Source organism: Mycobacterium sp. UM_CSW, from assembly GCF_000455205.1.
Taxonomy (GTDB): Bacteria; Actinomycetota; Actinomycetes; order Mycobacteriales; family Mycobacteriaceae; genus Mycobacterium.
In genome coordinates this window covers 1-57,263 of sequence record NZ_AUWQ01000035.1, presented here as the reverse complement: position 1 = coordinate 57,263, position 57,263 = coordinate 1, and the positions used below count along the sequence as shown (strand labels likewise).

The 57,263-nt window shown below is 68.0% G+C and carries 58 protein-coding genes and 1 tRNA gene (1 of these 59 running past the window's edge); 30 read left to right on the top strand and 29 right to left on the bottom strand.

Translation table 11 applies throughout. The annotated features are described in order from the left end of the window. From N415_RS14225 to N415_RS14215, 3 genes are all read right to left on the bottom strand, one after another. Positions 1–237, bottom strand: partial view of an ester cyclase gene (locus tag N415_RS14225; RefSeq protein ID WP_068182643.1) — the 5' end (the start) only. It extends 303 nt beyond the left edge of the window; 237 of the gene's 540 nt are visible here — the first part of the coding sequence; it begins with the start codon at positions 235–237; the stop codon falls past the left edge of the window. Between the two features lie 97 nt (positions 238–334). Further along, a complete protein-coding gene (locus tag N415_RS14220) occupies positions 335–1,630 on the bottom strand; it encodes a cytochrome P450 (RefSeq protein ID WP_068182641.1) in 1,296 nt (431 codons plus the stop codon). Between the two features lie 13 nt (positions 1,631–1,643). After that, positions 1,644–1,991, bottom strand: a complete 348-nt coding sequence (locus tag N415_RS14215; RefSeq protein WP_068182639.1) for an MmpS family transport accessory protein — start codon at positions 1,989–1,991, stop codon at positions 1,644–1,646. Between the two features lie 95 nt (positions 1,992–2,086). On the opposite strand from N415_RS14215, the gene N415_RS14210 reads away from it, so the two are divergent. Both N415_RS14210 and N415_RS14205 read left to right on the top strand, forming a co-directional pair. After that, entirely contained in the window at positions 2,087–3,172 is a 1,086-nt protein-coding gene (locus N415_RS14210; protein ID WP_068110844.1) for a dihydrodipicolinate reductase, read from the top strand. A 92-nt stretch (positions 3,173–3,264) separates the two neighbouring features. Further along, complete coding sequence (locus tag N415_RS14205; RefSeq protein ID WP_068182637.1) at positions 3,265–4,965, top strand: Hsp70 family protein; 1,701 nt, start codon at positions 3,265–3,267, stop codon at positions 4,963–4,965. Position 4,966: 1 nt separating this feature from the next. Here N415_RS14205 and N415_RS14200 read toward each other — a convergent pair whose 3' ends face one another. From N415_RS14200 to N415_RS14190, 3 genes are all read right to left on the bottom strand, one after another. Beyond that, complete coding sequence (locus tag N415_RS14200; RefSeq protein WP_068182631.1) at positions 4,967–5,386, bottom strand: hypothetical protein; 420 nt, start codon at positions 5,384–5,386, stop codon at positions 4,967–4,969. A gap of 72 nt (positions 5,387–5,458) precedes the next feature. Continuing rightward, positions 5,459–6,565 (bottom strand): SAM-dependent methyltransferase, encoded by a 1,107-nt coding sequence (locus N415_RS14195; protein ID WP_068182627.1) that lies wholly within the window; start codon positions 6,563–6,565, stop codon positions 5,459–5,461. 13 nt (positions 6,566–6,578) lie between these two features. Further along, positions 6,579–7,535, bottom strand: a complete 957-nt coding sequence (locus N415_RS14190; RefSeq protein ID WP_068182623.1) for an SDR family oxidoreductase — start codon at positions 7,533–7,535, stop codon at positions 6,579–6,581. Between the two features lie 86 nt (positions 7,536–7,621). On the opposite strand from N415_RS14190, the gene lnt reads away from it, so the two are divergent. The 3 genes from lnt (at position 7,622) to N415_RS33225 (ending at position 11,028) form a co-directional block, all read left to right on the top strand. Next, on the top strand, positions 7,622–9,070 hold the full coding sequence (gene lnt / locus N415_RS14185; RefSeq protein WP_068182770.1) for an apolipoprotein N-acyltransferase: 1,449 nt from the start codon (positions 7,622–7,624) through the stop codon (positions 9,068–9,070). Next, positions 9,067–9,792, top strand: coding sequence for an SHOCT domain-containing protein (locus N415_RS14180; protein WP_068182619.1), 726 nt, complete (start codon positions 9,067–9,069; stop codon positions 9,790–9,792). Before lnt ends, N415_RS14180 begins: the two co-directional genes overlap by 4 nt. An 81-nt stretch (positions 9,793–9,873) precedes the next feature. Next, a complete protein-coding gene (locus N415_RS33225) occupies positions 9,874–11,028 on the top strand; it encodes a PE family protein (RefSeq protein ID WP_275450758.1) in 1,155 nt (384 codons plus the stop codon). An 82-nt stretch (positions 11,029–11,110) separates the two neighbouring features. Here N415_RS33225 and N415_RS14170 read toward each other — a convergent pair whose 3' ends face one another. The 8 genes from N415_RS14170 to N415_RS14135 all read right to left on the bottom strand — a co-directional run bounded on the left by N415_RS14170 (position 11,111) and on the right by N415_RS14135 (position 16,843). Further along, positions 11,111–11,386 (bottom strand): hypothetical protein, encoded by a 276-nt coding sequence (locus N415_RS14170; RefSeq protein ID WP_068182616.1) that lies wholly within the window; start codon positions 11,384–11,386, stop codon positions 11,111–11,113. Between the two features lie 50 nt (positions 11,387–11,436). Then, the gene (locus N415_RS14165; RefSeq protein ID WP_068182613.1) at positions 11,437–12,978 is read right to left on the bottom strand and encodes a multicopper oxidase family protein; all 1,542 of its coding nucleotides are present in this window, start codon (positions 12,976–12,978) and stop codon (positions 11,437–11,439) included. After that, positions 12,975–13,382 carry a hypothetical protein gene (locus N415_RS14160; RefSeq protein WP_193376451.1) on the bottom strand — a complete coding sequence of 136 codons (408 nt, stop codon included), beginning with the start codon at positions 13,380–13,382 and terminating at the stop codon, positions 12,975–12,977. The genes N415_RS14165 and N415_RS14160 overlap by 4 nt, the downstream gene beginning before the upstream one ends. Positions 13,383–13,384: 2 nt before the next feature. Next, positions 13,385–13,753, bottom strand: coding sequence for a DoxX family protein (locus tag N415_RS14155; protein ID WP_068182610.1), 369 nt, complete (start codon positions 13,751–13,753; stop codon positions 13,385–13,387). A gap of 128 nt (positions 13,754–13,881) precedes the next feature. After that, on the bottom strand, positions 13,882–14,358 hold the full coding sequence (locus tag N415_RS14150) for a MarR family transcriptional regulator (protein WP_068182604.1): 477 nt from the start codon (positions 14,356–14,358) through the stop codon (positions 13,882–13,884). A 44-nt stretch (positions 14,359–14,402) separates the two neighbouring features. Continuing rightward, positions 14,403–15,041, bottom strand: coding sequence for an SDR family oxidoreductase (locus tag N415_RS14145; RefSeq protein WP_068182602.1), 639 nt, complete (start codon positions 15,039–15,041; stop codon positions 14,403–14,405). Positions 15,042–15,134: 93 nt separating this feature from the next. Continuing rightward, positions 15,135–15,758 (bottom strand): MBL fold metallo-hydrolase, encoded by a 624-nt coding sequence (locus tag N415_RS14140; RefSeq protein WP_068182600.1) that lies wholly within the window; start codon positions 15,756–15,758, stop codon positions 15,135–15,137. Further along, on the bottom strand, positions 15,758–16,843 hold the full coding sequence (locus N415_RS14135) for an S-(hydroxymethyl)mycothiol dehydrogenase (protein ID WP_068182598.1): 1,086 nt from the start codon (positions 16,841–16,843) through the stop codon (positions 15,758–15,760). Before N415_RS14135 ends, N415_RS14140 begins: the two co-directional genes overlap by 1 nt. Before the next feature lie 180 nt (positions 16,844–17,023). Here N415_RS14135 and N415_RS14130 point away from each other — a divergent pair, with 180 nt between their 5' ends. The 3 genes from N415_RS14130 to N415_RS14120 all read left to right on the top strand — a co-directional run bounded on the left by N415_RS14130 (position 17,024) and on the right by N415_RS14120 (position 19,500). Continuing rightward, the gene (locus tag N415_RS14130) at positions 17,024–18,043 is read left to right on the top strand and encodes a class I SAM-dependent methyltransferase (RefSeq protein ID WP_068182596.1); all 1,020 of its coding nucleotides are present in this window, start codon (positions 17,024–17,026) and stop codon (positions 18,041–18,043) included. Next, positions 18,040–18,864: a serine hydrolase domain-containing protein gene (locus tag N415_RS14125; RefSeq protein WP_068182593.1), complete on the top strand. Its 825-nt coding sequence runs from the start codon at positions 18,040–18,042 to the stop codon at positions 18,862–18,864. The genes N415_RS14130 and N415_RS14125 overlap by 4 nt, the downstream gene beginning before the upstream one ends. A gap of 123 nt (positions 18,865–18,987) precedes the next feature. After that, positions 18,988–19,500: a DUF3145 domain-containing protein gene (locus tag N415_RS14120; protein WP_067160110.1), complete on the top strand. Its 513-nt coding sequence runs from the start codon at positions 18,988–18,990 to the stop codon at positions 19,498–19,500. Positions 19,501–19,509: 9 nt separating this feature from the next. Here N415_RS14120 and N415_RS14115 read toward each other — a convergent pair whose 3' ends face one another. Then, the gene (locus tag N415_RS14115) at positions 19,510–20,367 is read right to left on the bottom strand and encodes an LLM class flavin-dependent oxidoreductase (RefSeq protein WP_068182764.1); all 858 of its coding nucleotides are present in this window, start codon (positions 20,365–20,367) and stop codon (positions 19,510–19,512) included. A 93-nt stretch (positions 20,368–20,460) separates the two neighbouring features. Between N415_RS14115 and N415_RS14110 the strand changes: the two genes are divergently transcribed. Further along, positions 20,461–21,501, top strand: a complete 1,041-nt coding sequence (locus N415_RS14110) for an Lrp/AsnC family transcriptional regulator (RefSeq protein ID WP_068182761.1) — start codon at positions 20,461–20,463, stop codon at positions 21,499–21,501. On the opposite strand, the gene N415_RS14105 is transcribed toward N415_RS14110, so the two are convergent. Both N415_RS14105 and N415_RS14100 read right to left on the bottom strand, forming a co-directional pair. Continuing rightward, entirely contained in the window at positions 21,502–22,416 is a 915-nt protein-coding gene (locus N415_RS14105) for a diacylglycerol kinase (RefSeq protein WP_068182589.1), read from the bottom strand. Further along, complete coding sequence (locus N415_RS14100) at positions 22,413–23,993, bottom strand: FAD-binding oxidoreductase (RefSeq protein WP_068182759.1); 1,581 nt, start codon at positions 23,991–23,993, stop codon at positions 22,413–22,415. Before N415_RS14100 ends, N415_RS14105 begins: the two co-directional genes overlap by 4 nt. 47 nt (positions 23,994–24,040) lie before the next feature. Between N415_RS14100 and N415_RS14095 the strand changes: the two genes are divergently transcribed. The 5 genes from N415_RS14095 (at position 24,041) to N415_RS14075 (ending at position 29,236) form a co-directional block, all read left to right on the top strand. After that, complete coding sequence (locus tag N415_RS14095; protein ID WP_068182586.1) at positions 24,041–24,610, top strand: TetR/AcrR family transcriptional regulator; 570 nt, start codon at positions 24,041–24,043, stop codon at positions 24,608–24,610. Then, the gene (locus tag N415_RS14090; RefSeq protein ID WP_068182583.1) at positions 24,598–26,136 is read left to right on the top strand and encodes a glycerol-3-phosphate dehydrogenase/oxidase; all 1,539 of its coding nucleotides are present in this window, start codon (positions 24,598–24,600) and stop codon (positions 26,134–26,136) included. The genes N415_RS14095 and N415_RS14090 overlap by 13 nt, the downstream gene beginning before the upstream one ends. Positions 26,137–26,177: 41 nt before the next feature. Continuing rightward, positions 26,178–26,807: a TetR/AcrR family transcriptional regulator gene (locus tag N415_RS14085; protein WP_068182575.1), complete on the top strand. Its 630-nt coding sequence runs from the start codon at positions 26,178–26,180 to the stop codon at positions 26,805–26,807. 78 nt (positions 26,808–26,885) lie between these two features. Beyond that, on the top strand, positions 26,886–28,496 hold the full coding sequence (locus N415_RS14080; protein WP_068182572.1) for an FAD-dependent monooxygenase: 1,611 nt from the start codon (positions 26,886–26,888) through the stop codon (positions 28,494–28,496). Then, positions 28,493–29,236 (top strand): GDSL-type esterase/lipase family protein, encoded by a 744-nt coding sequence (locus N415_RS14075; protein ID WP_068182569.1) that lies wholly within the window; start codon positions 28,493–28,495, stop codon positions 29,234–29,236. The genes N415_RS14080 and N415_RS14075 overlap by 4 nt, the downstream gene beginning before the upstream one ends. Before the next feature lie 75 nt (positions 29,237–29,311). Here the strand turns inward: N415_RS14075 and N415_RS30700 are convergent, their stop codons facing one another. The 8 genes from N415_RS30700 to aceE form a co-directional block, all read right to left on the bottom strand. After that, the gene (locus N415_RS30700; RefSeq protein WP_081665245.1) at positions 29,312–30,199 is read right to left on the bottom strand and encodes a hypothetical protein; all 888 of its coding nucleotides are present in this window, start codon (positions 30,197–30,199) and stop codon (positions 29,312–29,314) included. Positions 30,200–30,330: 131 nt separating this feature from the next. Beyond that, on the bottom strand, positions 30,331–31,752 hold the full coding sequence (locus tag N415_RS14070) for an acyl-CoA carboxylase subunit beta (RefSeq protein ID WP_068182567.1): 1,422 nt from the start codon (positions 31,750–31,752) through the stop codon (positions 30,331–30,333). 44 nt (positions 31,753–31,796) lie between these two features. Then, on the bottom strand, positions 31,797–33,050 hold the full coding sequence (kasB, locus tag N415_RS14065; RefSeq protein ID WP_068182565.1) for a 3-oxoacyl-ACP synthase KasB: 1,254 nt from the start codon (positions 33,048–33,050) through the stop codon (positions 31,797–31,799). Positions 33,051–33,131: 81 nt separating this feature from the next. Beyond that, positions 33,132–34,382, bottom strand: coding sequence for a 3-oxoacyl-ACP synthase KasA (kasA, locus tag N415_RS14060; RefSeq protein ID WP_068108935.1), 1,251 nt, complete (start codon positions 34,380–34,382; stop codon positions 33,132–33,134). After that, positions 34,379–34,726 (bottom strand): meromycolate extension acyl carrier protein AcpM, encoded by a 348-nt coding sequence (acpM, locus tag N415_RS14055; RefSeq protein WP_068108932.1) that lies wholly within the window; start codon positions 34,724–34,726, stop codon positions 34,379–34,381. Before acpM ends, kasA begins: the two co-directional genes overlap by 4 nt. A gap of 80 nt (positions 34,727–34,806) precedes the next feature. Then, positions 34,807–35,715, bottom strand: a complete 909-nt coding sequence (locus N415_RS14050; RefSeq protein WP_068182563.1) for an ACP S-malonyltransferase — start codon at positions 35,713–35,715, stop codon at positions 34,807–34,809. Positions 35,716–35,855: 140 nt separating this feature from the next. Beyond that, positions 35,856–37,181 carry a PucR family transcriptional regulator gene (locus N415_RS14045; RefSeq protein ID WP_068182562.1) on the bottom strand — a complete coding sequence of 442 codons (1,326 nt, stop codon included), beginning with the start codon at positions 37,179–37,181 and terminating at the stop codon, positions 35,856–35,858. Between the two features lie 199 nt (positions 37,182–37,380). Then, a complete protein-coding gene (aceE, locus tag N415_RS14040; RefSeq protein ID WP_068182559.1) occupies positions 37,381–40,170 on the bottom strand; it encodes a pyruvate dehydrogenase (acetyl-transferring), homodimeric type in 2,790 nt (929 codons plus the stop codon). A gap of 116 nt (positions 40,171–40,286) precedes the next feature. On the opposite strand from aceE, the gene N415_RS14035 reads away from it, so the two are divergent. From N415_RS14035 to N415_RS13970, 14 genes are all read left to right on the top strand, one after another. Beyond that, positions 40,287–40,877 carry a hypothetical protein gene (locus N415_RS14035; protein WP_068108919.1) on the top strand — a complete coding sequence of 197 codons (591 nt, stop codon included), beginning with the start codon at positions 40,287–40,289 and terminating at the stop codon, positions 40,875–40,877. Between the two features lie 93 nt (positions 40,878–40,970). Next, a complete protein-coding gene (locus tag N415_RS14030; RefSeq protein WP_068108916.1) occupies positions 40,971–41,393 on the top strand; it encodes a DUF3052 domain-containing protein in 423 nt (140 codons plus the stop codon). Continuing rightward, positions 41,393–41,854: a peroxiredoxin gene (locus N415_RS14025; RefSeq protein WP_068182556.1), complete on the top strand. Its 462-nt coding sequence runs from the start codon at positions 41,393–41,395 to the stop codon at positions 41,852–41,854. Before N415_RS14030 ends, N415_RS14025 begins: the two co-directional genes overlap by 1 nt. A 65-nt stretch (positions 41,855–41,919) precedes the next feature. Next, positions 41,920–41,991, top strand: a tRNA-Val gene (locus N415_RS14020). 275 nt (positions 41,992–42,266) lie between these two features. Then, positions 42,267–42,935 (top strand): TetR family transcriptional regulator, encoded by a 669-nt coding sequence (locus N415_RS14015; protein WP_068182553.1) that lies wholly within the window; start codon positions 42,267–42,269, stop codon positions 42,933–42,935. Positions 42,936–42,937: 2 nt separating this feature from the next. After that, a complete protein-coding gene (locus N415_RS14010) occupies positions 42,938–43,549 on the top strand; it encodes an MmpS family transport accessory protein (protein ID WP_239645546.1) in 612 nt (203 codons plus the stop codon). Next, positions 43,546–46,476 carry an MMPL family transporter gene (locus N415_RS14005; protein WP_068182549.1) on the top strand — a complete coding sequence of 977 codons (2,931 nt, stop codon included), beginning with the start codon at positions 43,546–43,548 and terminating at the stop codon, positions 46,474–46,476. Before N415_RS14010 ends, N415_RS14005 begins: the two co-directional genes overlap by 4 nt. 267 nt (positions 46,477–46,743) lie before the next feature. After that, positions 46,744–47,073, top strand: a complete 330-nt coding sequence (locus N415_RS14000) for a hypothetical protein (protein ID WP_081665244.1) — start codon at positions 46,744–46,746, stop codon at positions 47,071–47,073. Between the two features lie 161 nt (positions 47,074–47,234). Then, complete coding sequence (locus N415_RS31915; RefSeq protein WP_068182546.1) at positions 47,235–48,137, top strand: hypothetical protein; 903 nt, start codon at positions 47,235–47,237, stop codon at positions 48,135–48,137. A gap of 58 nt (positions 48,138–48,195) precedes the next feature. After that, a complete protein-coding gene (locus tag N415_RS13990; protein ID WP_152531382.1) occupies positions 48,196–48,759 on the top strand; it encodes a hypothetical protein in 564 nt (187 codons plus the stop codon). Between the two features lie 141 nt (positions 48,760–48,900). Further along, positions 48,901–50,445, top strand: coding sequence for an arylsulfatase (locus N415_RS13985; RefSeq protein ID WP_068182752.1), 1,545 nt, complete (start codon positions 48,901–48,903; stop codon positions 50,443–50,445). Further along, on the top strand, positions 50,442–51,371 hold the full coding sequence (locus N415_RS13980) for an HAD family hydrolase (RefSeq protein ID WP_068182541.1): 930 nt from the start codon (positions 50,442–50,444) through the stop codon (positions 51,369–51,371). Before N415_RS13985 ends, N415_RS13980 begins: the two co-directional genes overlap by 4 nt. Further along, positions 51,364–52,257, top strand: coding sequence for a formylglycine-generating enzyme family protein (locus N415_RS13975; protein WP_068182537.1), 894 nt, complete (start codon positions 51,364–51,366; stop codon positions 52,255–52,257). The genes N415_RS13980 and N415_RS13975 overlap by 8 nt, the downstream gene beginning before the upstream one ends. Positions 52,258–52,297: 40 nt before the next feature. After that, positions 52,298–53,416 carry an epoxide hydrolase family protein gene (locus tag N415_RS13970; RefSeq protein ID WP_068182750.1) on the top strand — a complete coding sequence of 373 codons (1,119 nt, stop codon included), beginning with the start codon at positions 52,298–52,300 and terminating at the stop codon, positions 53,414–53,416. Positions 53,417–53,499: 83 nt separating this feature from the next. Here the strand turns inward: N415_RS13970 and N415_RS13965 are convergent, their stop codons facing one another. Further along, on the bottom strand, positions 53,500–54,315 hold the full coding sequence (locus N415_RS13965) for an oxygenase MpaB family protein (RefSeq protein ID WP_068182533.1): 816 nt from the start codon (positions 54,313–54,315) through the stop codon (positions 53,500–53,502). A 76-nt stretch (positions 54,316–54,391) separates the two neighbouring features. Between N415_RS13965 and N415_RS31910 the strand changes: the two genes are divergently transcribed. Beyond that, entirely contained in the window at positions 54,392–54,532 is a 141-nt protein-coding gene (locus N415_RS31910; protein ID WP_156766715.1) for a hypothetical protein, read from the top strand. 40 nt (positions 54,533–54,572) lie between these two features. Beyond that, complete coding sequence (locus N415_RS13960) at positions 54,573–55,505, top strand: cobalamin biosynthesis protein (protein WP_068182522.1); 933 nt, start codon at positions 54,573–54,575, stop codon at positions 55,503–55,505. An 80-nt stretch (positions 55,506–55,585) separates the two neighbouring features. Here the strand turns inward: N415_RS13960 and N415_RS13955 are convergent, their stop codons facing one another. From N415_RS13955 to N415_RS13945, 3 genes are all read right to left on the bottom strand, one after another. Continuing rightward, entirely contained in the window at positions 55,586–56,398 is an 813-nt protein-coding gene (locus N415_RS13955) for an SURF1 family protein (RefSeq protein WP_068182519.1), read from the bottom strand. Continuing rightward, positions 56,395–56,898, bottom strand: coding sequence for a low molecular weight protein-tyrosine-phosphatase (locus tag N415_RS13950; protein ID WP_068182516.1), 504 nt, complete (start codon positions 56,896–56,898; stop codon positions 56,395–56,397). Before N415_RS13950 ends, N415_RS13955 begins: the two co-directional genes overlap by 4 nt. Then, on the bottom strand, positions 56,891–57,263 hold a 373-nt coding region (locus N415_RS13945), incomplete at its 5' end, for an HAD-IA family hydrolase (RefSeq protein WP_152531381.1). The genes N415_RS13950 and N415_RS13945, both read right to left, overlap by 8 nt.

Here is a 57,263-nt window from a genome sequence, read left to right as displayed (position 1 = left end):
CAGCGCGATGATCTCGTGGTCCTGGTCGGGGAACGCGGTTCTCGTATAGACGTAGTAGCCGCGCACCGCCTCGTCGCCGTCGTGGACGATCATCTGCGGGATCAGCTCGTAGCGCGGGTGTGGGAAGGTCGCCAGCACGTCGTCCCAGGCCTGGCGGACCTCGTCGTGAAAGTGGTCGAGCACCAGCTTCTCGCGGGCGGCCAGCACGTCGGGGGAGGGAAACGCGGGAATGGTCACGCGGTTCACGATAAACCCGCGAGCAGACGCGGAATCGCACTCCGCGACGCGAAATTGTGCGATTCTGTGTCTGCTCGCGAGGAAAAGGAGAGGGACGTCAGCGTGGTGGGGTCCAGGCGACCGGCAACCTCTTGATGCCATGGATGAATTGCGAGAGCAGCCTGGCGGGTTCGTAGACCGCGACCATGTCGGGGATCTCGCGGCGCAATTCGTCGAAGACGACCCTGATCTCGCGGCGGGCGAGGTTGGCGCCCAAGCAGAAATGGGCGCCGCCGCCGCCGAAGCCGAGATGCGGGTTGGGATCGCGGGCCACGTCGAACATCCACGGGTTGGCGAACTTTGACTCGTCGCGGTTGGCCGAGTTGTACCACAGCGCGGCCTTGTCGCCGGCCGCCAACTTGACGCCGCTCAGCTCGGTGTCGCGGGTTACGGTGCGCCGCATGTAGACCACCGGGGACGCCCACCGCACGATCTCCTCGACGGCGGTGGGGGCCAGGCCTTCGTAGTTGGCCCACCACTTCTCGCGCTCGTCGGGGTAGCGCGACAGCGCCAACACCCCGTGGCTGATCGCGTTGCGCGTCGTCTCGTTGCCCGCGACGACCAGCAGGATGAAGAACGACGCGATCTCCTGCGACGTCAGCCGCTCGCCGTCGACCTCGGCCTCCACCAGGCTCGTCGTCAGGTCGTCGTGGTGGTTGACGCGGCGATCCTCGGCCAGCGCGGCGGCATAGGCGCCGATGTCCATCGAAACCTGCGTGAACTCCCCGAAATCGGTCGACAGGTCGGGATCGCCGAACCCGAGAATGACGTTGGTCCAATGGAATACGCGCTGATGGTCCTCCTCGGGGATGCCCATCATGTCGCAGATGATCTGCAGCGGCAGCGGCCCGGCGAGCTCGCTGACCAGATCGGCCTCGCCGTCGGGATGATTGGCGATCAGCGACGACACCAGCCGGTGCGCCCGCTCGCGCACCGAGGCCTCGATGCGGGCCACCACCTTCGGGGTGAACGCGCGGCTGACGATCGAGCGCAGCCGCTGATGTCGGGGATCGTCCGTCACGATCATCGAGCCGAAATACTCGGCCAACTCCGGCATCTGGTCGCCGATCGTGATGCCGCCGGCGGAGCTGAAGATGTCCGGATGGCGGCTGGCGTAGTGCACGTCCTCGTGCTTGGTCAGCGCCCAATACCCGTTTCCGGCCTCGAACCCCTCATACTCGACCGCCGGCCAGAACGAGAGCGGCGCCTCGCGGCGCAGCGTGGCGAAGGCGCCGTCGCGGTAGTCGTCGTCGTACCCCCAGAACTCGAACGACTCGAGATGAATGTCGGCCAGCGGGATCTCGGGCGGCGGCGCGCCGTTCGCGCGAGTCGCGATGCCTGTCTTGAGTGACACGGTTGGGCCGCTATCAGTGCGTACACACGGTTCTGGCCGGCGTCCCCGTCGTAGCCGTCGCGTCGCTGACGACATTGCCGTCGAGCTTGATCTTGCACGAGATGGGACCCGGCCCCTGGGCGCTGATCACGAACACCTCGCCGCCGTAACCGGTGAATTGCGTCGACCAGGGCAGCTTGGCGTTCACGGCGTGCAGCTGACCGTTGTCGGTTTGATACGAGATGTATTCGGCGACGGCCGGGCCGCTCACCTCGTAGGTGACCCTGGGGTTTTCGGGCCCGGCGTTCGCAACGCCGCACCCGGATGCGAGCCCGACGCCGATCGCGAACAGGATCGACGGCCCGCGCAGATGACTGGTCATGGTTTCACATCGTGTACCACAAACATCGCCTGGTCTAGATGCCGATCGCGCCCATGCTTAGGGTGAACCGGGGGCTGATGGTCAGGAAGGTGTGTATGTCGGGACACGACCCAAAGCGCGTGGTGGTCTGGGGCACCGGATTCGTCGGCAGCATGGTGATCGCCGAGATCGTCAAGCATCCACTGTTCGAGTTGGTGGGTGTCGGCGTCAGCAACCCCAACAAGATCGGCCGCGACGTCGGCGACATCTGCGGGCTGCCGGAACCGATCGGCATCGTCGCGACCGACGACGTCGACGCGCTGATCGCGCTGCGCCCCGACGCGCTGGTGCACTACGGCCCGACGGCCATGCACGCCGACGCCAACATCGCGCTGATCACGCGGTTCCTGCGGGCCGGGATCGACGTCTGCTCGACCGCGATGACGCCGTGGGTCTGGCCGACCATGCACCTCAACCCGCCCAACTGGATCGAGCCCATCACCGAGGCCTGTGAGCTGGGCGGATCGTCGTGCTTCACCACCGGCATCGACCCGGGGTTCGCCAATGACCTGTTTCCGATGACCCTGATGGGCGTCTGCTCGGAGGTGCGCCGCGTGCGCGCCTCCGAGCTGCTGGACTACACGAACTACGAGGGCGACTACGAGGTCGAGATGGGCATCGGCCGCGAGCCCGAATTCAGCCCGATGCTGGAAAACCCCAGCGTGCTGATCTTCGCGTGGGGCGCCACCGTGCCGATGATCGCGCACGCGGCGGGCATCATGCTCGACGAGATCACCACCACCTGGGACAAGTGGGTGACGCCCACCGAGCGCACGACGGCCAAGGGCGTCATCAAGCCCGGGCACGTCGCCGCCGTCCGGTTCACCATCAACGGCATCTACAAGGGCGAGACGCGCATCCAGCTCGAACACGTCAACCGGATCGGGAACGACGCCGCCCCCGACTGGCCGTCGGGCCACGACAACGACGTCTACCGGGTGGACATCGAGGGCACCCCGAGCATCTTCCAGGAGACCGCGTTCCGGTTCACCGACGGCTCGGGCCGGGACCCGGCCACGGCCGGCTGCCTGGCCACCGGGATGCGGGCGCTCAACGCCGTGCCGGCCGTCAACGACCTGCGGCCGGGCTGGGTCACCCCGCTCGACCTTCCGCTGATCGCCGGGGCGGGCTCCATTCGCTGACGCGCTTATACAGCTGACGCATAGCAGGCGCAGAGACTGGCTATAGGTTCCCCCGGCACGATTAGCCGTGCTGCTGAAGTGGGGATTGATACATGGTCGATAGAGTGAGGCCCGCGCTGGGCCTGTCAATTGGTTCCACCAACCTCGCGGCCGCGACCGCCAATCTCGTAATCACGCGCAAGCCGGTCCTCACGCTCTATCGCGAACGCCCGCCCGAGGTGGGCGTCCCCTCGGAAAACCCTCGACTCGACGAGCCGGGCGTGGTCATCACCGGTTTCGTCAACCGGGTCGCGGATCCGGATGGAATCCGGGCCGCCGACGGCTCGGTGCACCGCGGCGGCGCGTTGATCGCCGACGCGATGCGCGCGCTGGCGTACGCGGTGACCGGCGGGCGCCCACTGCCCGAAAACATCGCGGTGACCTATCCCGCCCATTGGTCCGACAACTCCGTGCACGCCCTGGGCGCCGCACTGGGCGGCGTCTCCGAATGGAAGGATCCCGCGCGGCCGCTGGTGCTGATCCCCGATGCCGCCGCGACCTTGTTCGCGGTGCGGGCCAACCCGGGCATCCCCGCGCGCGGCACCGTGGCCGTGTGCGATTTCGGCGGCAGCGGCACCAGCATCACGTTGATGGACGCCGCCGGCAACTACCAGGCCCTCGCCCCGACCGTGCGCTATCCCGACTTTTCGGGCGACATGATCGACCAGGCGCTGCTCACCGCCGTCATGGCCGACGCGCCGGGCATCGGCTCGCTGAGCCCGCTGCGCAGCGGATGCCGCGGCGCCAAGGAGCAGCTCTCGTCGATCACGCTGACTTCCCTGGCCGTCAGCGACATCCGGCTCACCAGAAACGAACTCGAGGACGCCATCCGCCAGCCGCTGACCAACTTCGTGGCAGTGCTGGACGAGGCATTGCGGCGCAACGGGATTCGCGATCTGGCCGCGGTGGTTTCGGTGGGCGGCGGGGCGAACATCCCGGCCGTCACCACGACCCTGTCGGGACATTTCCGGGTGCCGGTCATCACGACGCCGCAGCCCCAGCTGACCGCGGCAATCGGGGCCGCGCTGCGGGTCGCGCCGGGGCCGGTGGATGACGCCGCGACCGCGCTGATTCCGGCCGCGCCGGCAACGGCACCGGCTTCTGTGATGGCGAAGGCGACGGCGACGGCGCGAGCCTGGCCGGGTCGCCGTGGCGCTGGGACCGCGACGGCCGAAGCACTCTCACCCGGGACGGCGCCCGCGATGGCCTGGTCGGAGGCCACCGGCGCCGGCCCCACGTCCGCGAGCCCGGCACCGAAGTTGCAGGAATCCGCGGTCGCGCCCGAGGAATTCAAGAAGTCCGTCTGGCGGCGGTTGGCCCCGTTGATGGTGATCGGCGCCCTGCTGGCGCTCCTGCTGGTGGGCGCCGCGCTGGCGATCGGCCTGGGGTCCAGCAACAAGCCCGCGCCGGCACCGGCCGGCAACACCACCCCGGCATCCCCGGCGCCCTCGTCGGCGCCGCCCGCCCCGGTGACACAGCCGCCGCCCCCGCCGCCGAGCGCCGAGCCGAGCCCGCCGCCCCCGAGCGATGCGCCGAGCCCCGAGCCGCCGCCGGCGGCCCAAGAGCCCGTCGCACCGGCCGAGCCGCCCGCGCCACCGCCGGCACTCGCCGAGCCGGCGCTCCCGCCGCTCCCACGGATCCCGCGAATCCCCGCGATCCCGGCCCTGCCGCCAATCCCGGGGATCAACGAACCGATCCCGGGCTTCCCGGAAATCCCGACCCTACTGAGCCAGCTCGCTCCGCGCGCCCGCTGAATCAGCTTCCGCTGGGGCGCTTTTCGCCCTTGTTCTCCTCGGCCGAGGCCTTCTTCAGCTCTTCGTTCAGGGCCTTATCCTTCTCGATTTGCTCTTTGTAGGCTTCGGGGTCCCTGCCTTCGTCGTCCTGCTGGTCCGAGCCGGCGTTCGAGTCGGCACCCTCGGGCGTCTCGCATTTCGGGTTGCCCTCGTCGTCCAGCCAATCGTTGACCGCCGTGCCCGACACCATCGCACCGGAACCCGGCAGCACCAGAGTGGGGCGCTCTTCGTAGGCCGTCATCATCTCGGCGGCCTTTTCCTTGTGCTCCTCGTTCGGCTCCGGCTTTTCGGTTTGCTGCCGATCGTCTTGTTCGCCCGACTCCTGGTCGGTTGCCCGCTGGTCCTCTTCCTGGCCAGCCACTTTGTCGTCCTGCACGCTCATGACGTACCCCCTTTGGAGTCGCGGCGACTATCTGCGGGGGTTACCCGCTGTGGTGGCGCGCCGAAACTCTCGTCACTGCGATCGGCCGCGCTTGACCAGAACCACCGTGGCGATCGGAATCCGCATGGGCTCGGGCGCGGTTGCCAGGCGTCCAGCAACGGCGGTCTCCAGGTGGTCGACGAACGCGGTCGCTCGCGGGTCACCGGCGCCGCCATTCAGCCCGCCCACCAGGGCCGGAAAGAGCGCGGCCCGCGCGAACGCCGCCCATTGCGCCCCGAAAGCATTTGCGTCATCGTCAATTTGGAGCCGGGCCCAGAATCGGTCCTCGGCGTTGAACGTCTCGAGATGCTCGATCCTCAGGCCCTCGAACCGCCCGCTCGGCGCGAATGGCGCGTGAAAGTCCTTCTCGCTGCGGGCGAATGTGGGGATGGCCATGCGGCGCAGCTCGTCCTCGCCGAGCCGGCCGTCCCGTGCCTGATCGGCCAGCGCCGCGACGATCGCGTCGAGCAGCGGCCGGAAGCCCGACGTGCCGTCCTCGTCGACCGCCGATGTCATCACCACCAGCCGACCGTCGGGAGCCAACTCGCGGCCGCGGAACGCCACGAAGTCGTTCCAGTCCACGGCGGCCTGGTGCGCGTAGGCCGCGCGGGCCGCGTCGTTGCTGCTGTAGCCGACGTGCACGTGATCTTCTAGCTCGCAGGGGATCCGGCTCACCCACTGCGTCGCCCACGACGTCCAGCCGAGGTTGACCGTGTTCGACGGCAGGATCTGGCCGTAAAACGACCGCCCGATTGCCGAGGCGAAACTCGCTGTGTCCGTATGCAAGTAGCTGTCGGGGTCGTCGGACAGGGTGCGAAACAGCGTGGTGAAGTCGTTGTCCGGGACATCGGTGTGCGCAACCAGGATCGCGTGGTCGTGGCGGGTGCGGCGGCGCAGCACCGCGATGCCGGCCGACATCGGCTTCAGCGAGTTGTGCCCGTTGGCGGCGCCGTAGTCGGCGATGACGATCGGCTGCGGAGCCGCGGGGATCGGCACCTGTTCGGCGGCGCGCTCGAACAAGGCGATGCCCTGGGCCAGGCCGGCGGCCTGCAGCCGGGACGACGGGGTGTAGGTCGCGCTGTGTGTCGGCTCTGGCCGGACCACGATGCTCGACTCGGGCAGTCGACGTTCCGGCCGCATGCACCAACGATAGTCAGTTCGGCCCCGGATAGCTGACTCCGGTGAGCTGCTCGGAAAGCTCCCAGAGGCGCCGGCAGTCGTCCTCGTTCTGGGCGAGCTTGGGCACCCGGGCGAGGGCGACGCCGCCGCCGGCCAGCTCCTGGAACCCGCTTGGCCCGTAGAAGGCGCCGCCCTCGGCGTGCGGCGCGGCAGCCGCGTACAGCGCCGGCAGGATCCCCTCGTCGATCTCCTGCCACAAGAACGGCGTGAACCGCCAGGACGCCTTGTACAGCCGCTCCATCAGGGCGGGTCGTTCGCGGCCGTGCGAGGGCCCGGCGATCTGCAGGTTGGTCTTGGTCAGGCCGGGGTGCGCGGCGTTGGACACGATGCCCCACCCGCCCGCGCGGCTGCGCCGGTCGAGCTCGAGGGCGAACATCAACACCGCCAGCTTGGACTGGCCGTAGGCCGACATGGCGGCGTAGGACTTCTCGAACTGCGGGTCGTCGAAGTGGATCTTGCCGCTCTGCCGGGCCGCGAGGCTGCTCAGCGAGACGACGCGGGCGCCCTTGGCGGCGCGCAGCAGCGGCAGCACGTGTCCGGTCAGCGCGAAATGCCCGAGATGGTTACTGCCGAACTGCAATTCGAAGCCGTCGGCGGTGGTGTCGCGTTCCGGTGGCGTCATGACGCCGGCGTTGTTGATCAGGATGTCGATCGGGCGGCCCTCGGCGTTGAGCTGTTCGCCCAGCGCGGCGACCGAGGTCAGCGACGAAAGGTCGAGGGCCTTGATGGTCAGCTTGGCATCGGGAACCGTGGCGCGGATTTCCTCGATCGCCTTTTCCCCCTTGGCGCGGTTGCGGATCGCCATCACGACGTCGGCGCCGGCCGCCGACAGGCGCCGGGCCAGCCCGAACCCCAGACCGCTGTTGGCCCCGGTGACGATTGCCAGCTTGCCCGACAGGTCGGGAACCGTGGCGACGAGATCGTTGGCCATGCGTTTCACTCCTCTCGTATGAGCCCGGTCCTAGTCTGCTCTTTGTGTCGCGGTCAGCGAACCCCTGCGGAAATCTGATCGCCGCGTTGGTGCTCGGTGCGCTGCCCGCGCTCGCCTTCCCCGCGCTCGCGTGGTGGTGGCTGGCCTGGGTCGGCCTGGTTCCGCTGCTGTTGCTGGTGCGGGCGGCGCCGTCCGCCTGGGCGGGGGCAGCGCGAGCCTGGTGCGGTGTGGCCGGGTTTGTCCTGGTCACCCAGTACTGGCTGGTGACCAGCGCCGGCCCGCTGCTGCTGTTGTTGGCCGTCGGGCTGGGTGCGCTGTGGCTGCCGTGGGGCTGGCTGGCGCATCGGTTGTTGTCGGCGCCCGTCGGCTTTCGGCGCACCGTCGCGGCCGTGGTGGTGCTGCCCAGCGCGTGGGTGCTGGCCGAGGTGGTGCGGTCCTGGCCGCCGCTGGGTGGTTCGTGGGCGCCGCTCGGCGCGTCCCAGGCCGCCCAGCCGGTGACGCTGGCGTCGGCGTCGCTGGGCGGGGTGTGGCTGACGAGTTTCCTTGTGGCCGCGTGCAATACGGCCCTGGTGGGCGTGCTGCTGCACCGCGACGCTCTGGGCCGTGCGGTAGCGCTGGGGTGCGCGGTGGTGTGCGTCGGCGTGGGCCCGTTGTGGTACGGGCTGGGCCCGTCGCCGTCCGGCGGCGCGACGGTGCGCGTGGCGCTGGGGCAGCCCGGGGAGATCGCCGACGCCGGTCAGCGTTTGGCGGCCGGCGAGGCGTTGACCGCGGGGCTCGCCGGCCAGCGGCTCGACCTGGTCGTCTGGGGTGAAAGCAGCGTGGGCTCGGACCTCGCGGGCCACCCGGAGGTGTTGGCCCGGCTCGCCGACCTGTCCCGGCGGGTGGGCGCGGAGCTGCTGGTCAACGTCGACGCGCCCGCGCCGGGCGGTGGCATCTACAAGTCGGCCGTGCTCGTCGGGGAGACCGGGGTGTTGGGCAGTTACCGCAAGACCCGGCTGGTGCCGTTCGGCGAATACGTCCCGCTGCGAACGCTTTTCGGCTGGATCACCCGGCACAGCCGGGCCGCCGCGCAGGACCGGCAGCGCGGGACAGGCCCGGTGCTGCTGCACGCCGGCGACCTGCCCATCGGGCCGCTCGTCAGCTACGAGACCCTGTTCTCCGACCTGGCCCGCCGGGAGGCGCGGCTCGGCGCCGGGTTGCTGGTGTACCAGAGCTCCACGTCGTCGTTCCAGGGCAGTTGGGCGCAGCCGCAGCTGGCCGCCCAGCCCGCGGTCCGCGCCGTCGAGACGGGCCGCCCGGCGGTACACGTCGGGCTGTCCGGCAACAGCTCCGCCTTCGACGCCCGAGGTCGCCTCCTGGCCTGGTGCCCGTCCGGATTCCGGGGCGTCACGGTGGTCAGCGTCCCGATGGGATCGACCGCCACGCCGTACGTACGGCTGGGGGACTGGGTGCCGGTGCTGGCGTTAGTGATCCTCGTCGGCTTCGCGCTGCTTACCTGGCGTCGCCTGGGCCGCGGTGCCACACTGCGTGCATGACCAGCCGTCGGCTCGCGAAGATTTCGCTGTCCACCGCCGTCGTGCTGATGGTCGTGTCGGTGGCCGGGTTCATCGTCGCGCTGGTGCTCAACGCGTTCTTTTTGGACAAGTACAACGCCTACGGCGAGGTGCCGATCCCGGGGTCGAACAGCCTGAAGCTGCCCGCCGGCGAGGTCACCATCAGCCTGCACGCCGTCGTCGTCGGCAGTCCCAACGGCGGCCTGCCGGTGCCGCCGCTCGGGGTGACGATCGCGCCGCCCGACGGGGTCGCGCAACCCGCGCTCAGCGAAAGCATCGGCAGCACAACGACGGTCAACAACGACGCGCACGTGCGCGTGTGGGTGGCCCAGATTCCCGTCGCCGGCACCTACAACATCACGACCGACGGCCAGGTCAACGGATACATCAACCCGCGACTGGCCTTCGGCCACAAGAGTTCGTACGGCTATCTGGTGTGGTTGTTCGTCGGTCTGTTCGTCGCGGGACTGGTCGGTTCGATCCTGTCGGGCCTGTGGTTGTCGCGCACCCGGCGCAAGGCGGTGGTGGCGGCCAACCCCTACTACCCCCCGCCGGTGCCGGTGTCCCCGACCACCCCGGTGGAACCCAGCGACGAGGGGGTCCGCCTCGAGCGGCTCAAAACGCTGGCGGCGCTCCGGGATTCCGGGGCGTTGACCGCGGCGGAGTTCGAGGCCGAGAAGCGCCGGATCCTCGAGGGGCATTGATTCGGCCCGAACCCTAGGATGTCCGTTCCGACCGCGTTACGATCCGCCGTACAAGGTCGACCTGGGGCTGGGAGGTGGCTCATGTCAGAGGTGACCGCCACGCCGCACCTGATGGCGGCCGCGGCCGGGGATCTGGCCTCGGTCGGGTCGACGATCAATGCGGCCAATTCGGCCGCCGCGGCCGGGACCGCGGGGGTGGAAGCCCCGGGCGGCGATGGCGTGTCGGCGTTCGTATCGGCGCTGTTTTCCGCGCACTCGAAGGCCTATCAGGCCGCCGGCGCCCAAGCCGCTTATTACCACGACCAGTTTGTGCAGGCGCTGCGCGCGAGCGCGGGAACGTACGCCAGCACCGAGGCCGTCAACGCGTCGCCGCTGCAGAAGGTGCAGGAATTTGTCGGCGCGGCCAGCCAGTCTCCCGCCGGGCACCTGATCGGCAACACCGCCCACGGGGCGATGGATGCCGCGCAACATAGCGGAACCAGTGGGCCGGTGCCGGGCAGCGTCGGCGCAGCGCCCGTCAGTGCCAACCACGTGGGCGCCGGCGCCGGCGCATCCACCGGGGACGCCCACGCGGCCGCGGCCGGTGGCCCACCAGGTGGCAATGCCGGCGGCGCCAGCGCGGTCACCGGTGACGGCGGCGGCCCCGGCGGTGGCGGTGGTGGGGGCGGCGACGCCCCTCAGCCGGCCGGTGGTGCCGTCAGCGTCGGCGGAGGCACCGCCGCGGCGGCCGTCCCACCTACCTGGGGGGCGGCGCCGGCTGCGCCGGCCGGGCCGCTGGTGCCGGGCATAGCGACGCCGCCGCCAGCGCCCCACGTCACGGCGACTGCCTACCCGGCCGCAGCGGTGCTGCCGGGGTTGGACGGCGTCAGCGGCCATTCCGCCGCCGTCACCGGCTTGGGGGAGCCGGTCGCACCGGCGGGCTCCGTCGAAGCGGTACCCCCGCCCGCGGCCCCGGCCATACCAACGGCACCCAAGGCGCAGCCGCTGCACCAGGGCGGCCCGGCGCACCCGGGCGATGCCGCGCAGCCGGATCACTCCGACCGCGACAAAGCGGCAGTGCCCCTGCCCATCCCGCCGCTACGGCTGCGAAGCCTTCGGGGGTTGCGCGACAAGTTGCGATTGCGGCTGCGCGACAAGGACGAATGGCGGGACGAACTTCGTGAGGCCGCCACCAGCAAGCCGTGGGGACGCGACGAACTGCTGGGCGCTCTCGGTCTTCGACCGCCCGCGAACTAAGGGTCTTCGTCGCGAGCGTAACCACACTGCGAAATCCGGCGAGAAATATCGCAGTGTGGTTGCGCTCGCGGGCGGCGGCGCATCAGTAGGTTGATTCGATGGCGCGCAGCAGCCTGCGCAGCCGCGGTGCGTCGGCGCTGTGCGTGTATGCCCCGAGCCAGTCGGTGAGCTTGGTGATCAGCTCGGACGATATCGGCGCGCGCTGCCGTGCCATGGTTTGCAGGGCCGTGTCGATCGCGGTGTATGACTCGCCCGAACCGATCGCGGCGTAAAACCGGCTGCGGTCGCGGTCGGTCAGTAGCGGGCTGACCGCATCAGCCAGTTCCCACGCCAGGTCGGATTCGGCCCTATCGTCCACGTACTCATTGTCGTTGGCCGGGGCGGTTTCTGCTGAGCGAGCTGGGCGACCTAGAGCGTGACGAAGTCCGCCATCATGGCCATGTCTTCGTGCTCGAGGTTGTGGCAATGCACGAGATACGTTCCGCGGTAGTCGGTGAATTGGACGGCGACCTCCACCGCCGCGGATGGCGCGACATCGACGGTGTCTTTCCATCCGCGATCGAAGCGGCCCGGCGGCCTGTTGTTGCGGGAGAGCACCTGGAAGTGGTTGAGATGCACATGGATCGGGTGCCGGATGTCTGTGATGAACCGCCAGATTTCGATGTCGCCCAGGCGTGGTGTGGCCAGCGGAACCCCTGGCTGGTAGGGCTTGTTGTTGATCGTCCACATGCCCGCGCGGCCTTGCCCGAACAGGAAGGTGCGGGTGGCCACGGCGCGACCACGCTCTAGCGGGGTGTAGCTTTCACCAAGTTTCTCGGGAATCGTCGTTTCGTCCGATCGGTCGGTGCCGACGACGTCGAAGCGCATGATCTCCGAGGTGGACTGGGCGCCAAGCGCGTTGGTGAGTCGCACCCGGGTTCCCGACGGGTAGCGAGAGAAGTCGACGATGAGGTCGAACCGTTCGGCCGGGGCGATGTCGATCGCGTCGTGGTTGATCGGTGCGGCCAGCAGGCCGCCGTCGCTTCCTATTTGGGTGAATGCGGACCCGCCGGGCGGCGGCGGATCGAGTTGTAGCCGGTACCGACGCGCGTTGGAGGCATTGAGCACCCGGAATCGGTACCGCGCGGGGTCGGTTTCCAGCACCGGCCACGGCGCCCCGTTGACCAAGACGACGTCACCGAGCACACCGTTCATGTAGGGATCGGCGACGTCGCCGCCCTCCGTGGTCGGATACTGGAACGAGCCGTCGGCGCCAAACGACCGATCGGCGATCATCAGCGGTATGTCGCGGCGGCCGCGCGGCAGCGGGAGCGCGTCCTCTTCGTCGTCGTGCACGATGTGGAACCCGGCGAGCCCCCGCCAGACGGCCTGACCGGTGTACCCCATGCGGTGATCGTGATACCAGAGGGTGGCCGCGCGCTGCTGCATCGGGTAGACGTAGTCACGTTGCCCGACAACCGAATTGCGTGACATACCGGGCATGCCGGTGTGGCCGGCCGCGGCATCTGGCGCATGCGGCTCGATGAGGTCGAGCGGGTACCCATCGCTGTCCGGCGGGGTGTGACCGCCGTGGAGGTGCACCGCCACCGGTACGGGCAGGGCATTGTGATGGCGGATCGCGGTTCGCCGACCCGACCGTGACTCTATCGTCGGCCCGGGAAACGTCCCCCCGTAGGTCCACGCTCGCGTGGTCAGGCCGGGAAGTATCGCCAAATCGGAGACCTGCTCGGTGATGGTGTAATAGTCCGTCGTGCCGTCGGTTTCGTTGGGGGCCAAGCGAACTGGTATCGGCAGCGGCGTCTGATAACGCGGCGGCAGCGGCGTGCGGCTTGGCAGCAGCGTGCCCGGCTCGGCCGGCCCCAGCGCCGTCTGCGCCGCCGGCAACGCGGCTGCGACGACGCCGACGCCCGCGGTGAGCAGCCCCGCGCGCAGCACGGCGCGGCGGTTCATCGTGTCGCCTCGAGGTCCGCGCCGGCGCGCATCGGCAGGGGGATACGCCAGATCATCGTCACCAGTTGGACAATCCCGGCGACCAGCAGCACACCGAGCGGGACGTGTAGGGCGGTGAGGCGCAGTTCGCCGGTCGCGAACTCGGCGACGAGCAGCAGGGTCTGCACGACGCCCGCGAAGAACGGTCCCCGGCGGCCTGTGCTGCGCCAGACCCACGCCAGGATCACGATCTGCACCGCGGAGGTGACCGTGATCGCTCTCGCGCCAAGCGCGTGCAGCTGCAGCGCATCGTACTGGCCGCCGAGGAAATTGCCGGCCAAGATCGCCTGTATCAGCGCCCAGGCGACCATCAACGCGGTGCTGAAGCGCGCCAACAACAATGGCGCACGCGCGGCCGGTTTCATGGTCACAAGATCCCCGGGTGGGCGGCGATCGTGGCCGCCAACGTTGCGCAATTGAGCGCGAGCAGAAACCCGCCGAACATCATTTGACCGGTGATGTCGTGGGCAAGTACGTGGGTGTAGACGGCGCACACAAAGAAGATCACCAGTCCCGCGGCGGCCGCGATGCCGATGGCCGGAACCCACAGGCCCACAACGAGTCCGACGGTGCCCAGCGTCTTCAACGTACCGATGGGAAACGTCAACCACGAGACCGGCACGCCCGCGCTTGCCATCCCCGGAAGGATCGGTGCGAAGTGAACCAGTGCCGCGACGCCGGAAAATCCATCGAAGGCGATCGCGATGAGCGTTATGACGAGATATGCGGTGTGCACGGCGCTCTCCTATCGAGCCAGAGGCATATTAGTCACATATGATGATCATCATCATATGTGACAATCATGCGGAGTGCCAGACCCCCGCTGGTCTCAGTGAAGCTCGGCCGAGTGGTTGCAGAACGCTTTCAGCGCGTCAGGCCCGGGTGGACCCCCGGGATGAGGCCCGCTCCGGCCGCGACTCGCTGCAAAAGTCGCCGCAGCGTGGCCCGTTCCGTCGCGGACAGCGGTGCGGCGATCTCGTCTTCGAGCTCACGGCCCTGGTCGTGCAAGGCCGGTAGCAGCCGGCGGGCCTTGGCGGTAAGGGTCACGGCCACCGCCCGTCTGTCGTCGGGATGGGTCAACCGTTTGGCCAGCCCGCGTTGCTCAAGGTTGTCGATGACCATGACCATGGCGTTGCGGTGAATGCCGAGGCGTTCGGACAGCTGGCGCTGGGACTGGCCGTCGGCGGCGGCCAAGGCCAGCAGCACCGCGTACGTGCGCGGGTCGGTTCCGATCGGCGCCAGCCGCCGCTGGAAATCGCTGCTGACGTGGGCGCCCAGCTGTGAGAGCAGAAACGGGATCCGTTCGTCGAGTTCGGTGATGCCGGAGCCCTGTTCAGTCATCGGCCAAGGCTAACACCGGCCGGGATTGTCACGGGTCAGGATAATCAGTACGACACGCCGACTGGCTGCCGGATCGTCTGTGCCAACGCCAGGGCGTCGAGCATGGCGTGCGCAACGTCGGCCCTCGAGATGGCCGACCCGCGCGCCACGTTGGCGCCCACCACCGTGCGGTAATCACCGGTGAGGGGCCGGTCGACAAGCCGGGGCGGACGCACGACGGTCCAATCGACGTCGCTGTGCTGCAAGACGGATTCCATGTCGGCGAGGTCGGCATAGACGTTTCCCAGAACGGTTTTCAGCACAGGAAGCAACACCCAGCGCGTCATCAAACGCTCGCCTTCGGCCGTCGGGCCTACCGGCAGCGCGCTGACAGCGACGAATCGCTTCGTCGAGCAGGCGTTCATCGCCGCCAGGATCGCGCGGGTGCTGCTGCTCACGACGGGCCCGTCTTTCCGTCCACGCGGACCGAGGGCCGACAGCACGGCGTCGCTTCCGCGGATCGCCGGGATGAGGGTGCCGGGCTCGTCGAGCGCGGTGACCGTGACGACGTCCAGCGCTGGGTGTGTCACGCCCAGCCGTCCGGCATCGCGTACGACGGCGACCGCGCCGTAACCGCGTCCCAGCGCTTGCTTTACCAGCTCGCGACCGACGCCACCGGTCGCGCCGAATACCGTGATCTTCATGAGTCCGCCTTCCGCGATGATTATCACTAAATGTGACAATACAGGAACATGACGGAATCGACCAAGGAGGTTGAGCTGGGTGGAGCGGGTGACCTAGTGGCCGCGGGCGACCCACTCTTCGTAGTGCACGATCTCGTCGCCGACGGTGGTGCTGTCGCCGTGCCCGGTGTGCACGATCGTCTCGCCGGGCAGCGTGCCGAGGCGCTCCGAGATGGACTGCAGGATCGTCGGGAAATCGGAGTACGACCGGCCGGTGGCGCCGGGGCCGCCGGAGAACAGGGTGTCGCCGCTGAACACGACGCCCAGGTCATGCGAATACCAACACACCGATCCGGGGGAGTGGCCCGGGGTGTGCAGCGCCCGCAACTCCGTGCCTCCCACGCTCAGCGTCTGGCCGTCGGAGATGGAGCGGAAGTCGCTGTCCGGGTGCGTCATTCGCCACAGGACCTCGTCGGCGGGATGCAGCAGCACCGGCGCGTCGAGTGTCTTGCCGAGCTTGGGCGCGACCGTCACGTGGTCGTTGTGGCCGTGCGTGCACACCACCGCGACGACATGGCGGCCGGCCACGGCCTCGACGATCGGCGCCGCATCGTGGGCGGCGTCGAACACCACGACGTTGGAATTGTCGCCGATCAGCCAGATGTTATTGTCGACTTCCCAACTGCCGCCGTCCAATTCGAACGTGCCGTGGGTCACCACCCGATCGATGTCCACCATCAGAGCAGCACCACCGATCGCAATATCTTGCCGCCATGCATCTTGTGGAAAGCCTCCTCGACGTCGTCGAGGCCGATTCGCTCGGTGACGAACTTGTCCAACGGCAGCCGGCCCTGCAGGTACAGGTCGATCAGGGTGGGGAAGTCGCGCTCTGGCAGGCAGTCGCCGTACCACGACGACTTCAGCGAGCCGCCGTGGCTGAAGAAGTCGACCAGCGGCATGTCCAGGCGCATGTCGGGCGTCGGAACACCAACCAGCACAACGGTTCCCGCGAGGTCTCGGGCGTAGAAGGCCTGCTGCCAGGTTTCGGGGCGGCCCACCGCATCGATCGCCACGTTGACGCCGAAGCCGTCGGTGAGGTCCTGGATCGTCTTCACCACGTCGAACTCGCGGGCGTTGATCGTGTGGGTGGCGCCGAACTTGCGGGCCAGGTCCAGCTTGGTGTTGTCGGTGTCGACGGCGATGATCTGCCGGGCCCCGACCAGCGCCGCGCCGGCGATCGCGGCGTCGCCCACCCCGCCGCAGCCGATCACGGCGACGGTGTCGTCGCGGGTCACCGCCCCGGTGTTGATCGCGGCGCCGATGCCGGCCATCACGCCGCAGCCCAGCAGGCCGGCGACGGCGGGGTCGGCTTGCGGGTCGACCTTGGTGCACTGGCCGGAGTGCACCAGCGTCTTGTCGGCGAACGCCCCGATGCCCAACGCCGGGGTGAGTTCCGTGCCGTCGGTCAGCGTCATCTTCTGGGTGGCGTTGAACGTGTCGAAGCACAGGTGCGGGCGGCCGCGCTTGCAGGCCCGGCACTGCCCGCACACGGCGCGCCAGTTCAGGATCACGAAGTCGCCCGGCTCGACCGCCGTCACGCCCGGCCCCACCGCTTCGACGCGGCCGGCGGCCTCGTGGCCGAGCAGGAACGGATACTCGTCGTTGATGCCGCCTTCGCGGTACGTCAGGTCGGTGTGGCAGACCCCGCAGGCGATGACGTCGACCACCGCCTCGCCGGGTCCGGGGTCGGGGACGACGATGTCGACCAGCTCGACGGGTTCGCCCTTCTTGCGTGAAATGACTCCGCGCACTGTCTGACTCATGGGCACCAACCTACTGGCGGGCTTTGCGCGTCGTTGCGTCGAGTCTGCGCTGAGATCGCCCACTTGGGCCAAACGCACGCGCTGAGCGCAGACTCGGCGAGAGGGGACCCGGTGTAGCGTCTGCAGAACGTGACGGCACCTGAGACAACCTCCGAGACCACAGAGGAATTCGCCGGGCGAATGGTCGCGGCCATCGACGGCGCGAGCCTCACGATCCTGTTGAGCATCGGTCACCAGACCGGCCTGCTGGACACGATGGCCGGGCTCCCGCCGGCCACCAGCGCGCAGATCGCCGAGGCCGCCGGCCTCAACGAACGCTATGTGCGCGAATGGCTGGCCGGCATGACCACCGCGCACGTCGTCGACTACGACCCGGCCACCGCGACCTACACGCTGCCCGCCCACCGGGCGGCCGCTCTGACCCGCGCGGCCGGGCCCGACAATCTGGCGTTGGTGGCGCTGTTCCTCCCGCAGCTCGGCGAGGTGGAGCAGAAGATCGTCGGCTGCTTCCGCGACGGCGGCGGGCTGCCCTACAGCGAGTTCCCGCGCTTCCACGCGCTGATGGCCGAGCAGAGCGCCGCGGTGTTCGATATCGCGCTCGTCGACGTCGTGCTGCCGTTGGTCGACGGCCTGCCCGACCGCCTGCGCGCCGGCGCGGACGTGGCCGACTTCGGCTGCGGCAGCGGACACGCGATCAATGTGATGGCACAGGCGTTCCCGGCGAGCCGGTTCACCGGCATCGACTTTTCGAAAGAGGCCATCGCGACGGGAGTTGAGGAGGCGGCCCGGCTCGGCCTGACCAACGCCTTCTTCGAGGCGCACAACCTGACCGACCTGGACAAGACCGACGCCTACGACGTCATCACCACATTCGACGCCATTCACGATCAGGCGCAGCCCGCCAAGGTGCTGGAGAACATCTACCGCGCGCTGCGACCGGGCGGCGTTTTCCTGATGGCCGACATCAAGGCGTCGAGCCGGCTGGAGGACAACGTCGACGTCCCGATGAGCACCTACCTCTACACGGTCTCGCTGATGCACTGCATGACGGTGTCGTTGGCGCTGGACGGCGTCGGGCTGGGCACTGCATGGGGGACGCAGCTGGCCACGTCGATGCTCGCCGACGCCGGGTTCGCCGACGTCCGGGTGACCGAGATCGAGGGGGACCCGATCAACAGCTACTACATCGCCAGGAAGTGACCGCCCTCGACGCGCTCGATGATTGGCCGGTGGCCAATGCGGCCGCCGCGGTCGTCGGGCCGGCCGGGGTCCTGGCCAGCCACGGCGACACCGCGCGGGTCTTCGAGCTGGCCTCGGTGACCAAGCCGCTGGTGGCCCGGGCCGCGCAGATCGCCATCGAGGAGGGCGTCGTCGAGCTCGACACCCCCGCCGGCCCGCCCGGCTCCACGGTCCGGCACCTGCTGGCGCACGCGTCGGGCCTGGCGATGCACAACGATCGGGTACTGGCCAAGCCCGGCACCCGGCGGATGTATTCAAACCAGGGCTTCACCGTGCTGGCCCAGACTTTGGAGGCCGAGTCCGCGATCGAGTTCGGCCGCTATCTGTACGAGGCGGTGTGCGAGCCGCTCGGCATGGCCACTACCCGGCTGAACGGCGGCGTCGCGGCCGCTGGGTTCGGCGCCACCTCGACGGTCGCCGATCTGGCGGCCTTCGCCCGCGAGCTGCTGCGGCCGGCCATCGTGTCGCCGCAGCTGCACGCCGAGGCCACGACCGTGCAATTTCCCGGCCTGGACGGCGTGCTGCCAGGCTATGGGGTGCAGCGGCCCAACGACTGGGGCCTGGGTTTCGAGATCCGCGACGGCAAATCGCCGCACTGGACGGGGTCGCGCAACTCGGCGCGGACGTACGGCCATTTCGGCCAGTCGGGCGGGTTTATCTGGGTCGATCCCGAGGCCGACCTGGCGCTGGTGGTGCTGACCGACCGCGATTTCGGCGAGTGGGCGTTGGAGCCGTGGCCGACGATTTCGGATGCGGTCATAATTGACCACTCCGCACACTAGCGCAACAGGGGCATCAGAGGGCACAATAGACACGCAGGACACAAAACTTTACATGCATCCCGCTTGTACGGGTCCACCAGGTCGTTGGGGAAGACGTCCCTCGTGGAACCGAAGGAGCAGGAGATGCGTGCGTCGAACCAATTTGCCGACGTGACGACCGGTGTGGTGTACGTCCACGCCTCGCCCGCGGCGGTATGCCCGCACGTCGAGTGGGCGTTGTCGTCAACCCTGCAGTCGAAGGCCAACCTGGTCTGGACGCCGCAGCCGGCGATGCCCGGGCAGCTGCGCGCGGTCACCAACTGGGTCGGGCCGGTGGGCACCGGCGCCCGGTTGGCCAACGCCCTGCGCTCGTGGTCAGTGCTGCGGTTCGAGGTCACCGAGGACCCGAGCCCGGGGGTCGACGGCCAGCGGTTCAGCCACACCCCGCAGCTCGGCCTGTGGAGCGGCTCGATGAGCGCCAACGGCGACGTCATGGTAGGGGAGATGCGGCTTCGGTCGATGATGGCGCAGGGCGCCGACTATCTGGCCGCCGAGCTGGACTCGGTGCTGGGCACGGCGTGGGACGAGGCGCTCGAGGTGTATCGCGACGGCGGCGACGCCGGGGAAGTGACCTGGCTCAGCCGCGGCGTCGGGTAAGCGGCTCCGTCACAAGACCGCGTCCGCGAGGCGGTCGACCTGCTCGATATCGGCCACAAAGGGGTGGAACACCAGCCCGTCGAAGCCCAGGTCGCGGTAGGCGCGCACGGTCTGTGCCGCATCCTCGGGTGAGGCGACCATGTCGTCGACGTTCAGGGCGGCGTAGTCCGGTTTGAACCCGTAATAGCGGTACAGGTTTGCGCGACCGGCGGCGACGGTGTCGGCGTCGCCCAGGGCGAAGTTGACGCTGGCGTGCAGCCGGGGACGGCCCGACCGGCCCGCCTGCGTCCACGCCGCACGCACCCGGTCGGCGAGCGCGGACTGGTTGGCGTACTCGCGCAGCGCTCCGGCGGCCCAGCCGTCGCCGATCGTTGCGGCGCGCCGGATCGTCGCGTCGGCGCGTCCACCGAACAAGATCGGGATCCGCGCCGGTGCCGGGCTGAGCGCCTTATCGCCGGCGACGACCTTGGCGTCGCACGCGTCGCGCAGCACGGCGACGGTCTGGTCGAGGATGCGCCCGCGCCGCCGGAAGTCGACGCCGACGGCGGTGTAGTCGTCGGGTCGACTCCCGACGCCCAACCCGAGCGTGAGCCGGTCACCGGATGCGGCGGCGACGGTGGTGATTTGCTTGGCCAGCAGCACCGCCGGATACAGCGGGGCCAGCAGCACGTTGGTCATCAAGCCGATGTCGGTGGTGGCGCCCGCGGCCACCGACAACGCGGCGATCGCGTCGAGGCTTTCGTACACCAGCCGGTCGATCGCGGCCACGCTGGCGAACCCGCGCTGCTCGGCTCGGCGGGCCCACTCGGCGGTCAAGGGCCCCGCCACGTGGGCGATATGGCCGGGCAGTCCGATTCCGATCCGCATGGTGTGCATGCCCGTGGGGTTCATGGGTTCCAGGCTGGCAGTGGTCGCTGGAAATCAACGATCGATGCGCCGGGATTGGAGAGAAGTCCTCATCTGAACCCTGATTGTCGGATACTTTTCACCGTGATCGATCGGATAGACGCGCAGATTCTGCATGCGTTGCAGTTGGCGCCGCGGGTGTCGTTCCGGCGGATCGGCGCCGTGATCGGGGCCAGCGAGCAGACGGTCGCGCGCCGCTATCACCGGTTGCGCCGCGACGGCGTGATGCGCGTGGTCGGGCTCGAGAACCGGTGGACCGACGGCGAGGCGAGTTGGGTGTGCCGGATGCGCGCCGCCCCCGACCGCATCCCGCTGCTGGCCAACGCGCTGGTGCGCCGGCAGGAGGTGTCCCACGCCAACGTGCTGGCCGGATGGACCGACTTGGTCTGCGTCATCCGGGCACCGCTCGGGGATCATCGCGAGGATCTACTGCTGCAACTACTCCCGCGAGCAACCTCGGTCACCGACATCACCGTGGACCTGATGCTGCACTCGTTCGGCCAGCCGGCGACCATGCCCTGGACCGGTTACGGCCACCGGCTCTCCGAGGGGCAGGCCGCGGAGATCCTGGCCGAGGGACCCCGGCCCGTGCGCTCCGATCGGCCGCCGGCGATCACGGCCGAGGACCGCCCCCTCCTGGACGCCCTCGCCGAGGACGGCCGCACGCCGCAGGCGCAGCTGTCCGCACGCACGGGCTGGTCGGTGACGCGCGTGGGTCGGCGGCTTGCGGCGCTGGAGGCCTGCGGCGCGCTGCTTTATGACGTCGACGTGTTGCCCGAGCGGATCGGATACCAGCTCAGCGCCATGCTATGGATGACGGTGGCGCCCAAGGATATTCACAGCGTCGGCGAGCGGATCGGGGCGCACGACAACATCGCGTTCGCGGGCGCCACCAGCGGGTCCAAGAACGTGATGGCCATCGCCATCTGCCGGGACAGCGACGATCTGTACCGGTACCTCAACGAGGAACTCGGGCAGGTAACGGAGATCCTCAGCTACGAGGTCAACGTGCGCACTCAGCGCCTCAAGCAGCACGGCTCGCTCGTGAGTCACGGACGGCTCGTCAATCCCCGCCCAACCCGCCCCGCGCGCTGATCAGGAAACCGCGCCTCGCAGCACGTGCAGCGCGGCGGGGACCGCGGAAATCTCGGCGGGCAGCGCGCAGGCGAAGTCGCCGTCGGCGTAGACGTTGATGCCGGGGCACTCGACGTGGATCGTCTTGGCGCGCGCCGTGGTCACCTCGTCGAGGTCGACGTGCGTGCCCTTCATGACGGTGGGGAACAGGCGCACCAACTTGGTGCGGGACGCCGAATGCGCCATGGTGATGTCGAGCAGGCCATCGGTGGGATCGGCGTTGGGACAGATCAGCAGGCCGCCGCCGTAGCTGCGGGTGTTGCCGAACGCCGCCAGCGTGATGTCGGCGTCGATCTCCCGCGTGCCGTCGAGCACCATGCGAAAGGGCAAGAGTCGCAACTGCGACAGCTCGGCGAGCATCGCGAGGTAGTAGCGCAGCCGCCCGTGCGGCCAGGTCATCCGGTTGGCGCGGTCGGTGACCAGGGAGTCGAAGCCGGTGGCCGCGACGGTGCCGAACCACTTTTCGGTGTCACCCCACGTGATCCGGCCCAGGTCGATGGTCTGCGTGTAGCCGTCGACGATGACGTCCGCGGCGGCCTCGGGATCCTTTGTGGGAATGCCGAATTCGCGGGCGTGGTCGTTGCCGGTGCCGGCCGGGATGATGCCCAGCGGAACGTCGGTGCCCGCCAACACCTGCAGCGCGTTGGAGACGACGCCGTCGCCGCCGGTGACCATCACCGCGTCGGTGCCCCGCTCGAGTTCGGCGGCAACCAGGTGGCGCGCGTCCTCGGCGTCGTCGCCGATGATCTCGGTGACCTGCACGCCCCGCTCGTGCAGCCGGGCGATCGCGACCTGCGCGGCGCGGATCGCGGCGCCGTGACCCGAGACGGGATTGGTCAGCGCGGTCACCTTGCCGATCTCGCGCCGAGCGTTCACGGAATCAGCTTGCCGGGGTTGAGGATTCCGGCCGGGTCGAGCGTCGCCTTGACCGCGCGCAGGACCTGCACGCCGAGTTCGCCGACCTCGTCGCGCATCCAGGGCCGGTGGTCGGCGCCGACCGAATGATGGTGGGTGATGGTGCCGCCGGCGGCGATGATCGCGTCCGAGGCGGCCTTCTTGGCGGCCCACCACTGCTCGATCGGGTTGCCGCGCTGCCCGGCGACGATCGTGAAGTAGAGCGACGCGCCGGTGGGGTAGACGTGCGAGATGTGGCACATCACCAGCGCGGGCGTGCCGGATTCGGCCAACGCGCTCGTAAGCGCCTCGGTGACAGCGGTTTTCAGCCTCGGCACATTCGACCAGTCGGTGGCGGTCTCGAGGGTCTCGCAGAGCGCGCCCGCCGACAGCAGCGAGTCGCGCAGGTACGGCGCGGCGAACCGGCCCCGCTCCCAGGCCTGCGCCGGCGCTTCGCCCAGTGACGTGCCGCCGCGGGCCGCCAGCAGCGCGCTGGTCTCGGCATGCCGGCTCTCGACGTGCTCCTTGGTGCCCTCGAACACGGTGATGCCCAGGCAACCGCCGGTGATCTGGCTCTCGCCGATCGCCTCGGTGGTGGCGAGGTTGACCCCGGTCTCGACCTCGTCGGAGAGCCGAATGACGGTGGGGCCGGTCGCATTCTGGGTGACGGCGCGCAGGGCGGCGGCCCCGGTCTCGAAATCGGGGAAGGACCACGCCTCGTAGCGCACGGCCTCGGGGACCCGGTGCACGCGCAGGCGCACCTGGGTGATGACGCCGAACGTCCCCTCCGAGCCGAGCAGCAGCTGGCGCAGGTCGGGACCGGCGGCGGATTCCGGCGCGCGCCCCAGCTCCATCGTGCCCACCGGGGTGACCATCCGCAGGCCGCGAACCATGTCGTTGAACCGGCCATAGCCGGCCGAGTCCTGCCCGGAGGACCGGGTCGCGGCGAAGCCGCCGATCGTGGCGTACTCGAAGCTCTGCGGGAAGTGCCCGAGGGAAAAACCGCGTTCGCCGAGCAGGCGTTCGGCGTCCGGGCCGGTGACCCCGGCCCCGAAAACGGCCTGGCCGGACACCTCGTCGAGCTCGACGAGCCGGTCGAAGCGGCGCAGGTCGAGCGACACCACGGCCTCGAATTCGCCGCGGGTGGGGTCCAGACCGCCGACCACGCTGGTGCCGCCGCCGAACGGGACCACGGCGATGCGGTGCTCGGAGCAGTAGCGCAGGATGGCGCCGACGGCGTCGTCATCCCCGGGCAGCAGCACGGCGTCGGGCGCGTCCTGCACCCCGGTGTCCTTGCGGCGCAGCAGGTCGAGCGTGGACTTGCCGCCGGCGCGCAGCAGGCGGTCGCGGTCGGCGGTGCGGCAGTGCTCGGCGCCGACGATGCCGGCCAGGGCGTCTTTGTCGGCTTGTGACAACGCCGACGGACGCAGCTTCACCTCGTCGGCGTCGAGGTCGGGTCGGTCCGAATCCTGCAGTCCCACCGCCTGTTTCAGCAGCGAGCGGATGCCCTCGGAGAGCGGCTTCGCGGCGGCGGGATCCCCCCACGCGTTCCATTTCATCGGCGGGAGGAGTTGCTCGGCGTGCGTCATGCGTTACAGTATTACACATGCTGTCAACCAGTAACGCACAGCCGGACACCCGCGACCGGATCCTGTCGGCCGCGGCCAGCTGCGTCGTGGACTTCGGGGTGGACCGGGTGACCCTGGCGGAGATCGCCCGGCGGGCCGGGGTCAGCCGGCCCACGGTGTACCGGCGCTGGCCGGACACCAAGTCGATCGTCGCGACGCTGCTGACCCAGCGCATCGTCGGCGTGATGCGCGACGCGCCGCTGCAGGGCGACGACCGGGAATCGCTTGTGCGACAGATCGTCACGGTCGCCGACCTGCTGCGCCACGACGAGCTGGTGATGTCGGTGATGCACTCGGAGCTGGCGCCGATCTACATCACCGAGCGCCTCGGGGCCAGCCAGCAGATGCTGATCGACGCCCTGGCCGAGCGGCTGCGCGCGGCCCAGCGGCACGGCAGCGTCCGCGCCGGGGACCCGCTGCAGATGGCCACGATGGTGTTGCTCATCGCCCAGTCGACCATCCAGTCCGAGCGGATCGTCCGCCCGATCCTCGATGCCGACGCGCTGGCCGCCGAACTCGCCTACTCGCTGAACGGATACCTGTCGTGACCGCCTTGAACGCGGCGCGCCGCACGGCCGACCTGACGGCCCTGGCCGACGGCGAGCCGCTGGACGTCGTCGTGATCGGCGGCGGCATCACCGGGGCGGGCATCGCGTTGGACGCGGCGTCGCGGGGCCTGCGGGTGGCATTGGTGGAAAAGCACGACCTGGCGTTCGGCACCAGCCGCTGGAGCTCCAAGCTGGTGCACGGCGGCCTGCGCTACCTGGCGACCGGCAACGTCGGCATCGCCCGGCGCAGCGCCATCGAGCGCGGAATCCTGATGACGCGCAACGCCCCCCATCTCGTCCACGCGATGCCGCAGCTGGTGCCGTTGTTGCCGTCGCTGAGTCACGCCAAGCGGGCGTTGGTGCGGGCCGGGTTCCTGGCCGGCGACGCGCTGCGGGCGCTGGCGGGGACGCCGTCGTCGGTGCTGCCGCGGTCGCGGCGCGTCTCGGCGCGGCGCGCGGTGGAGATGGCGCCCACCGTTCGGCGCGACGGCCTGGACGGCGGCTTTCTGGCCTACGACGGGCAGTTGATCGACGACGCCCGGCTGGTCACCGCGGTCGCGCGGACCGCGGCGCAGCACGGCGCGCGCATCCTGACCTACGTCGCGGCCTCCGAGGCGTCGGGCACCTCGGTGCGGCTGACCGATCAGCGCACGGGACAGTCGTTCGACGTGTCGGCCCGCGCGGTCATCAACGCGGCCGGGGTGTGGGCGGGGGAGATCGACGGCTCGTTGCGGCTGCGGCCCAGCCGGGGGACGCACCTCGTCTTCGACGCCGTTGCCTTCGGGAATCCGACTGCGGCGCTTACCATTCCGATTCCCGGCGAGCTCAATCGCTTCGTGTTCGCCATGCCCGAGCAACTGGGTCGGGTGTATCTGGGCCTGACCGATGAAGCCGCGCCCGGCCCGATTCCCGACGTGCCGGAGCCGTCCGAGCAGGAGATCGCGTTCCTGCTGGACACGGTGAACACCGCGCTGGGCACTTCGGTTGGCGCGGCCGACGTTGTCGGCGCCTACGCGGGCCTGCGGCCGCTGATCGACACCGGCGAGGGCCGCACCGCCGATGTGTCGCGCGAGCACGCCGTCGTCGAGGCGCCGTCGGGAGCCATCAGCGTGATCGGCGGCAAGCTGACCGAATACCGCTACATGGCGGAGGACGTCCTGGACTTCGCCATTGGCCGGCGGGGCTTGCGGGCGGGGCAGTGCCGGACCCGCAATTTGCCGCTGATCGGGGCGCCGGGCAATCCCGGGCCGGGCGCGGGTTCGGGCGCGGGACTCCCGGCGTCGCTGGTGGCGCGCTACGGCGCCGAGGCGCCCCGGGTCCTCGCTCAGGCGACCTGCGACCGGCCGACCGAGCCCGTCGCCGAGGGTATCGACGTGACCCGCGCGGAGTTCGAGTACGCCGTCACCCACGAGTGCGCGCTGGACGTCGACGACATTCTCGACCGGCGGACCCGAATCGGTCTGGTTGCGCGCGATCGCGAGCGCGTCGTGTCGGTGGCCAAGGAATTCGTGACGAACTTCGGCTGAGGATATCATCGAACGGAACTAGCCCGTATCGTTAGGAGCATATGAAGCGCGAAAGCGGCCAGGCAAGCGTGTCGAGCCGGACCCGCAGTCCGGGACGCCTCGATCGCTCGCTGGACGCGGCCATCCTCGACGCGACGCTGGCGGGCGTCGCCGAAGTCGGCTATGACCGGTTGAGCATGGACGACATCGCGTCGCGCGCCGGCGTCGGTAAGGCGGCGATCTACCGTCGCTGGCCGTCGAAGGAGGTGGTCGTCGCCGACGCGATCGCGCATTGGAGGCGGCGGCTGGGACCCATCGAACCGCCCAATACCGGCAGTCTTCGCGGTGACATAGACGCGCTGGTTGCGGCCACCCCCGACTTGAATGACGCTGATACGCATATGATTCGGGTGGTTGTCGGCGTGGCGACTGCGGCCATGCACAACCCCGTCCTGGCGGCCGCGCTCGACGACCTGGTGCTGTCCACCCCGCGACAGGTGGTCCGCGCGGTGCTCGACCATGCGGTGGCCCGCGGGGAAATCCCGGCCGGCCGCGACCTCAGCCTGATCCCCGACGTCGCGCTGGGCCTCAACTTGTTGCGGGTGATCACCGGGCGTCCGATCGACCGGGTCTACGTCCGGCGCATGCTCGAAGACGTGATCTTGCCGATGGCCGGGGAACCGGCGCCGTAGTTGTTGCGCATCCCGCCGCGCCGTGCCACATTGGAGCCTATGCGGAACTAATTAGTTCCGTATAGATGGGAGGCGGCGATGAACGTCAAGAACGTCCCGGTGTTGATCGTCGGCGCGGGAGCCGCCGGCCTGGCCACTTCTGCGTTGCTCGCCAAACACGGTGTTCGCTCGCTGGTGGTCGAAAAGCGCGGTGAGGTGTTCATCTACCCGAAGGCGCGCAACCTGAGCTTCCGCAGCCTGGAGATCCTGCGCGGCCTTGGATTGGCCGACGAGGTCCACGCGATCGCCCACGGCGTTTCCGACATGGTGAGCAAGCCGACGCTCAACAGCGCCGAACAGCGCCAGGCGCTCGACGTCAACGCGATCTTCGCACCGTTCAAGGATCTGAGCCCGGAGCCCGGCGGCCAGTACTGCCCGCAGAGCGCCTTCGAACCGATCCTGCTCACCCACATCCGCCGGCACGGTAGCGAGGCGCTCTACAACACAGAGTTGGACTCGTTCGAACAGGACGAAAGCGGCGTCATCGCGGTCATCCGCGATCGCGAATCGGGCGCGACCGAGGCGGTACGCGCCGACTATCTCGTCGCCGCCGACGGTGTGCACAGCCCGATCCGCGACACGCTGGGCGTGACGACCTCCGGCTACGGGGCATTGCCGATCTATGTCGTGTTCGTCTACTTCCGGGCGCCGTGGCGAAAATTCGCCCGCGACCTCGGGCCGGGCGACGGCATCCAGGTCAAGAACCCGGACGTGGAGGGCATCTTTCTGCCGGTGCGCGACGACTTCGGCATGTTCATCAACACGTACTTTCCCGCCCGCGGCGAATCCGCCGAACAGTTCACCGCGCAGCGGTGCCGCGAGATGCTGACGAAAGCGATCGGCGAGCCGATCGACATGGAAGTCATCGACGTCGCACCCTGGCAGCCGTACGAGCGAGTCGCCGACCAATTCCGCTGCGGCCGAGTGTTTCTCGTCGGCGACTCGGCGCACACCATGCCGCCGTTCAAGGCCGGCGGTGCCAACACCGCCATCCAGAGCGCGCACAACCTGGCGTGGAAGCTGGCCAGCGTCTTGAACGGGACCGCCGACCCGGCGTTGTTGGGCACCTACCATGCCGAGCGGCACCCGGTCGGGCGCTTCAATGCGCGCCAGTCGCTCACCGGGCCGTCGCTGGCCTTCTTGCGGTTGGACGACGACCGCCCGCTGTTGCCGCCGGACGAAGAGGCGCCGATGTTCGCGCTGCTGATCGGGTACCGATACCGTTCTGCCGCAGTGGTTTCCGACGATCCGGTTCCGCCGGATGCCGACGCCGTGTCACTGGTGGACGAATTGCGCGGGCAGCCCGGCACCCGCGTCCCGCACGCCTGGGTCGTCGACGGCGGAAAGCGGGTCTCGATCCTCGATCTGCTGGGTCCCGGTTTCACGCTGCTCACCGGAGACGACGACGCCGCGTGGTCGGACGCAGCGGCCTGCGCGTCGAAGGCCGTCGGCGTCCCAATCACCGTGCGGCGCATCGGGACAGCGGTTGACGTCGACGGCTCGTGGTCCGCCGCCGCGGGACTTGCGCCCCACGCGGTGTTGTTGGTGCGACCCGACGACTTCGTCGCCTGGTGCGCCGACGTGATCCCGCGCTCACCGGGTGACGAGCTCGGTCGGGTGCTGTGCCGCGTCCTCGGCCGCGCGCCATGACCGACCCGCCGCGTTCCGAAACGGTGGCGTGCCTGGGGTCGAGCACCACCGCGTCGAGGGGAACCTACAAATGGATCGACGAGCTGGAAAAGCGGCCCGGCAACAACCGGTTTCGCTTCGTCAACCTCGGCGTCGGCGGGGATCTGTCGGTCAACGCCGTCCGGCGCCTCGACCGGGTGATCGCGCGCCGGCCGGACCGGGTCATCGTGCTGATCGGCAGCAACGACATCATGGCGAGCGTCTTTCCCAACTTCCGGCGATTCGTTCGCATGTGGAAGGGGCTTCGCGAGGAACCGATACCGGCGCGGTTCGAGGAGAACCTGGCCGTCATCGTGCGCCGGCTGCAACGGGAGACAAGCGCCCGGGTCGCGCTGAGTTCCCTTGCCCCGGTGGGGGAAGCGCCCGGTTCACGCCATCCGGTTCAGGCGCGGCTCAACGCCCTGTTCGCCACGTATAACGGCATTATCCGCGAAACGGCCGCCCGGGAGTCGACGGACTACATCCCGTTCTACGAAGCATTCCAGGAGCGCCTCACCGAGGCGGCGACGACCAAACCGTTCACCCGGTTCTCCTTCGCGTCGCTCTACCGCGACTACCTGTGGCGGGAGATGGTGCTACGCCAAAGCTTTGACGAGATCGCTCGGCGCAACGGCTGGCAATTCCACATCGACGGCATTCATCTCAACACCAACGGCGGGCGCATCCTCACCGAGGCGGTTCAGCGGTTTCTGGACTCCTGAGATGCCCACCGCGAGCAGACGCAGAATCGCACTGCGCGACGGTCTTTTATGCGATTCTGCGTCTGCTCGCCATCGTCAGCCGGCTTTGCGTGCACGGTCCAAATGGGTGGCGATTCGCATGGCAAGTCGCTCGGGTTCGCGTCTTACATCGTGGACGACGATAGGAATGATCGTCCATCCAAGTTCCTGGATGATGCCGGATCTTATTTTGTCTCGGAGCATCTCGCTGCGTCCCGCATGCCACTCGATGCTTTCGTATTCAGCCGCTAGGCGCATCTCCGGCCATGCAAAATCGACTCGCCACAATTCACCGTCGCGACCACGAATTGGGTATTGAAGTTCTGGAAGGGGAAGCCCGTGGTCGATCATTACGAGTCGAGCCTCGCTTTCCATCGCGGATTCCGCACGTCCGTCGGCGAAGGGAAGGAGTCCCCGCACAGCCACTATCCCGCGACGGCCCCGCTGCTCGGCAACCGCACGTTCGAGTTCTGCGCGGCTGCAACGCATCGAACGCAATGCGGCGTCAAGTGTTGCGATTGCCCGAGGACGTGGCAACTGCCTCGCGACTTCGACAGCGGTCCAGGCAGGTGTGGTCGCGAGACGGCCTGCTATCCGTTGCAATGGGGCACCAGTGCGTTGATGAACCATCAGGCCCACTGTGGGACGCATTCGTACACCAGAATCGAGTATGTGGACTGCGGTCGCGTTTTCCGTGTCGAAGCCGTACAGGGCTGCGGCTGTGTTCATGCAGACAACGGCGTGCTGCCCCATAAACATGTCCAACGCGGTCAGGCGACCTGGAAGATCTGGCTCCTCAGCGGCGTAAACCCCATACCAGACGCGTTTGAGGCCACCGTTTCGAACTTGGACATCGAGCTGCTGCCGGGTCATTACCGTCAGCAACTGTGCGGTAGTGGCGAACCCGCCAGCCTGCTGCAGGACTGCGAGCGCTCCAGCATGCACCGCCAGAGCATGCGAGGAGCACGCCGTATTGGCGAGTCACCGCTGGGGATAGACGGCCGAGCAGACGCAGAATCGCACTGCGCAGCGCGCGCTCGTGCGATTCTGCGTCTGCTCGCGGGTAAAAAGGCGACCTACAGCGGGATGTTCTTGTGGCGACCGCGGCGTGCCGGCGCCTGGGCCAACGCCTCGGTGAGCTTGCTGCGGGTGTGCGCCGGGTCGATCTTCTCGTCGACCACGCCGATCTCGATGGCGCTGTCGACGCCGCCGGCGATCCGCTCGTGCTCGGCGGCCAGTTCGTCGTGCAGCGCTTCGCGTTCGTGGTCGGCCGCGGCGGCCAGCTTCTTCTTGTGCAGGATGCCGACGGCCGCCTTGGCGCCCATGACCGCGACCTCGGCATCCGGCCAGGCGAACACCTTGGTCGCGTTCAGCGAGCGGGAGTTCATCGCGATGTAGGCCCCGCCGTAGGTCTTTCGGGTGACCAGGGTGACCCGGGGCACGGTGGCTTCGCCGAACGCGTGCAGCAGCTTGGCGCCGCGCCGCACCACGCCACCCCACTCCTGGTCGACGCCCGGCAGGTAACCGGGCACGTCGACGACCACGATCAGCGGGATCCCGAACGCGTCGCACAGCCGCACGAAACGTGCCGCCTTCTCGGCGCTTTCGGAGTTCAGGCAGCCGCCCAGCCGCAGCGGGTTGTTGGCCAGCACGCCGACGGTGCGGCCCGACAACCGGCCCAGCCCTACCACCATGGACGGCGCCCAGTTCGCCTGGAACTCGTCGAACGGAGTGTCGGAGTCGAGGATCGCGGTCACGATCGGATGCACGTCGTAGGCCCGCCGCGCGGACTCGGGCAGCAGCGCGTGGATGTCGGTGTCGCCGGCCTCGGCCTTGCCGCGGTCGAAATGGCCCTGCTGGCAGAACAATCCGACCAGCCGGCGGCCACGCTCGTAGGCGTCGAGTTCGTCGTCGGCGACGATGTGGCACACCCCGGACTTCTTGTGGTGCGTTTCCGGGCCGCCGAGCGACGCCATGTCGACGTCCTCGCCGGTGACGCTGCGCACCACGTCGGGCCCGGTGACGAACACCCGGCTTTCGGGCGCCATCACGACGACGTCCGTCAGCGCCGGTCCGTAGGCGGCGCCGCCGGCAGCGAAGCCGACGACGACCGAGACCTGCGGAATGTAGCCCGACGCGCGGATCATGGCCTCGAACACCAGCCCGACCGCGTGCAGCGCCCGGACCCCCTCGGCCAGCCGGGCGCCCCCGGAGTGCCAGATGCCCACGATCGGGCTCTGTTCCTCGATGGCGGTGTCGTAGGCGTTGACGATGTGCGTGCACCCCTCGATGCCCATCGCGCCGCCCATCACGGTGCCGTCGGTGCAGAACGCGATGGTGCGCAGACCGTTCACGGTCCCCGCGGCGGCCAGCACGCCCGAGCGGTCACGCTCGTGCAGGAGTTCCACGCTGCCGTCGTCGAAGAAATTGCTCAGGCGCAGCAACGGGTCTCGGGGGTCGAGCGACTCACCAACCGACGAGGGGGCCATGATTGTCATCGCAGGTCTCCTGATTCCGAGTGTGCCCGGGCTATAGGGCGGGTTTAGTACCGCCCGAAAGCGATCGCCACGTTGTGACCGCCGAATCCGAACGAGTTGTTGATCGCGTACTTGTAGTTGCCCGGCCGCGGTTTGCCCGCCACCACGTCCAAATCGATCTCCGGATCGAGGTTGACGAGGTTCAGTGTCGGCGGGATCACCTGCTCCCGCAACGCGAGCACGGTCAGGATCGACTCCACCGCGCCGACCGCACCCACCGAGTGGCCGAGAGCGGACTTGGGCGCGTACACCGCCGGCTTGTGGCCGCGCAGCGCGTTGTTGATGGCGCGGCCCTCGGCCAGGTCACCGACCTGGGTGCCGGTGGCATGGGCGTTGATGTGGTCGATGTCGCCGGGCGTGAGGTCCGCGAGCTGGATCGCCCGCGTCATCGCGTGCCCGGCGCGCTCGCCGTTGGGATCCGGCGCCACCATGTGGAAGCCGTCCGAGGTGATGCTGGCCCCCATGATCCGGGCCAGGATGTTGGCGCCACGAGCCTTGGCGCTCTCCTCGGTCTCGATCAACATGAGCGCACCGGCCTCGCCGAACACGAAGCCGTCGCGGTCCTTGTCGAACGGGCGGCAGGCACCGGCGGGGTCGTCGTTGTTGGTCGACATCACGATGCGCATCTGGGCGAACCCGGCGATGGGAACCGCCTCGATCCGGGTCTCCACGCCACCGCAGATCGCGGCGTCGGCCTCACCGAGCACGATCTGCTGCCACGCCCGCGCAATGCCCTCCGAGCCGGACGCGCACGCCGAAATCGGCGTCATCACACCGGCTTTGGCGTGCCGTTCCAGGCCCACCGCCGCGGCGGCGCCGTTGGGCATGTACTTCTGCACCGCCAGCGGCGAGACCGCCTTCATGCCACGAGCGCGCATCTCGTCGTAGCTGAAGACGAGCTCTTCGGCCGAGCCCAGCCCGGTGCCGATGGACACCGCCAACCGGTCGGTGTCGAGCTCCGGGTTGCCGGCGTTCTCCCACAGCCGCCGGCTCAGAACGGTGGACATCTTCTGCAGGTAGCCCATCCGGCGCAGCTCGACGCGCGTGAGCTGACTGTCGAATTCCTCCAACAGGTGCCCGCCGATGCGGACCGGCAGGTCGAACTCCTCGACGAACGGGTCATCGAGGGTGCGGATGCCGCTTTGGCCGTCCAACAACAGCTTCCAAGTGTTCTCCGCGTCTGTCGCGAGTGCGGTCGTCATGGCAACGCCGGTAACCACTACATTGGGGAGCGCTTTCCCCGTAACCAGCTCCGTCATGGCTTTAGCGATCGTTCCTTCCGTGTTGTCCGGCTCCTCCGCGGGCCATCTTCGGCCCGCGGCGTCGCCGGACGTCCTGCCTCAGTAGCGCCCGAACGCGAGCGCCACGTTGTGACCACCGAAGCCGAACGAGTTGTTGATCGCGTAACGGAATTCGCCGTAGCGAGGTTCGCCTGCGACCACATCAAGGTCGATCTCGGGATCGGGTGTTTCGTAGTTCAACGTGGGCGGTATGACGCCGTCCCGAAGGGTCAATACCGTCAAAACGGATTCCAGCGCGCCTACCGCGCCGATCGAGTGGCCCAGCGCCGACTTTGGCGCGTACACCGCGGCGTGCTCGCAACCGGCGACACGGAGCGCGTTGGCCTCCGCGGCGTCGCCGATCGGGGTCGCCGTCCCGTGCGCGTTCACGTGGTCAATGTCCTTGGCGGACAAGCCCGCCAGCTCCAACGACCGCGTCATCGCACGACCGGCACGAACACCGTCCGCGGCGGGCGCCACCATGTGGAAGGCGTCCGAAGTGATACCTGCACCCAGCAGCCGGGCCAGCGGCTTGGCACCGCGGGCCTTGGCGTGCTCCTCGGTCTCGATGAGCATGAGCGCACCGGCCTCGCCGAACACGAAGCCGTCACGGTCCTTGTCGAACGGACGCGAGGCCCGCTCGGGCTCGTCGTTGCGGGTCGACATGGCCCGCATCATCGAGAACGCCGCGATGGGCAGCGCCTCGATGGGACCCTCGACGCCGCCCGCCACGGCGACGTCAGCGTCACCCATGACTATTTGACGCCACGCATGCGCGATTGCTTCCGAGCCCGACGAACACGCCGAGACCGGGGTCATCACGCCGGCGCGAGCACCGAGCTGCAGGCCGACGGTGGCCGCGGCGCCGTTGGGCATGATCATCTGAACCGCGAGCGGCGACACCTTGCGGGGGCCGCCCTCGTTCATCAGGTCATAGCTCTCGACGATCCGCTCGGCGCCACCCAGGCCCGTGCCGACCACGACGGAGAACCGGTCGGGGTCGACATCGGGGCTGCCGGCGCTCTCCCAGAGCTGACCGGACAGCAGCTTGCCCATCCGCTGGACGTAGGACATGCGGCGCATGTCGAGCCTGCCCATGTGGTTATCGACGGGCTCCTTGAGGTGTCCACCGATCTTGACGGGCAGGTCCCACTTGCTGACGAACTCGTCTTCGAGCACGTGGATGCCGCTTTCGCCGGCCAACAGACCCTTCCACGTGCTCTCGATGTCCGGCGCGATAGATGTCGTCGCCGTGACGGCGGTTACCACAACGCTGGGGTAACCGCCATTAGCAGTGGAAGGCTTGGTCACTTGCTGTCCGCTTCCATCCTCGCCTTGACGTTGGCAACGGCTTCGGGGTTCTCGGACTCGATCTTGGCGCGCAGCGCGGCGGCGGCCTCGGGGTCCTCTTCCTCGAGCTTCTGGATGTAGGCGACGACGTCACCGACGGTGCGCAGGCCGGCCAGGTCCTCGTCGGGGATCTTCACGCCGTACTTGTCCTCGGTCTGCACCGCGATCTCAACCATCGACAGCGAGTCGATGTCCAGGTCGTCGACGAACGACTTCTCCGGGGTGACCTCGGAGGGCTCGATACCGGTCACCTCTTCGATGATCTCGGCGATACCGGCGATAATTTCTTCCTGAGTGACGGCCACGGCCTATTCCCTTCGTAATGTGTTGTGTGCAAATCGGATTGGCGTTTGCAGTTTTTATTTCCTGGCGAAAAGCCGGCGGTCTAGAGGCTTGCCAACTCGTCCAGATCTGCGGGTGACTTCACGGCACGGGCCGTAACCCCCCGAAGTTCGCGCTTGGCGATGCCGGTGAGCGTCCCCGCCGGGGGAAACTCCACGATCGCCGCGATCTCGTGCGCACGCATCGTCTCGTTGCACAGGTCCCAGCGCACCGGCTGGGTCAGTTGGGCGACGAGCGTGTCCATCGCTGCCGCCGCCGAGGCGACGGGCTTTCCGTCCCGATTGGATAGCAGCGTGGCGGTGGGCTCGGCGGTCGTGACGGCGGCCGCCGCGGCGGCGTAACCGTCCAGGGCCGGAGCCATGTACTTGGTGTGGAACGCCCCGGCAACACCGAGGGCGCGGACGCGGGCCTTGGCCGGCGGGTCTTCGGCGAGCTTCTCCAGCGCGCCCCGCGGGCCCGCGGCGACGATCTGGCCGGGCGCGTTGCGGTTAGCGGGGAACAGGTCGAGTTCCTCGAGGCGGCTCAGCACCTCGGCCTCGTCACCGCCGAGCACCGCGGACATGCCGGTGGGCTCGATGGCGCAGGCCTTGGCCATTTCGGCGCCGCGGGTGGCGGCCAGCGCGACGGCGTCATCGGCGGCCAGCACGCCAGCGATGGCGTAGGCCGCGATTTCCCCGACGGAGTGGCCGGCGACGATGAATTCTTCACCGGCGAGCAGCTCACGCCTAGTCAGCTCCTGATGAGCGAGCAGCGTGGCCGCGACGATCAGGGGCTGGGCGACCGCGGTGTCGGTGATCTCCTCGGTCGATGCGGTGGTCCCGAGCCGAACCAGGTCCAGGCCGCTGGCCTTGGACCACAGGGCCAGCTGGTCTGCGGCGCCTGGCAGCTCCAACCACGGCGACAGCATCCCCTCCGTCTGCGAACCCTGTCCGGGCGCAAGCAATGCAATCACGTGTTTAAGAGAACACTGTGGAAACGGTTTTGGCGGGTGTAACAGATTATGAACCTCGTCTTAGGTTTTTGTGAGCACCCTACAAAATCGCCCCGTAAGCTACGGTTTTGATACCGGCCTGCGATCTGTTGCCTGAATCACTATCGCTCGCCGGTACCCGCTACACCAGTCCTGACCGGCAGCGGGACCGGTGCCAAGACGTTGTTGTCGATGCTGGACGGCTGCGCGGGGTAGTTCAACTGGCCGACCGTCGACGCCACACGCAGCACGTATGCGTCGCGTGGCTGGGTGGGATCACGCCCGGTGAAGTCGGTGATGCGCTTGAGCCGGTATCGCACGGTGTTTGGATGAACGAACAACTTTCTGGCACAAGCCTCAATCGCGCCGCCACAATCTAAGTACGCGTCGAGCGTCTCGATCAGCGTCGGCCCGGCCGCGGCGAGCGGCCCCATCACGTCGGTGTGCAGCGCCACGATCGCCGACGCGTCGCCCATCAGGGCGCGTTCGGGCAGCAGTTCGCGGGCGAGCACCGGCCGCGGAGCCCCCCGCCAGCCGGCGACGGCGTTCATCCCGGAGATCGCCTCGCTGGCGCTGTGGTAGGCCGCGGTCAGCATGGGCGCCGTCGGCCCGATCACCACCGGGCCGTCCGACAGCGCGTTCAGCAGGTCGCCCAGGAATTTGTCGGTTAGCGATAGTTGGCCGGACACGATCGCCACCAGCCAGGTGCCGTGCACGTCGGTGAGCGCCGCCCGGCCGTGATGCGCGGCGATGTCGCGGACGTTCTGGCTGGCGCGCCGGGTGCCGCCGTCGCCGTTCGAGCTGTCGCGATCCGGGGCCGGGATCCCGACGACGACCGTCGCCGGGGCGGTGGTGTCCCAGTTCAGCGCGGCGGCGCGGGACAGCAGCTCCGGGCCGGTGTCGCCGCGGACGACCGCGTCGACGACGCTGGCCTCCATCCGGCTGTCCCAGGTGCCGCGGGCCTCGGCCGCGTTCGCGTAAGACGAGGCGGCGGTGAACGCCAGGTCGCGGCTGTACTTCAGGATGCCCACGGTCAGGGCGGTCAGCTGCTCCTCGGAGCGGGCCACCAGGGGCACGACCTCCTCGAAGAACTCCATGGTGACGCGGGCCAGGTCCACGCTGTCGCGCAGCGCGATGCGGCGGGCGAGGTCCTGGGGCACCAATTCGAAGGCCTGCGCGGTGTAGCTGACGTCGCTGTGCGGGTCCTGCATCCACTCGACGAAGTTGTTGATGGCCGTCTGCACCACCAGGGCCACGCTGGCCCGCTGGGAAGCCTCCAGGTCGGCGAAGAACGGCAACCGATCGCCCATGACCGACACCGCCTCGGTGGCCAGCCGGCCGGAGTACTGCTTCAGCCGGCGCAGCAAAGACTCCGGGACCGTGTCCAGCAGCTCGAGCGGTGACCGCGGGTGCTTGGCGAACGGGCCGGCGAAGGGGTTGTCATTCACCCCTAAAACCTACGCCATTTTTTGGAAGTATTCGCCAAAGGGGGCTCGGTGCGTCGGGGCCCGGCTGGCCGGGCATTCGCGGCCCAGCGCCCGGTTGGCGGGGCGCCGGCGTGCCTTGCGGGCGGCGACGGCCGAGCGTCACGCCAGCGTGACGTTCGGTGCCCAGTGCCACGCTGGCGTGACGTTCGGGGTTAGAGGCTCAGGCGACGCCCGGGTCCGACGTCTGCTCGGGCGCGGCCATGACGTCGTCGATCCGGTACTGGCGGGCGGCGGCGACAGGCACGGACGGGTCGATCTCGCCGTCGCGGGCCAGCGCCTCGAGCACCGCGACGACCTGCGACTCGGCGTCGGTGTTGAAGAAGCGCCGCGCGGCGGGCCGGGTGTCGGAGAAGCCGAACCCGTCGGTGCCCAGCGTGACGAAGGTGCCCGGCACCCACTGGCGGATCTGCTCGGGAACGGCGCGCATCCAGTCCGACACCGCGATGACGGGGCCGCTGGCGTCGGCCAGGGCGCGGGTCACGTAGGGGGTGCCGGCCGGCTGGTCCGGGTGGCGCAGCCGGGCCCGCTCGACGTTGACGCCGTCGCGGTTCAGCTCGCCCCAGCTGGTCACCGACCAGACGTCGGCGGCGACGTCCCATTCGGCGGCCAGCATTTCGGCCGCCTGCAGCGCCGCGGGCATGGCGACGCCGGAGGCCAGGATCTGCGCCTTGTTGGCCCGTTGTTCGGTGGCGGCGCGGTAGCGGTAGATGCCGCGCAGCACGCCCTCGGGATCGAAGTTGTCCGGCTCGGGGGGCTGCACGTACGGCTCGTTGTAGACGGTGATGTAGAAAAACACGTTCTCCGGGTTGTCGCCGAACATGCGGGCCAGCCCGCTCTCCACGATGTAGGCGATCTCGAAGGCAAACGCCGGGTCATAGGACACCACCGCCGGATTCGTGGCGGCCAGCAGCAACGAGTGGCCGTCGGCGTGCTGCAGGCCCTCACCGGTCAGCGTGGTGCGCCCCGCGGTCGCGCCGAGCAGGAAGCCGCGCGCCATCTGGTCGGCCGCGGCCCAGAGCCCGTCGCCGGTGCGCTGGAACCCGAACATGGAATAGAAGATGTAGATCGGGATCATCGGCTCGTTGTGTGTCGCATACGACGTTCCGGCCGCGATGAACGAGCCCACCGAGCCCGCTTCGTTGATGCCCTCGTGCAGGATCTGGCCGACTTCGCTTTCCTTGTAGGCCAGCATCAGCTCCGCGTCGACGGCCGTGTACAGCTGGCCGAGGCGGTTGTAGATCTTCAGCGACGGGAACCACGAGTCCATCCCGAACGTACGCGCCTCGTCGGGAATGATCGGCACGATGCGCGGCCCAACTTCCTTGTGCCGCAACACTTCCTTGAACGTTCGCACCGTCGCCATGGTGGTGGCGACCTCCTGGTGGCCCGACCCCTTCTTCAGCGCGGCATAGGTGTCGCGGCCCGGCAGCGAAAGCGCCTTGGCCTTGGTCCGGCGTTCGGGCAGGAAGCCGCCCAGCGCGCGGCGCCGGTCGAGCAGGTAGCGGATCTCCGCGGCGTCGGGGCCGGGGTGGTAGTAGGGCGGCAGGTAGGGATCCTCTTCGAGCTGAGCGTCGCTGATGGGGATCCGGATGGCGTCGCGGAAGTCCTTCAGGTCTTGCAGCGCAAGCTTTTTCATCTGATGGGTGGCGTTGCGGCCCTGGAAGTGCGCGCCCAGCGAGTAGCCCTTGATGGTCTTGGCCAGGATCACCGTCGGCTGACCCTGGTGGTCGACGGCGGCGCGGTAGGCGGCGTACACCTTGCGGTAGTCGTGCCCGCCGCGCTTGAGGTTCCAGATCTCCGAATCGGTCATCTGCTCCACCAGCGCCTTGGTGCGCGGGTCGCGACCGAAGAAGTGGTCGCGCACGTAGGCCCCGTCATTGGCCTTGTAGGTCTGGTAGTCGCCGTCGGGCGTCGTGTTCATCAGATTGACCAGGGCGCCGTCCTTGTCGGCGTGCAGCAGGGCGTCCCACTCGCGGCCCCACACCACCTTGATGACGTTCCAGCCCGCGCCGCGGAAGAACGACTCCAGCTCCTGGATGATCTTGCCGTTGCCGCGCACCGGGCCGTCGAGGCGCTGCAGGTTGCAGTTGATCACGAAGGTCAGGTTGTCCAGGCCCTCGAGCGCCCCGACGTGCGCCAGGCCGCGGCTCTCCGGCTCGTCCATCTCGCCGTCGCCGAGGAAGCACCACACGTGCTGGTCGGAGGTGTCCCGGATGCCGCGGTCGTGCAGGTAGTGGTTGAACCGCGCCTGATAGATGGCGTTGAGCGGGCCCAGGCCCATCGACACGGTGGGGAACTCCCAGAAGTCGGGCATCAGCCGCGGGTGCGGGTAGGAGGGCAGCCCGCCGCCGGCGTGGCTGTGCTCCTGGCGGAAGCCGTCGAGTTGGTCCTCGCTGAGCCGGCCCTCCAGGAAGGCGCGGGCGTAGATGCCGGGGGAGGCGTGGCCCTGGATGAAGACCTGGTCCCCGCCGCCGGGATGCGACTTGCCGCGGAAGAAGTGGTTGAAGCCGACCTCGTACAGCGCCGCCGAGGAGGCGTAGGTCGAAATGTGGCCGCCCACGCCGATTCCCGGGCGCTGGGCGCGGTGCACCATGATCGCGGCGTTCCACCGGATCCACGCCCGGTAGCGGCGTTCGACGTCCTCGTCGCCGGGGAACCACGGCTCCAGCTCGGTCGGGATGGTGTTGACGTAGTCGGTCGACGTCAGCGACGGAATCGCCACGCGCTTCTCACGGGAACGTTCCAGCAGCCGCAGCATCAGGTAGCGCGCCCGCGCCGGCCCCGAGCGCTCCAGCAGTTCGTCGAAGGACTCGAGCCATTCCGCCGTCTCGTCGGGGTCGATGTCGGGCAGGTAGGACGCCACACCCTCGCGGATCACCCGAACGCGGTCGGGTTCGCTTGCGCTACTTGGGGTTTTCGCCAGATCGTGGCGCGCGAACTCGGTGGTCAACTTCCGCTCCTGTAGTCGGCGGGGCAACGTCGTGCGTTGTACCTCCCTATCGTGCCGCACCGACGTTTCGGCCGGGTAGCCGCGGTGAGGATCCGGACCCGGTAACGTCTCCACTCGTGCTCATCGGATGGCGTGCCGTCCCTCGCATGCACCTGGGGGAGATCCCCAAGCGAGGCGCGCTGGCGCTTGGCTGTGTCGCGGCGGTGACCATCGGGATCGTGGGCTGTACCAGCGTCACCAAGGGGACCGCCACGCCCGACACGAATGTCGCCCCGGCCTACCGGCAGTCGGTGTCCGCGTCGGTGTCGGCCTCGTCGGCCACGTCGCGCGTGAAGGAGTCGCAGCGCCAGCAGTCGCTGACGACCAGGGCGGTGCGCACCTCGTGCGACACGCTGGCCACGTCGGCCAAGGACGCGATCGACCGGGTGAACGACTACGTCGCGGCGTTTAACGCGGGCCGCAACACCGGCCCCAACGAGGGCCCGGCGATCGGCGCGCTCAACGACAGCGCCACCACGGTCTCCAACAGCTTCAGTGACGCCCTGTCGCAGCAGCTGAAGGACGCGTTCAACGCCTATGTCGACGCGGCCCGCGGGGTGGCCAACGCCATCGGCACGCACGCGTCCATCGCGGAGTTCAACAGGCGCGTTGACCAGCTCAACGACACCAAGACGAAGGCGCTGAAACTCTGCCTGGCGTCCTACTGAGGCCCCTGGTGAGGGACGGGTATGGACCGCGTCGCGGCTATGCGACGATAATTCCCATCACACGGCGCGCGAACGGCTTAAGGAGGCTCCACGGTGGTCGCGGCGGATGACGCCCCGAGCTACGCTCGCAAACTCGGCATCCAACGGGACCAGGTTGTTCAGGAGTGGGGCTGGGACGAGGACACCGACGACGACATCCGGGCCGCGGTCGAGGAGGCCTGCGGCAGCGAGTTGCTCGACGAGGACAGCGACGAGGTAATTGACGTCGTGCTGCTGTGGTGGCGCGACGGGGACGGTGACCTGGTGGACACGCTGATGGACGCGATCAGCCCGCTGGCCGAGGACGGGGTGATCTGGGTGCTGACGCCCAAGACCGGCAAGCCCGGCCACGTGCTGCCCGCCGAGATCGCGGAGGCGGCCCCCACCGCCGGCCTGATGCCGACCTCGTCGGTCAACCTGGGCGATTGGAGCGCCAGCCAGCTGGTGCAGCCGAAGTCGCGGACCGGGAAGCGTTGATGCTGCCCGTCGGCACTACCGCCCCCGACTTCACATTGCGCGACCAAAACCAGCAGCCCGTCACCCTGAGCTCCTTCCGCGGCGACAAAAACGTCCTGCTGATCTTTTTCCCGCTGGCATTCACGGGGATCTGCCAGGGTGAGCTCGATCTGCTGCGCGATCACCTGCCCGAGTTCGAAAACGACGACAGCGTGGCGTTGGCGATCTCGGTGGGTCCGCCGCCCACGCACAAGATCTGGGCGCTCGAGAGCGGGTTCACGTTTCCCGTGCTGTCGGATTTCTGGCCGCACGGCGAGGTCAGCCAGGCCTACGACGTGTTCAACGCCGACGCCGGCTACCCCAATCGCGGGACGTTCGTGGTCGACCGGTCCGGGATAATCCGATTCGCCGAGATGAAACAGCCCGGGGAGTCGCGCGACCAGCGGCTGTGGACTCAAGCGTTGGCGGCGTTGCGCGCCTGAATGTTTGGGTTCACGGCCTTCAGGCGTGTAACCTGCGGCGGACCCGGGTTACCCCTCGGGGTCCAGGGCGCGTAGCTCAGTGGTAGAGCTCTGGTTTTACACACCAGCGGTCGGCGGTTCGATACCGTCCGCGCCCACGGCTGTTTAGACACGTTCGAACGGCGAGCTCCCGTGTGGCGGGCCCTGAGCACAATCGCGAATCATGTTGAGTGCAAACCTATTTGAACAACGATTGACGCGCGGGCGCTGACGGCTGAAGCGATCAGCGGTTGCGTACGTTCTCACTTGGCCGGTGCATCTACTCATGCGGCGGGCGGACCAAGCGGAGAAGGCAGTGCTCTCCTACGTGAGTGTCGGCCTACGCAAACGTTGTGCGTTATGCAAATCACACAATGTGCGTTAGGCTCGGTCGGTGGCGCAACTGACATTCCAACGCGCTCGCACCGAGGAAGAGAAGCGCCAACGTGCGGAGGCCCTCGTGGAAGCCGCACGCTCGCTGGCAATGGAAACGGGCGTCGCGTCGGTCACCCTGACCGCGCTCGCCAGCCGCGCCGGAATTCACTATTCGGCGGTCCGCCGCTACTTCACCTCATACAAGGAAGTCCTGCTGCATCTGTCCGCCGAGGGCTGGGTGCGATGGTCGACTACCGTGTCGGAGAAGCTGACCGAGCCCGGAGCTAAGTCGCCCTCGCGCATCGCCGAGACATTGGCCCAAGCCCTGGCCGAGGACCCGTTGTTCTGCGACCTGCTTGCCAATCTGCACCTGCACCTGGAACACGAGGTGAACGCCGAGCGGGTCATCGAGGTCAGGCGGATCAGCACCGCGGCCACACTCTCGCTGGCCGATTCGATCGCATCCGCGCTGCCTGAACTCGGACGATCGGGCTCACTCGACATCCTGCTGGCCGCCTACTCGCTGGCGGCGACGCTCTGGCAAGTCGCGAACCCCCCGGAGCACCTGACGAACGTCTACGCCGAGGAGCCCGAAGTGGTTCCGCCCGAGTGGAATCTGGACTTCGCAACCGCCCTCACCCGCCTGCTGACGGCCACCTGCATCGGCCTGATCTCGGGATCCTCATGAACTTGAAAGGAGGCCGCAACCCTGTGGCTTGGCGAACTGCAACCGGTGAAGACGGTCCCGAACTCCTAGAGCGCTCGGGGCCTGAGCCGACCGCGCGACCCGCCGCCGGCTCCGCCGGCCGGGAGGGCGACGATGTCGCACCGCGGCGCGCCAAGAAAAGGGGACTGCTGGGGCGTTTCTGGTTGGTGCTCACCATCGCAGCCGTCGTCGCGGTGTCGGGCTTCGTCGTATTCCGATTGCACGGTGTCTTTGGCGTTCACAAGGGTTCGTTCGGTGGTGGCACCTCGGGCGAGGTCCTCGACGAGTTCAACGCCAAGACGATCACGCTCCAGGTCTGGGGCTCACCGGGAAGCACCGCAACCATCAACTACCTCGACGAAAATTCCCATCCACAGCAGGCGCTCAACGTGCCCTTGCCCTGGAGCAAAGTATTGAGTTCAACCAAGCCCGGCATCCCGGCAAACCTGGTGGCGCAAGGAGACGGCAGTTGGATCGCTTGCCAGTTCGTGGTGAACAAGCACGACGGGAGCGGTGACGTCATCAAGACTCCGAACCGATCAGATCCCAACGAAACCGTGAACCCCTTCGTCTACTGCCTGGACAAGTCCGCATGAGCGAGCCAGCCCAGGCACCGCCGCGCGTCGACCAGCCGCTCATCCCGCCGTTCCTGCCGCGGATGATTCACCGGCTCGCCCTGCCGATCGTCCTGGTGTGGTTGGCCATCGTGTTCATCACCAACACCGCGGCCCCGCAGCTGGAGGCCGTCGCCAAAAACCACTCGGTGTCGATGAGTCCTACTGACGCGGCGTCCTTTCAGTCGATGATGAAGGTCGGGTCGACGTTCAAGGAGTTCAACTCCGACAACTCGGCCATGATCTTGCTGGAGGGCGACAAGCCACTCGGGGCCGATGCACACCGCTACTACGACGAAATCGTCAGGCGCGTCGAGCAGGACAAGAAACACGTTCAGCACGTCCAGGATTTCTGGAGTGATCCACTGACGGCAGCGGGTTCCCAGAGCCACGACCAGAAGGCCGCGTACGTCCAGGTCTACCTCGCCGGCAACATGGGCAGCGGGCAGGCGAACGAATCTGCCCTGGCCGTCCGCAAGATCGTGGACTCGGTGCCAGCGCCGCCGGGAATCAAGGCATACGTCACCGGCGCCGGTCCGCTGTTCGCTGACCAGTCCCACGCCGGCGAGAAGGGCGTCGCGCTCGTCACTCTCGTCACTTTTGTGGTGATCGTGGTGATGCTGCTGTTCGTCTACCGATCGTTCACCACCATGCTGATCATGCTGGCGATGGTGTTCATCGAGTTGGCTGCCGCTCGAGGCGTCGTTGCCTTCCTGGCCAACAACGAGATCATCGGACTCTCCACCTTCGCCAACAATTTGTTGGTGTTGATGGCGATCGCTGCGGGAACGGACTACGCGATTTTCGTGGTCGGCCGCTACCACGAGGCCCGCGGTCTGGGCGAGACTCGCGAAGAAGCCTTCTACACCATGTTCCATAGCACCGCGCATGTCGTGCTCGGGTCGGGCCTGACCATCGCCGGCGCGATGTACTGCCTGAGCTTCTGCCGATTGCCGTATTTCCAGTCATTGGGTGCACCGTGCGCCATCGGCATGTTGGTAGCGGTGCTCGCGGCGTTGACGCTGGGCCCCGCAGTGCTGACCGTGGCTTCGTTCTTCAAGCTCATGGATCCGAAGCGCAAGCTGGCGACCCAGGGCTGGCGTCGCATCGGCACCGCGGTCGTCCGCTGGCCCGCGCCGGTTCTCGCGGTGACCATCGGGATCGCATTGGTTGGTCTGCTCGCCCTGCCCGGTTACAAGACGGACTACGACAACCGCCACTTCCTGCCGGCGGACACCCCGGCCAATGTCGGTTATGCCGCCGCGGACCGGCACTTCGACCAGGCTCGGCTCAATCCCGAGCTGTTGATGATCCAGACCGATCACGACCTGCGCAACCCGGCCGATTTCCTAGTCCTGGACAAGGTGGCCAAGGCGGTCTTCCACATCCCCGGTATCGGACGGGTGCAGACCATCACCCGACCATTGGGCACGCCGCTCGACCACAGCACCCTCGGTTTTCAGATGGGTGCGCAAGCCGCAGGGCGGATCCAGACCCAGCACTATCAAGACGAGCAGGCGGCAAACCTGCTCAAGCAGGCGGACGAGCTGCGCAAGACAATGGCAACGCTGCATGAGCAGATGCAGGTCACGCAAGACCTGAGCAACACCACGCACGAAACCACCAGGCTCACCAAGGAAACCGTGCAGATAACCGAATCATTGCGCGACGACATCGCCAACTTCGACGACTTCTTCCGGCCAATTCGCAGCTACTTCTACTGGGAGCGGCACTGCTACGACATTCCGGCCTGCTGGGCGATCCGGTCGATCTTCAACGCGCTCGATGGCATCGACCAGGTGGCGCAGAACATCGTGAACCTCAGCGCGAACCTGGACAAGCTGGATCGGATCCAGCCGAAGCTGGTGGCGCTGATACCGCCGCAGATCGAAAGCCAGCAGCACAACCTCGACACCATCATGTCGAACTACGCGACCCAGATGGGCCTCAACGAACAGGCCAAAGCGCAGTCCGACAACGCCACCGCCCAAGGCGATGCCTTCGACAAGGCCAAGAACGACGACACCTTCTACCTTCCGCCGGAGGCGTTCAAGAGCCCGGATTTCGCGCGGGGTCTGAAGAACTTCATCTCGCCGGATGGGCACGCCGTGCGGTTGATCATCTCCCATGAAGGCGACCCGGCGAGTCCCGAAGGCATCAGCCATATCGAACCGATCAAGCAGGCCGTGCACGAGGCGATCAAGGGCACGCCCTGGGAGGGCTCCAAGGTGTATCTCGGCGGTACCGCCGCGACGTACAAGGACATGCACGACGGCTCTGACATCGACCTGCTGATCGCCGGAATTGCCGCGGCCACACTGATTTTCATCATCATGCTGGTGATCACCCGAAGCGTCGTGGCGGCCGTTGTCATCGTCGGGACGGTGTTGCTGTCATTGGGCGCCTCATTCGGACTCTCCGTGCTGCTATGGCAGTACATCCTGGGCATGAAGTTGCACTGGATGGTGCTGGCGATGGCGATCATCCTGCTGCTCGCGGTCGGCTCGGACTACAACCTGCTGTTGATATCGCGGTTCAAGGAGGAAATCCACGCCGGGCTCAAAACGGGGACGATCCGCGCGATGGCCGGTTCGGGCTCGGTGGTGACTTCCGCCGGTCTGGTGTTTGCCGCCACCATGGCCACGTTCGCGTTCAGCCCGCTGTTGGTGATGGCCCAGGTAGGTACGACGATCGCGCTGGGTCTGTTGTTCGACACCTTGATCGTGCGGTCGTTCATGACGCCGTCGCTGGCCACCTTGCTCGGGCGCTGGTTCTGGTGGCCACAGCACGTGCGTCCGCGGCCGGCCAGCACCATGCTGCGACCGTACGGACCGCGTCCCGCCGTGCGCGAGCTGATTCTCAGTGGCGTCGATGAGCGCCCGGCGGGCGGAGTGATACAACCGCGTTAGGAATCGGTGGGTCGTCGAGACCCATTGCGGGACAACGAGTTCAATCGTTGCCCGACTTGGGTTGAGTGGTCATGGGACTAAGCTGGCAGCTCGACCAGCGTTTCCGCGATTCGTCTCCTTTGCTCTGACAGGTGTGGTCGACCGGTGACCTGAGTAGCCGGTTACTCGAATTCAAGGCACTGTGCGGCGACCCGGCCCTCGAATATCCGCGGGAAATAGGGGAAATCCCTGATGTAGCCGCGGTTATCGACACGTAGCGTCTCAGCGATGAGCGGTCGCGCGCACGGCATGCGGTACTTCCTCGCGGAGTGGTACCGCGGTGAGCTCGACCAAGACGAGATCGATCGCATCGCCGCCAGGCTCGACGAATCTTCGCAGTCGGTGTCGGCCGGCGGCGCATCGGTGCGACGCGTGATGACGATGGCGGTTCCCGCCGGCGAATGGATGTTTGGGATTTTCGAGGCCGACTCCGCGGACACCGTTGAGCAGGTCTGCCGACACGCGGGAATGGCGCCGCAACAGCTCAACCCCGCCGTCGAAGACCGTGTTCGCGGCACCTGGCACCGCGACGACAGCACCTTGTCGGGGAACGATTAAGCGGGCACGCTCGTCGCCACCCGCCGCCGGTGCCCATGTCGGCCCTGGTAGCGGAGGCGCTGAGGCCAAAAGATTAGGGAAATCCCTGATTCCTCCATCGCGGCAACGCCATAGCATCGAATCCGCCACAAAGCTGGGGCTTTGGGCGACGAGAAGGCCACATGCGGTTCGGCGCGGCTGCGGACGTGACGTACGCGATCGAGCAGAGCGCCACTGCGTGGAAGCCGTCAACCATGGGGAGAGATCGCATGACCAAGCTATCGTCGACCGCATCGAACAACGTCGGTCAGAAAGCAAGGTCTGCTGGCAATGTGTTCGCGGCCTGCATTCTCGGATTCGCCTCGGCGACAATGGCGATGCCGACCGCGCACGCCGACCCACTCGACAACATCCGCGGCGCCGTCAACGGCGCCCGCGCCCAATCCACCTGCCAGCCGCTGACGTATTCCGGCCAGCTCGAAGCCGCGGCACAAAGATATGTCGGATTTGGTGAAAATCCCAGTTCGAACCCGCACGGCTATGTCGGCCGCGTCGTCGGATTCAAAGTGCAGGATGATCCCACCGCCAAAGCGACCTCGGAAGCGGTGGGCCAAGCGAATCCCACCATCCACGACTGCGCGTTCAAGGACTTCGGGGTGGGCATGCAACGCTACGACTCTGTTGACCTCTCCGGGGTCGCCATCGTGCTGGGTCAACCGCCTGCTCCCGCTCAACAACCGCCGCCACAGCAACAGGCGCAGCAACAGGCGCCGGTGTCCCCGCCGGCACCCCCACCGGCGCCGGCGCCGGTGACCAACGCGATCCAATTGTCGTTCGGTCCGCCGAAGTTGGGCAGCATCACGGCGACGATTTCGAACTCGTCGGACCTGACCGCCAAGTGCACCTATGACTCGACCCCCTTCAATACTCACCGTGACTTCACGGTTAATCCGCACGGAAGTACGAACGAGACCTTCACGGGTATCAACACCCTAACCAGCTACCACGTCGTGGTTTCCTGCCACGACGCCAGCGGCAAGCAGTCCCAGGAGATCGGCCACTCCGAAACGAACGTGACCTTCTGATCAGGTGAGCGCCGGACCCGCCCGTACCGGTTCGCACCGGCCTAAGCAAGGAGCTGCGATGTCGGATGTCAGCATCGGGAGGAAGCCTGGATTGCTCTGTGCCGCAACGGCCGTCGGCTCGGTGGTCCTCCTGGCGTCCCCAGCGCTGGCACGAGCCTGGCCGCCGGTGCCACTCGACCCGGCGTGTGACCGGTTTCAGTTCATCGGCGATTACTCACTGCATCAAGCCAACGGCTTCACGGTGCAATTCAGATCGACCGGCCCAAACGCCGGCGGCAGCGCGAGTGCGTTGGACTCAACGGGCAAAACCGCAATGACCGGCACCGTCAGCGGCGGCATCAACGGCACCCGCATCGACTTCACCATCCAATGGGGCAGCGGACCACGCGGTCACTACACCGGCCTCATCGATGCCGACGGCTTTGCCCGCGGTACAACCGTTGACGAGGCGCATCCCGGACCGATCACGAACTGGGGCGGCAACGTGCCGCTTGGATGCGCGACACCCCAACCGACGGGGCCTCGCCCTGGCCCCAACAACGGCCCGATCCTCGCACCCACCACCACGCCACAGGCGCCGTCCGCCGGGCCCAAACCCACGGCGCCCAGCCGCCAACCGTGACGCCATCGGTGACGCGCCGCTTGTCTTCCGCTTTTCGCGGGCGCCCTTAGGGTTTACCTGTGAATCGGTGTTCAGATATCGATTGAAACCGCTTGGCCTCCTAGGATTTGAACGCAGCGCCGGAAGGCGAAGGAGGCAATGATGCCGGGTGGAAAGCCGAACATCCTCGTCATCTGGGGCGATGACATCGGGATCACCAACCTCAGCTGTTACAGCCAGGGGCTGATGGGCTATCGAACCCCAAACATCGACCGGATCGCCGCCGAGGGCATGCTGTTCACCGATTCATACGGCGAGCAGAGTTGCACCGCCGGCCGCGCGTCGTTCATCACCGGCCAAAGCGTCTACCGCACCGGGCTTTCCAAGGTCGGCATGCCCGGTGTGGACGTCGGGCTGTCGGCCGACGACCCGACGATCGCCGAGCTACTGAAACCGCTCGGGTACGCGACGGGCCAGTTCGGCAAGAACCACCTCGGCGACCTCAACAAACACCTGCCGACGGCGCACGGCTTCGACGAATTCTTCGGCAACCTCTATCACCTGAACGCCGAGGAGGAACCCGAGCACCCCGATTACCCCACCGAGCAGGAGGCGCCGCTGCTGCGCAAGGCGCTGCTCCCGCGCGGGGTGATCCACTCCTGGGCCACCGACCAGGACAGCGATGAGGCCGACGAGCGTTACGGGCCGGTGGGTAAGCAGCGCATCGAGGACACCGGGCCGCTGACCAAGAAGCGGATGGAAACCGTCGACGACGAGTTCACCGCGGCGTGCATCGACTTCATCAAGCGTCAGCACGGTGCGAGCACCCCATTTTTCGTGTGGATGAACACCACCCACATGCATTTCCGGACGCACACCAAACCTGACTCGCTCGGGCAGGCGGGGCGCTGGCAGTCGCCGTATCACGACACGATGATCGACCACGACCGCAACGTGGGTGAGCTGCTGGATGCCATCGACGAGCTCGGCATCGCCGACGACACCATCGTCATCTACAGCACCGACAATGGTCCGCACTCCAACAGCTGGCCCGACGGGGCCACCACGCCGTTTCGCAGCGAGAAGAACACCAACTGGGAGGGCGCGTTCCGGGTGCCCGAAATGATTCGCTGGCCCGGGAAGATCCCGGCGGGCGTGGTATCCAACGAGATCGTCCAGCACCACGACTGGTTGCCGACCTTCCTGGCCGCCGCGGGTGACCCGGATATCGTGGACAAGCTCAAGAAGGGCCATCAGGTCGGGGACAAGCGGTTCAAGGCCCACATCGACGGGTACAACCTGCTGCCGTATCTGACCGGCGAGGTCGCCGAAAGCCCCCGCAAGGGCATGATCTACTTCTCCGACGACTGCGACGTGCTGGGCATCCGGTACGACAACTGGAAGCTGGTGTTCATGGAGCAGCGCTGCGCGGGCACGCTGCGGATCTGGTTCGAGCCGTTCACGCCGTTGCGGGCGCCGAAGATGTTCAACCTGCGCACCGACCCGTTCGAACAGGCCGACATCACGTCGAACAGCTACTGGGAGTGGGTTATCGACCGCGTGTACCTGGCGTTTTTCGGTGCCGCGCTGGTGAACCGTTTCCTCGAGACGTTCAAGGAGTTCCCGCCGCGGGCCAAGCCGGCCTCGTTCACCATCGACCACGCGGTGGAACAGCTCAACGAGTTCCTCGCCTCCCGCGGTAAGTGAGGTCGGGGACGCTTCACACGCTCGACACCTGGAACGACGGGCCGGCGAAATCGGCGATCGTCGACTTCGTTCACCGCATAACACGTGAGGACTCAAGCGATTTCGTCGAGCGGGACGCCCGCGTGGCGGTGTTCGACAACGACGGCACGCTGTGGTGCGAGAAGCCGATGTACATCCAGCTCGACTTCCTGGTGCGCCGATTCGCCGAGCAGGCAACGGCGGACCCGAGCCTTCGCGAGCGTGAGCCCTACAAGGGCGCCTACCACGGCGACCTGAAGTGGCTGGCCGGTGCGATGGCCAAGCACAACCTGGGCGACGACTCCGAGCTCAAACCGCTTGTGGCCGCGATACTTTCCGCCCATGCCGCGATCACCATCGAGGAACACCGTGCCCGGGTCGAGGCGTTCTTTCGCGACGCCACGCACCCGACGCTGGGGCGGCCGTACACGTCATGTGCCTACCGGCCCATGGTGGAGCTGCTGCGCTACCTGGAGGCCCACGGATTCACCGCCTTCATCGTCTCGGGCGGCGCGCGGGACTTCATGCGGCCGGTCACCGGCATGCTCTACAACATTCCGCCCGAGCGGGTGGTGGGCAGCTCGGTCGGCCTGACCTATCGCGACGGCCACCTGTTCACCACCGAGCAACCGGAGTTCCTCGACGAGGGACCGGTGAAGCCCGTGCGGTTGTGGAGCCGGATCGGGCGACGGCCGATCCTTGCGGCCGGGAACTCCAACGGCGACATCGAGATGCTGGAATTCACGGGCACACCGGCGACGCCGTCGCTGCGGCTGCTGATCCGCCACGACGACGCCGAGCGCGAGTTCGCGTACACCGGGGGAGCGGAGCGGGCGCTCGAGCTGGCCGAGCGAAACGCCTGGACGGTCGTCAGTATGCGCGACGATTGGAAGGCCGTGTTTGACTGACGATCTGATCTGGATTCCCGAGCAGACCGCGATTCTGGGTTCCGACGAACACTACCCGGAGGAAGCCCCCGCGCGGCCGGTCGGTGTGGCGGGCTTCTGGATGCAGGCCCGCCAGGTCACGAACACGGATTTCGCCGAATTCGTCGCCGCGACAGGGTATGTCACCATCGCCGAGCGGGCCCTCGATCCCGCGGACTACCCCGGCGCCCCGAAAGAGAACCTGCAGCCCGGATCGATGGTGTTCACCCGGACCAGCGGCCCGGTCGACCTCCGCCATCTGAGCCAATGGTGGACTTGGACGCCCGGGGCGTCGTGGCGGCACCCCGTGGGGCCGCACTCGTCGATCGCGAAGCGAGCCGACCATCCCGTCGTCCACGTCGCATACGAAGACGCCCGGGCCTACGCGGCCTGGGCGGGGCGCTCCCTGCCGACCGAGGCGGAATGGGAAACCGCCGCGCGCGGCGGCCTGGACCACGCGACGTACACGTGGGGTGACGAGCCGGAGGCGTCGGGACAGCGCCTGGCCAACTACTGGCACGGCGACTTCCCGTGGCGCCCCGACGCCGGCTACGGGCGCACCACACCGGTGGGCAGCTTCCCGCCCAACGGTTACGGCCTGTTCGACATGGCCGGCAACGTATGGGAGTGGACCACCGACTGGTATGCCGGCACCCGCGCCGGCGAGCCTTCCGAGGGGGACAGCTATGACCCGGCCCAGCCGCAGTTCCGGGTGCCGCGCAAGGTGATCAAGGGCGGCTCGTTCCTGTGCGCCGACAGCTACTGCCAGCGCTACCGGCCCGCCGCGCGCCGACCACAACCGATCGATACCGGCATGAGCCACATCGGCTTCCGGTGCGTCGTGCGGCCCCGCGCCGTTGTCGGGTGATCCGGCAGTATGGCAACCTCAGGGCGTGAACGAGCAATCCTTGAGGCCATTTCGCATCGACGTGCCCGACCGTGATCTTGACGATCTGCGCTCGCGGCTGGCGCGCACCCGGTGGCCGGAGGCCGAATGCGTCGACGACTGGAGCCAGGGCATCCCGCTGGCGTACACCCGCGAATTGGCCGACTATTGGGCCACCACATACGACTGGCGGTCCCGTGAGGCGGCGCTCAACCGCTTCGATCAGTTCGTCACCGAAATCGACGGGCTGGACATTCATTTAATCCACCAGCGCTCGCCGCACGACGACGCCTTCCCGTTGGTGATCACCCACGGCTGGCCGGGCTCGATCGTGGAGTTCCACAAGGTGATCGAGCCGCTGACCAATCCGGCGTCGGGGCGCGCCGAGGACGCGTTTCACGTGGTGTGCCCGTCGCTTCCGGGATACGGCTTCTCGGGCAAGCCCACCCGGACGGGTTGGGGCGTCGAACGGATCGCCGACGCGTGGGAGACGCTCATGCTGCGCCTCGGCTACGGCCGCTACGGCGCCCAGGGCGGCGACTGGGGTGCCGCGGTCACCACGCAGATCGGCCGAAACGGCGGGCACTGCGCGGCAATTCACCTGAACATGCCGATCGGGCGGCCCACCAAGGAGGCGCTGGCCGACCCGACCCCGGAGGAGCAGCGCGCGCTGGCGTCGATGGCCGAGCACCGCAAGTGGGGCACCGGCTATTCCAAGCAGCAGTCGACCCGGCCGCAAACGCTGGGCTACGGGCTGGTCGATTCGCCGGTGGGGCAGCTGGCGTGGATCGTCGAGAAGTTCTGGGCGTGGGCCGATTGCGACGGGCACCCCGAGAACGTGTTCGGCCGCGACGAGCTGCTGGACAACGTGATGATGTACTGGGTGACCGGCACCGGCGCGTCGTCGGCCCGGCTGTATTGGGAAAGCTTCCGGGTCTTTGGTCAGATGGACCGGGTCGAATTGCCCACCGGCGTCAGCGCTTTCCCGGGCGAGCTGCTGAAGGCGCCGCGACGCTGGTGCGAGCCGGTGTACAACATCACGCACTGGACCGACATGCCGCGCGGCGGGCACTTCGCCGCGTTCGAGCAACCGGAGTTGTTCGTCGAGGATGTCCGCGCGTTCTTCGCGACGGTGCGCTGAAATACCTTCGCCGAGTGTGAATCCCACGGCGCGACACGCCGTGTGGGCGTCGCTGGATTCACGCTCGGTGAATGGCGTCCGCGTCAGACGATCCGCCAGCCCCTCCGAGCCCGAAAACGCATGTCCCACAGGTAAACCTGATAGCCGAAGATCCACGCGCGGTGCGGGATGAGCCGGTCTGCCAGGCGCAGGGCGGCCAGCAGATATTCGAACCGGCGCTGCTGGGCCCGCGACCAGTCCAGCTTCATCATCGCCCGAAATTCCGGGGCCAAGAATCCCGTCGTCGCGAACAGGTTGAACGGCCCGCCCAGCGCCCGCAGCGGCAGCGGAAGGAACGCCATCGAGGCCACGCCGCGCAGGTGTTCGCGCACCGGAGGGTCGATGCGCAGCTCGTCGAGGGAGCGCTTCCAATACTCGTCGAACGCGGCGAGGTCCGGCGGCCACATGCGCTCGGGCACCTGCAGCGTGGTCCCGAGCCGTTTCGCGTCGCGATAGACGGCTTCGGCACTGGCGTCGTCCAGCGGGCCGTGCAGGAACTCGTGCTGGTCGACGAAATAGCGGTACAGGCAGGCGGCCACCCACAGCTGCAGCTTGGGGTCAAAAGCGTTGTAGGACACCGGGCTTGACGATGTCGAGCGAACCTGCCGGTGCGCGGTGTCCACCGCATCGCGGATCAAAGCCCGGTCCGATTCGGTCCCGATGGCCGCGACGGCCAGGTAGGTGCCGGTGGTGCGGGCCCGCTTGAACGGATGCTTGTAGACGTTGCCGCTGTCCACCGGGCTTTCCAGCACGCCGTAACCGACGCCGGGCAGGGAGAGCTGCATGATCACGTTCGCGGCGGGCAGCAACATCGCCGCCGGGTTCAGCAAATCCGCGATCCGGGTTGCGGGCCGCTTCATCGCGGATTACCCCTCATGGAGTCGAGTACACCACGGCAAACCGTTATATCCGCCGAAAAGTGGGCAGACCAGAGCGATGAGTACCCAACCTGGCCCGATCCGGCCGCTACCGCGCGCGCCCAGCCTGTCACCGACGGCCGACCCCGACGCATTGCTGTGGTGGGTGGTGGGCCTGCTGATCCTCGTGGTGATCGTGGCGGCCATTTTGGCCATCTAGTTGCCGACCCCGGTCGCGGCCGGTGTGAGACGCTGCCGGGGTGCGTGCGACTCGGTCCCGAGCCGCCGGCGTGCTGGCCGGCTACCTGGCCGACCTCGCACTGAGCGACCCCACACGCGGCCATCCGGTCGCCCTGTTCGGCAAGGCGGCCGCGGCGTTGGAGCGCGCCACCTACCGCGACGCCAAGGGGGCCGGTGCGCTGCACGTGGGCGTGCTGGTCGGCGCGGTGACGCTGCTGGGCGCGCGGGCCTCCCGTCGGGGTGGGTTGGTGGCCACGATCGCGGCGACGTGGGTTTGCCTGGGCGGGACGTCGTTGGCGCGCACCGGCCTGGACATGTCGCAACTGTTGGAGAGCGGCGACGTCGAAGCCGCCCGACGACTGCTGCCGTCACTGTGCGGGCGCGACCCGGCCCGGCTGGACGCCGCCGGCCTGACGCGCGCGGCGCTGGAGTCGGTCGCGGAGAACACCTCGGACGCCGAAGTGGCGCCGCTGCTGTGGGCGACGGCCGGCGGGGCGCCCGGGGTGCTGGCGTACCGCGGCATCAACACGCTGGATTCGATGATCGGTCACCGCTCGCCGCGCTATGCCCGATTCGGTTGGGCCGCAGCACGATTGGACGACGCGGCCAACTACCTCCCCGCCCGCGTGACCGCGGCGCTGGTGGTGCTGTGCGCACCGCTGGTCTCCGGATCGCCGTTGGCGGCGCTGCGGGCCTGGCGCCGTGACGCGGCGCGGCATCCCAGCCCCAACGCCGGGGTGGTCGAGGCGGCCTTCGCCGGCGCGCTCGGCGTTCGGCTCGGCGGGCCGACGCAGTATCGCCACGAGCTGCAGATCCGCCCGACGCTCGGCGACGGGCGGCCACCCGACGTGGCTGACCTGCGCCGCGCGGTGGCGCTGTCGCGGGCGGTGCAGGCGGTCGCGGCCTTATCGATCGGGCTCGTCGGGGCATTACGTGTGCATCGCTGGCGATGAATGTGCGGGTAGGGCGGGAAAAACGAAGTTTTCCCGCCGTGGGCACACACTGAAAACCCTTAACGCACACTGAAAGCGCCCTACCGCCGGCGGCCGTAGCGGTCGGCGAGCTTGTCCTCCACGGTCACCGGGGTGGCGGTCGTCTGCCCCTTCTCCCGTCGCCGGACCCGCAGCTCGGAGTAGACGAAGTAGCCCAACCCGATGGGCGCGAGGATGCCGAACGAAATCCACTGGATGCCATAGGACAGAAACGGCCCGGCATCGAGGTGCGGCACGCCGATCACGCCCAGTCCACCGGGCTGGTCCTCGACCAACTGCAGATAGGACCCGGCCAGCGGCACCTTCGTCAACGCCGAGACCTGTTCGGTGTTAATCGAATACACCTGCTGCACACCGTCGGTGACGAAAGGATCCTTGCCCGCCACGGTGGGTTCGGAGTCCCGCAGCCGAGCCGTGATCGTCACCGTCTCCGCCGGTGGGCGCGCGATCGGCGGGACATGCGATCCCTGCTCGGGGCGCACGTAGCCGCGGTCGACCAACACGGTCGGGCCGTCGTCGACGACGAACGGTGCCAGCACCTCGAACGCCGGGTCGCCCTCGACCACCCGCAGCCGGGCCAGCACCTGCACGTCGGGCAGGTAGTGCCCGGTCGCCGTCACGCGCCGCCACTGTGCGCCCGGGGCCGACGAATCCTGCTGGGGCAGCAGAGTTTTCAGCGGCACCGGCGGGGTGTTGAGGGAGGACTCGATCTGGTGGTTCTCCCGCGACGTCCTGGTGTTCTTTCCCAGTTGCCAGGGCGCGAGCACCATGAAGCACAGGTAGGTGAAGGCGATCACCACCAGCGCCAGGGCTATCCAGCCCGGGCGCAGCAGGAACGCCAGGCCCCTTTTCACCGGGGCATCGCGCCTCTCCCGTTTTCGGAGAGTCGTTCGTCGACCCACGCGTGCAGTCCGGGCAGGGCGGCCTCGATGACGGCGAAGACGTCCTCGAAGTCGTCGTGGTCGCCGTAGTAGGGGTCCTCGACGTCGGGGGCGTGGGCGCCCGAGCGCGGGTCGAACGACCGCAGCATGCGGATCCGGTCTTCCTCGACGCCCAGCTGACGCAACATCCGAACGTGATTGCGCCCCAAGGCCACCACCAGGTCGGCCGCCAGGTGATCGTCGTTGAGCTGCGCGGCGCAGTGGGCGGTGGGGTAGCCATGGGCATGCAGCACCCGGGTGGCCCGGTCGTCGGCGCAGCTGCCGACATGCCAGTTGCCGGTGCCCGCGCTGGTCACCCGGACCGCGTCGCCGAGGCCGCGTCGCTGCAGCTGATCGGCGAACATCTTCTCGGCCATCGGGGAGCGGCAGATGTTGCCGGTGCAGACGAAGGTGACGTGCAGTGGTTCAGACACCGAGGGCCCTCCGCAACTCCTCGACCGTCGCCGCGTGCGTCACGCCGGTGAGGCTGAACCCGTCCTCGAAATCGGACCGCCCATAGCCCCAGCCGACCACCACCGTGTCGATGCCGTGCGCGGCCGCGCCGTGCACGTCGTGGCTGCGATCGCCGACCATCAGCACCCGCTCGGGCAGCGGCTGCAGCTGTTCGAGCGCGTGGGCCAGCACGTCCTCCTTGCTCTTGCGTGAGCCGTCGGGAGCCGCGCCGGCGATCACCTCGAAATACCCGTCCAGGCCAAAGTGGGCGAGGATGCGCCGCGCCGTCGGCTCCAGCTTGGAGGTGGCCACGGCCAGCCGGACCCCGGCGGCGCGCAGGTCGGCC

Bases quoted from the DNA above. Each gene is read 5' to 3' on its own strand.
- N415_RS14215 (WP_068182639.1), bottom strand. From the start codon at position 1,991: ATGACCAGTCATCTGCGCGGGCCGTCGATCCTGTTCGCGATCGGCGTC.
- N415_RS14210 (WP_068110844.1), top strand. From the start codon at position 2,087: ATGTCGGGACACGACCCAAAGCGCGTGGTGGTCTGGGGCACCGGATTC.
- N415_RS14205 (WP_068182637.1), top strand. From the start codon at position 3,265: ATGGTCGATAGAGTGAGGCCCGCGCTGGGCCTGTCAATTGGTTCCACC.
- N415_RS14200 (WP_068182631.1), bottom strand. From the start codon at position 5,386: ATGAGCGTGCAGGACGACAAAGTGGCTGGCCAGGAAGAGGACCAGCGG.
- N415_RS14195 (WP_068182627.1), bottom strand. From the start codon at position 6,565: ATGCGGCCGGAACGTCGACTGCCCGAGTCGAGCATCGTGGTCCGGCCA.
- N415_RS14190 (WP_068182623.1), bottom strand. From the start codon at position 7,535: ATGGCCAACGATCTCGTCGCCACGGTTCCCGACCTGTCGGGCAAGCTG.
- N415_RS14180 (WP_068182619.1), top strand. From the start codon at position 9,067: ATGACCAGCCGTCGGCTCGCGAAGATTTCGCTGTCCACCGCCGTCGTG.
- N415_RS33225 (WP_275450758.1), top strand. From the start codon at position 9,874: ATGTCAGAGGTGACCGCCACGCCGCACCTGATGGCGGCCGCGGCCGGG.
- N415_RS14165 (WP_068182613.1), bottom strand. From the start codon at position 12,978: ATGAACCGCCGCGCCGTGCTGCGCGCGGGGCTGCTCACCGCGGGCGTC.
- N415_RS14160 (WP_193376451.1), bottom strand. From the start codon at position 13,382: ATGAAACCGGCCGCGCGTGCGCCATTGTTGTTGGCGCGCTTCAGCACC.
- N415_RS14150 (WP_068182604.1), bottom strand. From the start codon at position 14,358: ATGACTGAACAGGGCTCCGGCATCACCGAACTCGACGAACGGATCCCG.
- N415_RS14145 (WP_068182602.1), bottom strand. From the start codon at position 15,041: ATGAAGATCACGGTATTCGGCGCGACCGGTGGCGTCGGTCGCGAGCTG.
- N415_RS14140 (WP_068182600.1), bottom strand. From the start codon at position 15,758: ATGGTGGACATCGATCGGGTGGTGACCCACGGCACGTTCGAATTGGAC.
- N415_RS14135 (WP_068182598.1), bottom strand. From the start codon at position 16,843: ATGAGTCAGACAGTGCGCGGAGTCATTTCACGCAAGAAGGGCGAACCC.
- N415_RS14130 (WP_068182596.1), top strand. From the start codon at position 17,024: ATGGTCGCGGCCATCGACGGCGCGAGCCTCACGATCCTGTTGAGCATC.
- N415_RS14120 (WP_067160110.1), top strand. From the start codon at position 18,988: ATGCGTGCGTCGAACCAATTTGCCGACGTGACGACCGGTGTGGTGTAC.
- N415_RS14115 (WP_068182764.1), bottom strand. From the start codon at position 20,367: ATGCGGATCGGAATCGGACTGCCCGGCCATATCGCCCACGTGGCGGGG.
- N415_RS14100 (WP_068182759.1), bottom strand. From the start codon at position 23,993: ATGAAATGGAACGCGTGGGGGGATCCCGCCGCCGCGAAGCCGCTCTCC.
- N415_RS14095 (WP_068182586.1), top strand. From the start codon at position 24,041: ATGCTGTCAACCAGTAACGCACAGCCGGACACCCGCGACCGGATCCTG.
- N415_RS14085 (WP_068182575.1), top strand. From the start codon at position 26,178: ATGAAGCGCGAAAGCGGCCAGGCAAGCGTGTCGAGCCGGACCCGCAGT.
- N415_RS14080 (WP_068182572.1), top strand. From the start codon at position 26,886: ATGAACGTCAAGAACGTCCCGGTGTTGATCGTCGGCGCGGGAGCCGCC.
- N415_RS14075 (WP_068182569.1), top strand. From the start codon at position 28,493: ATGACCGACCCGCCGCGTTCCGAAACGGTGGCGTGCCTGGGGTCGAGC.
- N415_RS14070 (WP_068182567.1), bottom strand. From the start codon at position 31,752: ATGACAATCATGGCCCCCTCGTCGGTTGGTGAGTCGCTCGACCCCCGA.
- kasB (WP_068182565.1), bottom strand. From the start codon at position 33,050: ATGACGGAGCTGGTTACGGGGAAAGCGCTCCCCAATGTAGTGGTTACC.
- N415_RS14025 (WP_068182556.1), top strand. From the start codon at position 41,393: ATGCTGCCCGTCGGCACTACCGCCCCCGACTTCACATTGCGCGACCAA.
- N415_RS14005 (WP_068182549.1), top strand. From the start codon at position 43,546: ATGAGCGAGCCAGCCCAGGCACCGCCGCGCGTCGACCAGCCGCTCATC.
- N415_RS14000 (WP_081665244.1), top strand. From the start codon at position 46,744: ATGAGCGGTCGCGCGCACGGCATGCGGTACTTCCTCGCGGAGTGGTAC.
- N415_RS31915 (WP_068182546.1), top strand. From the start codon at position 47,235: ATGCGGTTCGGCGCGGCTGCGGACGTGACGTACGCGATCGAGCAGAGC.
- N415_RS13990 (WP_152531382.1), top strand. From the start codon at position 48,196: ATGTCGGATGTCAGCATCGGGAGGAAGCCTGGATTGCTCTGTGCCGCA.
- N415_RS13985 (WP_068182752.1), top strand. From the start codon at position 48,901: ATGCCGGGTGGAAAGCCGAACATCCTCGTCATCTGGGGCGATGACATC.
- N415_RS13965 (WP_068182533.1), bottom strand. From the start codon at position 54,315: ATGAAGCGGCCCGCAACCCGGATCGCGGATTTGCTGAACCCGGCGGCG.
- N415_RS31910 (WP_156766715.1), top strand. From the start codon at position 54,392: ATGAGTACCCAACCTGGCCCGATCCGGCCGCTACCGCGCGCGCCCAGC.